This window comes from Sporosarcina sp. 179-K 3D1 HS, assembly GCF_047228905.1.
Taxonomy (GTDB): domain Bacteria; phylum Bacillota; class Bacilli; order Bacillales_A; family Planococcaceae; genus Sporosarcina.
Genome location: NZ_JBFEGI010000018.1, coordinates 1 through 51,604, shown reverse-complemented (window position 1 = coordinate 51,604; position 51,604 = coordinate 1). Strand labels below are relative to the sequence as shown.

General features: G+C 47.1%; 51 protein-coding genes, 1 tRNA gene and 1 rRNA gene. 51 read left to right on the top strand and 2 right to left on the bottom strand.

Features of this window, described 5'->3' with window-relative positions; genetic code table 11:
• Positions 1–123: 123 nt before the first annotated feature.
• The 11 genes from rrf to rsmI all read left to right on the top strand — a co-directional run bounded on the left by rrf (position 124) and on the right by rsmI (position 8,021).
• Positions 124–239: ribosomal RNA gene (gene rrf, locus AB1K83_RS17275) — 5S ribosomal RNA — on the top strand.
• 625 nt (positions 240–864) lie between these two features.
• A complete protein-coding gene (locus AB1K83_RS17270; RefSeq protein ID WP_413059450.1) occupies positions 865–2,301 on the top strand; it encodes an aminotransferase class I/II-fold pyridoxal phosphate-dependent enzyme in 1,437 nt (478 codons plus the stop codon).
• Complete coding sequence (tmk, locus tag AB1K83_RS17265) at positions 2,301–2,933, top strand: dTMP kinase (protein WP_413059449.1); 633 nt, start codon at positions 2,301–2,303, stop codon at positions 2,931–2,933. Before AB1K83_RS17270 ends, tmk begins: the two co-directional genes overlap by 1 nt.
• A gap of 51 nt (positions 2,934–2,984) precedes the next feature.
• Positions 2,985–3,314, top strand: a complete 330-nt coding sequence (locus tag AB1K83_RS17260; RefSeq protein ID WP_413059448.1) for a cyclic-di-AMP receptor — start codon at positions 2,985–2,987, stop codon at positions 3,312–3,314.
• Between the two features lie 19 nt (positions 3,315–3,333).
• A complete protein-coding gene (locus tag AB1K83_RS17255; protein ID WP_413059447.1) occupies positions 3,334–3,774 on the top strand; it encodes a YaaR family protein in 441 nt (146 codons plus the stop codon).
• Positions 3,775–3,827: 53 nt separating this feature from the next.
• Complete coding sequence (gene holB / locus AB1K83_RS17250) at positions 3,828–4,832, top strand: DNA polymerase III subunit delta' (protein ID WP_413059446.1); 1,005 nt, start codon at positions 3,828–3,830, stop codon at positions 4,830–4,832.
• On the top strand, positions 4,825–5,652 hold the full coding sequence (locus AB1K83_RS17245) for a stage 0 sporulation family protein (RefSeq protein ID WP_413059445.1): 828 nt from the start codon (positions 4,825–4,827) through the stop codon (positions 5,650–5,652). The genes holB and AB1K83_RS17245 overlap by 8 nt, the downstream gene beginning before the upstream one ends.
• A 13-nt stretch (positions 5,653–5,665) precedes the next feature.
• The gene (gene yabA, locus AB1K83_RS17240) at positions 5,666–6,025 is read left to right on the top strand and encodes a DNA replication initiation control protein YabA (protein WP_413059444.1); all 360 of its coding nucleotides are present in this window, start codon (positions 5,666–5,668) and stop codon (positions 6,023–6,025) included.
• 107 nt (positions 6,026–6,132) lie between these two features.
• Positions 6,133–6,882, top strand: coding sequence for a tRNA1(Val) (adenine(37)-N6)-methyltransferase (locus AB1K83_RS17235; protein ID WP_413059443.1), 750 nt, complete (start codon positions 6,133–6,135; stop codon positions 6,880–6,882).
• Positions 6,866–7,153, top strand: coding sequence for a GIY-YIG nuclease family protein (locus AB1K83_RS17230; protein WP_413059442.1), 288 nt, complete (start codon positions 6,866–6,868; stop codon positions 7,151–7,153). The genes AB1K83_RS17235 and AB1K83_RS17230 overlap by 17 nt, the downstream gene beginning before the upstream one ends.
• Positions 7,131–8,021, top strand: coding sequence for a 16S rRNA (cytidine(1402)-2'-O)-methyltransferase (gene rsmI, locus AB1K83_RS17225; RefSeq protein ID WP_413059441.1), 891 nt, complete (start codon positions 7,131–7,133; stop codon positions 8,019–8,021). The genes AB1K83_RS17230 and rsmI overlap by 23 nt, the downstream gene beginning before the upstream one ends.
• Positions 8,022–8,073: 52 nt before the next feature.
• On the opposite strand, the gene AB1K83_RS17220 is transcribed toward rsmI, so the two are convergent.
• Positions 8,074–8,352: an AbrB/MazE/SpoVT family DNA-binding domain-containing protein gene (locus AB1K83_RS17220; RefSeq protein ID WP_413059440.1), complete on the bottom strand. Its 279-nt coding sequence runs from the start codon at positions 8,350–8,352 to the stop codon at positions 8,074–8,076.
• Between the two features lie 383 nt (positions 8,353–8,735).
• Between AB1K83_RS17220 and metG the strand changes: the two genes are divergently transcribed.
• The 25 genes from metG (at position 8,736) to AB1K83_RS17095 (ending at position 33,344) form a co-directional block, all read left to right on the top strand.
• Entirely contained in the window at positions 8,736–10,691 is a 1,956-nt protein-coding gene (gene metG, locus AB1K83_RS17215; protein WP_413059439.1) for a methionine--tRNA ligase, read from the top strand.
• Between the two features lie 147 nt (positions 10,692–10,838).
• Positions 10,839–11,606: a TatD family hydrolase gene (locus AB1K83_RS17210; protein WP_413059438.1), complete on the top strand. Its 768-nt coding sequence runs from the start codon at positions 10,839–10,841 to the stop codon at positions 11,604–11,606.
• A gap of 135 nt (positions 11,607–11,741) precedes the next feature.
• Complete coding sequence (locus AB1K83_RS17205) at positions 11,742–12,980, top strand: ubiquitin-like domain-containing protein (RefSeq protein WP_413059437.1); 1,239 nt, start codon at positions 11,742–11,744, stop codon at positions 12,978–12,980.
• A 142-nt stretch (positions 12,981–13,122) separates the two neighbouring features.
• A complete protein-coding gene (rnmV, locus tag AB1K83_RS17200) occupies positions 13,123–13,680 on the top strand; it encodes a ribonuclease M5 (RefSeq protein WP_413059436.1) in 558 nt (185 codons plus the stop codon).
• A complete protein-coding gene (gene rsmA, locus AB1K83_RS17195) occupies positions 13,677–14,573 on the top strand; it encodes a 16S rRNA (adenine(1518)-N(6)/adenine(1519)-N(6))-dimethyltransferase RsmA (RefSeq protein WP_413059435.1) in 897 nt (298 codons plus the stop codon). Before rnmV ends, rsmA begins: the two co-directional genes overlap by 4 nt.
• Before the next feature lie 140 nt (positions 14,574–14,713).
• Positions 14,714–14,980, top strand: a complete 267-nt coding sequence (gene veg / locus AB1K83_RS17190) for a biofilm formation stimulator Veg (RefSeq protein WP_413059434.1) — start codon at positions 14,714–14,716, stop codon at positions 14,978–14,980.
• 246 nt (positions 14,981–15,226) lie between these two features.
• Positions 15,227–15,412, top strand: a complete 186-nt coding sequence (locus AB1K83_RS17185; protein ID WP_413059433.1) for a small, acid-soluble spore protein, alpha/beta type — start codon at positions 15,227–15,229, stop codon at positions 15,410–15,412.
• Positions 15,413–16,020: 608 nt separating this feature from the next.
• Complete coding sequence (gene ispE / locus AB1K83_RS17180; protein WP_413059432.1) at positions 16,021–16,887, top strand: 4-(cytidine 5'-diphospho)-2-C-methyl-D-erythritol kinase; 867 nt, start codon at positions 16,021–16,023, stop codon at positions 16,885–16,887.
• Between the two features lie 57 nt (positions 16,888–16,944).
• Positions 16,945–17,772: a pur operon repressor gene (purR, locus tag AB1K83_RS17175; RefSeq protein WP_413059431.1), complete on the top strand. Its 828-nt coding sequence runs from the start codon at positions 16,945–16,947 to the stop codon at positions 17,770–17,772.
• The gene (locus AB1K83_RS17170; RefSeq protein WP_413059430.1) at positions 17,773–18,150 is read left to right on the top strand and encodes a RidA family protein; all 378 of its coding nucleotides are present in this window, start codon (positions 17,773–17,775) and stop codon (positions 18,148–18,150) included. It begins immediately after the preceding gene.
• Between the two features lie 204 nt (positions 18,151–18,354).
• Positions 18,355–18,639, top strand: coding sequence for a septation regulator SpoVG (spoVG, locus tag AB1K83_RS17165; protein ID WP_340745568.1), 285 nt, complete (start codon positions 18,355–18,357; stop codon positions 18,637–18,639).
• Positions 18,640–18,966: 327 nt separating this feature from the next.
• Positions 18,967–20,361 (top strand): bifunctional UDP-N-acetylglucosamine diphosphorylase/glucosamine-1-phosphate N-acetyltransferase GlmU, encoded by a 1,395-nt coding sequence (glmU, locus tag AB1K83_RS17160; RefSeq protein ID WP_413059429.1) that lies wholly within the window; start codon positions 18,967–18,969, stop codon positions 20,359–20,361.
• The gene (locus tag AB1K83_RS17155) at positions 20,354–21,313 is read left to right on the top strand and encodes a ribose-phosphate diphosphokinase (protein WP_413059428.1); all 960 of its coding nucleotides are present in this window, start codon (positions 20,354–20,356) and stop codon (positions 21,311–21,313) included. The genes glmU and AB1K83_RS17155 overlap by 8 nt, the downstream gene beginning before the upstream one ends.
• A gap of 98 nt (positions 21,314–21,411) precedes the next feature.
• Positions 21,412–22,044 carry a 50S ribosomal protein L25/general stress protein Ctc gene (locus AB1K83_RS17150; RefSeq protein ID WP_413059427.1) on the top strand — a complete coding sequence of 211 codons (633 nt, stop codon included), beginning with the start codon at positions 21,412–21,414 and terminating at the stop codon, positions 22,042–22,044.
• A 154-nt stretch (positions 22,045–22,198) separates the two neighbouring features.
• Positions 22,199–22,762: an aminoacyl-tRNA hydrolase gene (gene pth, locus AB1K83_RS17145; RefSeq protein ID WP_413059426.1), complete on the top strand. Its 564-nt coding sequence runs from the start codon at positions 22,199–22,201 to the stop codon at positions 22,760–22,762.
• Positions 22,763–22,818: 56 nt separating this feature from the next.
• Positions 22,819–23,049 carry an anti-sigma-F factor Fin gene (locus AB1K83_RS17140; RefSeq protein ID WP_413059425.1) on the top strand — a complete coding sequence of 77 codons (231 nt, stop codon included), beginning with the start codon at positions 22,819–22,821 and terminating at the stop codon, positions 23,047–23,049.
• 337 nt (positions 23,050–23,386) lie between these two features.
• Positions 23,387–26,908, top strand: coding sequence for a transcription-repair coupling factor (gene mfd / locus AB1K83_RS17135; RefSeq protein WP_413059424.1), 3,522 nt, complete (start codon positions 23,387–23,389; stop codon positions 26,906–26,908).
• A 140-nt stretch (positions 26,909–27,048) separates the two neighbouring features.
• A complete protein-coding gene (gene spoVT / locus AB1K83_RS17130; protein ID WP_413059423.1) occupies positions 27,049–27,585 on the top strand; it encodes a stage V sporulation protein T in 537 nt (178 codons plus the stop codon).
• A gap of 283 nt (positions 27,586–27,868) precedes the next feature.
• The gene (locus tag AB1K83_RS17125) at positions 27,869–29,458 is read left to right on the top strand and encodes a putative polysaccharide biosynthesis protein (RefSeq protein ID WP_413059422.1); all 1,590 of its coding nucleotides are present in this window, start codon (positions 27,869–27,871) and stop codon (positions 29,456–29,458) included.
• Positions 29,459–29,463: 5 nt separating this feature from the next.
• Positions 29,464–30,921, top strand: coding sequence for a nucleoside triphosphate pyrophosphohydrolase (gene mazG, locus AB1K83_RS17120; protein ID WP_413059421.1), 1,458 nt, complete (start codon positions 29,464–29,466; stop codon positions 30,919–30,921).
• Entirely contained in the window at positions 30,918–31,208 is a 291-nt protein-coding gene (locus AB1K83_RS17115) for an RNA-binding S4 domain-containing protein (protein WP_413059420.1), read from the top strand. The genes mazG and AB1K83_RS17115 overlap by 4 nt, the downstream gene beginning before the upstream one ends.
• 359 nt (positions 31,209–31,567) lie before the next feature.
• Positions 31,568–31,864 carry a sporulation protein YabP gene (gene yabP, locus AB1K83_RS17110; RefSeq protein WP_413059419.1) on the top strand — a complete coding sequence of 99 codons (297 nt, stop codon included), beginning with the start codon at positions 31,568–31,570 and terminating at the stop codon, positions 31,862–31,864.
• On the top strand, positions 31,861–32,328 hold the full coding sequence (gene yabQ / locus AB1K83_RS17105) for a spore cortex biosynthesis protein YabQ (RefSeq protein WP_413059418.1): 468 nt from the start codon (positions 31,861–31,863) through the stop codon (positions 32,326–32,328). The genes yabP and yabQ overlap by 4 nt, the downstream gene beginning before the upstream one ends.
• Positions 32,329–32,381: 53 nt before the next feature.
• Positions 32,382–32,792: an FtsB family cell division protein gene (locus AB1K83_RS17100; protein WP_413059417.1), complete on the top strand. Its 411-nt coding sequence runs from the start codon at positions 32,382–32,384 to the stop codon at positions 32,790–32,792.
• A 129-nt stretch (positions 32,793–32,921) separates the two neighbouring features.
• The gene (locus tag AB1K83_RS17095) at positions 32,922–33,344 is read left to right on the top strand and encodes a S1 domain-containing RNA-binding protein (protein ID WP_041072506.1); all 423 of its coding nucleotides are present in this window, start codon (positions 32,922–32,924) and stop codon (positions 33,342–33,344) included.
• Between the two features lie 276 nt (positions 33,345–33,620).
• Here the strand turns inward: AB1K83_RS17095 and AB1K83_RS17090 are convergent.
• A tRNA-Met gene (locus AB1K83_RS17090) sits at positions 33,621–33,694 on the bottom strand.
• Positions 33,695–33,873: 179 nt separating this feature from the next.
• Between AB1K83_RS17090 and AB1K83_RS17085 the strand changes: the two genes are divergently transcribed.
• From AB1K83_RS17085 to lysS, 15 genes are all read left to right on the top strand, one after another.
• Positions 33,874–36,282 (top strand): SpoIIE family protein phosphatase, encoded by a 2,409-nt coding sequence (locus AB1K83_RS17085; RefSeq protein ID WP_413059416.1) that lies wholly within the window; start codon positions 33,874–33,876, stop codon positions 36,280–36,282.
• A 35-nt stretch (positions 36,283–36,317) separates the two neighbouring features.
• Positions 36,318–37,742: a tRNA lysidine(34) synthetase TilS gene (gene tilS / locus AB1K83_RS17080; protein WP_413059415.1), complete on the top strand. Its 1,425-nt coding sequence runs from the start codon at positions 36,318–36,320 to the stop codon at positions 37,740–37,742.
• Between the two features lie 27 nt (positions 37,743–37,769).
• A complete protein-coding gene (hpt, locus tag AB1K83_RS17075) occupies positions 37,770–38,312 on the top strand; it encodes a hypoxanthine phosphoribosyltransferase (protein WP_413059414.1) in 543 nt (180 codons plus the stop codon).
• Positions 38,313–38,442: 130 nt separating this feature from the next.
• Positions 38,443–40,455, top strand: a complete 2,013-nt coding sequence (gene ftsH, locus AB1K83_RS17070) for an ATP-dependent zinc metalloprotease FtsH (RefSeq protein ID WP_413059413.1) — start codon at positions 38,443–38,445, stop codon at positions 40,453–40,455.
• A 154-nt stretch (positions 40,456–40,609) separates the two neighbouring features.
• Positions 40,610–41,374 (top strand): type III pantothenate kinase, encoded by a 765-nt coding sequence (locus tag AB1K83_RS17065; protein WP_413059412.1) that lies wholly within the window; start codon positions 40,610–40,612, stop codon positions 41,372–41,374.
• Positions 41,375–41,398: 24 nt separating this feature from the next.
• Positions 41,399–42,286, top strand: a complete 888-nt coding sequence (hslO, locus tag AB1K83_RS17060; RefSeq protein WP_413059411.1) for an Hsp33 family molecular chaperone HslO — start codon at positions 41,399–41,401, stop codon at positions 42,284–42,286.
• Positions 42,264–43,178, top strand: a complete 915-nt coding sequence (locus AB1K83_RS17055) for a peptidyl-prolyl cis-trans isomerase (protein ID WP_413059410.1) — start codon at positions 42,264–42,266, stop codon at positions 43,176–43,178. Before hslO ends, AB1K83_RS17055 begins: the two co-directional genes overlap by 23 nt.
• 151 nt (positions 43,179–43,329) lie before the next feature.
• Positions 43,330–44,253 (top strand): cysteine synthase A, encoded by a 924-nt coding sequence (cysK, locus tag AB1K83_RS17050; protein ID WP_413059409.1) that lies wholly within the window; start codon positions 43,330–43,332, stop codon positions 44,251–44,253.
• Positions 44,254–44,549: 296 nt separating this feature from the next.
• On the top strand, positions 44,550–45,977 hold the full coding sequence (locus AB1K83_RS17045; protein WP_413059408.1) for an anthranilate synthase component I family protein: 1,428 nt from the start codon (positions 44,550–44,552) through the stop codon (positions 45,975–45,977).
• Between the two features lie 7 nt (positions 45,978–45,984).
• Positions 45,985–46,848: an aminodeoxychorismate lyase gene (gene pabC, locus AB1K83_RS17040; protein WP_413059407.1), complete on the top strand. Its 864-nt coding sequence runs from the start codon at positions 45,985–45,987 to the stop codon at positions 46,846–46,848.
• A complete protein-coding gene (gene folP, locus AB1K83_RS17035) occupies positions 46,839–47,690 on the top strand; it encodes a dihydropteroate synthase (protein ID WP_413059406.1) in 852 nt (283 codons plus the stop codon). The genes pabC and folP overlap by 10 nt, the downstream gene beginning before the upstream one ends.
• A gap of 8 nt (positions 47,691–47,698) precedes the next feature.
• Positions 47,699–48,067 (top strand): dihydroneopterin aldolase, encoded by a 369-nt coding sequence (folB, locus tag AB1K83_RS17030; RefSeq protein WP_413059405.1) that lies wholly within the window; start codon positions 47,699–47,701, stop codon positions 48,065–48,067.
• A complete protein-coding gene (folK, locus tag AB1K83_RS17025) occupies positions 48,064–48,564 on the top strand; it encodes a 2-amino-4-hydroxy-6-hydroxymethyldihydropteridine diphosphokinase (RefSeq protein WP_413059404.1) in 501 nt (166 codons plus the stop codon). Before folB ends, folK begins: the two co-directional genes overlap by 4 nt.
• 48 nt (positions 48,565–48,612) lie before the next feature.
• A complete protein-coding gene (gene dusB / locus AB1K83_RS17020) occupies positions 48,613–49,641 on the top strand; it encodes a tRNA dihydrouridine synthase DusB (protein ID WP_413059403.1) in 1,029 nt (342 codons plus the stop codon).
• Between the two features lie 138 nt (positions 49,642–49,779).
• Positions 49,780–51,270, top strand: coding sequence for a lysine--tRNA ligase (gene lysS, locus AB1K83_RS17015; RefSeq protein ID WP_413059402.1), 1,491 nt, complete (start codon positions 49,780–49,782; stop codon positions 51,268–51,270).
• Positions 51,271–51,604 lie beyond the last annotated feature (334 nt).

The following is a 51,604-nucleotide window of genomic DNA, read 5'->3' as shown; positions in this document are numbered from 1 at the left end:
GCGACGCATGGAGCTGACGGATACTAATCGATCGAGGACTTAACCTCAAACAAAAAGGTTGCATGGCTTGTGGTAAGTAGACAATGTTGGTTTTATCCGGTTTTGAGCGAACAAGCTCAATAGTCTGGTGACGATGGCGAAGAGGTCACACCCGTTCCCATACCGAACACGGAAGTTAAGCTCTTCAGCGCCGATGGTAGTCGGGGGCTTCCCCCTGTGAGAGTAGGACGTCGCCAGGCGGACAGGTCATTCCCAATGGGGGATGGCTTTTTTTGTTGTTTTACAGGAGTTAATTAAATGGTTTCTCCTGATTGGTGTTTGGCATTGTATGAAAATGAAAAAAACATTCTTAAAATGATCCCGTTTCACGATGTGAGGGATAAAACTTCGGATGTGTGAGCGCATTCCAAAGTTATGGGCGATTTCTTGATATTATGAGCGCTTCCTAGGAATTATGAGCGGGACGAGAAATTATGGTCGGCTTGTTCAAAATTAGGACCAAACCGTGGGGGCTTCGATATCCGTGCTATGTACCACGCCTGCTATCGAAGACTTCTCTTTGAGAGAGCAAGCCGGAGCCGTGAGCCAAGTAGAGGTCTTTGCTGCTCGGCTGATGGACGGAGGGAGGCTTGCCCCGAGCGCCGAATCGTCGTGAGCAGGCCTTCCCACAAGTATAATTTTTTTGTGTCCAAATATTATTCCCGGCTCCTATTCCCGCAGCCCTTTATTTCATTCCCACAAATACCTCTTAAAGTGTTGGAGCGGCCAAGCAGTATTGTCTGAGTGCAGGATATACATAACACAACTTCTTACGTTTTTTGCCCTCCATCCAGTATACTTAATTCTAAAGGAAGTGAATCGATTATGACCTATACGGATCGACCACTGGTTCGAGCACTGACTCAATTTCATAAAAGAGCACCGATGTCTCTCCATGTACCTGGACATAAAAATGGAGCACTTTCGAGCCTCCCGGATGGTTTGCGTGCGGCTCTTCCATATGATGTCACGGAGCTGGAAGGATTGGATGATTTGCATGAGCCTCATGGTGCTATTGAGGAGGCGCAGCAAAAGCTTGCTGCTTTGTATGGATCTCACCGCAGTTTCTTTTTAGTCAATGGATCGACAGTCGGGAATCTGGCGATGATTTATGCAACATGCCGACGGGGAGAAACGGTGATTGTCCAGCGAAATGCGCATAAATCGGTCTTCCATGCCATCGAATTGGCAGGTGTGCATCCCGTGTTTGTGTCCCCGGATTGGCAGGAGACTGTCCAAACGCCTGGATTGGTATCCGTTGAACAAATAGAGGAAGCTCTTCATTTATTCCCCCAAGCGAAAGCGGTTGTTCTGACGTATCCTACTTATTATGGAACAGCCGAGGGCGGACTTGAAGAAGTGATTCAACTATGCCACGCTAAGGGAATTCCCGTATTGGTGGATGAAGCGCATGGGGCTCATTTTGTCTTGGGTGATCCGTTTCCTCGCTCTGCTTTACAGATGGGAGCGGATGTCGTGGTTCACTCTGCACATAAGTCTTTGCCGGCCATGACGATGGGCTCTTTCCTGCATATTCGTTCGGATTTGGTTGATTCGGAACGGATTGCGCATGCTCTACATATGCTGCAATCTAGCAGCCCCTCTTATTTATTAATGGCATCCCTTGATGATGCCCGCGCTTATGCGGAAACATATAATACGGAAGATACGGTACATTTTTTGGCGAAGCGCCAAGCATTTATTACCCAATTGGAGGACATACCCGGCCTACAACCAGTCGAAATGGATGATCCTTTGAAACTGACGTTGCGCGTTCCCGGATATTCAGGCTTTGAAATTCAGCAATGTTTGGATGCTGAAGGGCTTTATGTCGAGCTTGCCGATCTTTATCAAGTATTGGTCATCCTGCCATTGGTAAAGAGAGTTTCAAACTACTCATTTGATCTGGTTTGTGCAAAGATCAAAAGGGCATTGTCCCAACTGGCCCCATCGGTGAAAGAGAACATGGGGGGATCCCAACCGATTGTCCGGAATGAAATGATTTCCCAACTCGCGTATTTACCAGCTCAGCTTGCCGATATGAAAAGCGAATGGATTTCCTATAAAGACGCTGAAGGTCGGGTAGCGGCGGCTTCCGTCATTCCTTATCCTCCTGGCATTCCGCTATTGCTGGGCGGAGAGACGGTCAAGGAAGGGCATATCCGATCAATTGAAGAATTAATTGCAGGACACGCAAAATTTCAGGGAGCCATTCAGGTTGAGGATGAGCAGATTTTAGTTGTCAAGGACGGTGTTAAATAATGGCGAACAACGGCATATTCGTCTCCTTTGAGGGGCCGGAAGGGGCTGGGAAGACGACGGCCATTTTGAATATAAGCGAAAGACTACAAAAAGAAGGACAGCGGGTTATCGTGACACGGGAGCCGGGTGGCATCCGAATTTCTGAAAAAATACGTAACATCATTTTGGACAATGAACATGAGGAAATGGACGGAAGGACAGAGGCATTGCTCTATGCGGCCGCACGGAGACAGCATCTTGTTGAAAAGATTGAACCGGCCCTGCAGCAAGGGATGATTGTCCTGTGTGACCGTTTCATCGATAGCTCGCTTTCCTACCAAGGATTTGCGAGAGGTTTAGGAATACAGGAAGTTTTGGCAATCAATGAATTTGCTATCGGAAAAACGATGCCGGATCTAACTGTTTTTTTCGATATCACACCGGAAGATGGGCTTTCTCGGATCGTAAACAACGATAGCCGGGAACAAAATCGCCTCGATAATGAAAGTTTACAATTCCATCATGCGGTATATGAAGGATACCAACGGTTGCTACAAATTTATCCGGAGCGGATCCGCTCCATCGATGCCTCGCTTCCAGCAAACGAAGTAGCGGAAAATGTTTGGAAATTAATATACTCCCAACTCATTTAAATCCCGGATTCATGATATAATGAGTAGAAAGCGGAAAAAGGAGAGAGTACCGTGAAATTGGTTGTGGCAGTGGTACAGGATCAGGATAGTAATCGGTTGTCAAATGCGTTGACTAAAAATGACTTTCGTGCGACGAAACTGGCGAGTACGGGAGGTTTCTTACGGTCGGGCAATACGACTTTCCTCATCGGTACGGAAGATAGCCTAGTGCCGAAAGCGTTGGAGCTTATTCGTGATAACTGTCGTTCCAGGGATCAGATGGTCGCTCCCGTGTCTCCCATGGGTGGAAACGCCGACTCCTATATCCCCTATCCAGTTGAAGTGGAAGTTGGCGGGGCAACGGTTTTCGTTCTTCCAATTGAACAATTCCATCATTTTTGATGGGCCGAGGTGAATCGGAATGAAGGTCAATAGTGACTATAGATCAGGACTCGATAAACTGAGGAATAATCCGTTGCAAACGCCCCAGGGCGGTCCCCGTTTTGGGGAAATGGTTTCAAAGCAAGAGCAACGGTTGCAAGGCGAGCAAATTACAAGGCTTCTCGGTGATATTTCTTCAGTAGGTGATCGAATTGCCCGTTCACGCAACTTGAGGGATATGGCAAAATTTAAAATGCTCGTCAAAAGATTCTTGAAAGAGGCCGTTGACTCCGGATTGGGCTTGAAACAGTCTCATACATGGAATCATTTCGGTGAAGGGCGCAGGTTGAAAATTGTACAGACAATAGATGAAAAGCTGATTGAATTGGCAGAGGATTTACTTGATGAGGAAAAGACATCCGTGGATCTTTTGGCGAAAATAGGCGAGATTAAAGGGCTTCTCATTAATTTATATATGTAGATTCGTGTTTCTTTCGATAGAAACACGTTTTTTGGAACAGGGGAGTGGTTTCCATGAATGAAAAAACGGAACGGCTCTTTGAGGAACAAAGAAATGTCATGGAACGCTTACAATCTTCTTATAAGAATAACCGCATTGGTCATGCGTATATATTTGATGGTGAAATGGGTACCGGAAAAGAAGAGGCGGCCAATTTTTTCGCGAAACTCCTCCTTTGTAAACAAGTTGAGGAAAATGTTCCATGTGAAACATGCCTTACCTGTCGACGTTTATCTTCCGGAACTCATCCCAACTTGACCACGGTTCGTCCTGATGGGCAAGACATAAAAAAAGAGCAAATGTCAGAATTGATAGCTAAAATGACCAAAAAAGGATATGAACCTGGTCGGAAAATATATATTGTTTCCCGCGCTGATCGTATGAATAGCGCTGCAGCCAATACATTGTTGAAGTTTCTAGAAGAGCCGGAAGGGGAAGTGACGGCCATTCTGTTAACGGATTCCTATCAGTCAATTTTACCGACCATTCAATCCAGATGCCAGCGGATCCCATTCTTGCCTCCATCCCGTGAAACAATAATCGGGAAGCTGGAGGAAAGAGGAATTACTTCTTCGATGGCTGCAACAGTTTCCATGGTAACTGCAGATTTTGAGGAAGCACTCCGCCTTGCAGGGGACGATCAATTTGCACAGATGAGAAAAACAGTGTTAAAATTGGTGGAAGCATCGGATAGACATGTCCAAGAAGCATTATTATATATCCAGACGAAATGGATACCGTTGTTTAAGGAAAAGGACGATACCGAACGTGGCCTGGACCTGTTATTATATGCTTATCGGGATATGATGGCATACAAGGCGGGATTAAAGTCCACGCCGGCTTATCCGGACCAGCAGCAATTCTTCACGAATCTTTCGATGAATATTACATTTAGTCAGCTTTCTTCGGTCATGGATGCCATTTTACAAGCAAAGAAGAAACTGTACAGTAATATGAATCGGACGCTTTTAATGGAGCAATTGGTGCTTAGCATGCAGGAGGGGTTACTTGTTGTATAAAGTAATAGGAGTCCGCTTTAAAAATGCGGGTAAAATATATTTTTTTGATCCCTTGGATTATGAGTTGAGTGTTGGGGATTATGTCATTGTAGAGACCGCCCGTGGTGTAGAGTATGGGAAAGTAGCAAGTCGAATGAAAGAAGTAGAAGAAAACGACGTCGTCCTTCCTTTGAAGAAGATTATCAGACCTGCCCAAGCGGACGATATTGAACAGGTGCTGGAAAATCGGGAAGAGGCGGAACGTGCTTTTTATACAGGTCAAGGTAAAATCGAAGAGCATAACCTGGATATGAAGCTAGTCGATGTAGAATACACATTTGATCGGAATAAAATCGTTTTTTATTTCACGGCAGAGGGAAGGGTGGATTTCCGTAACCTCGTCAAAGATCTGGCTTCCATCTTTCGGACGCGCATCGAGCTGCGCCAAATTGGTGTCCGGGATGAAGCGAAAATGTTGGGTGGCATCGGACCATGCGGTAGGATGCTTTGTTGTTCGACATTTCTCGGGGATTTTGAACCGGTTTCTATTAAAATGGCAAAAGATCAGAACCTATCCTTAAATCCATCTAAAATTTCCGGTTTATGTGGCCGTCTTATGTGTTGCCTAAAGTATGAAAATGACGAATACGAAGAGGCAAAGGCCATGATGCCTGACATCGGGGCGCCTGTTCAAACGCCGGACGGTCCCGGAAAGGTGGTTGGACTCAATTTATTGGAGCATATTCTTCAAGTGAGTTTGAACGAGCGGAACCAAGTAGTGGAATATACAATGACAGAAGTAGCGGAGTCCGCCAAAAATGTAGTGCAATTGATGAAATGATGAGGTGGGGCAGTTGAAAGAAGGGAATTTTCTCGACAGAATCATGGAATTTGAGCAACAGCTTGAATCCATGCAAAAGCAATTCCGCGATTTGATGGGATTTGTCGCGCAGATGACGGAAGAAAACCATTCCCTTCAACTCGAAAACCATCATCTGCGGGAGCGGCTTGAAGAAATGGACGGGCAGGCACGCACTTCCCATAGCCCTAAGAGAAAAAAGAAACCGCAAGCGGCCGATGTAGGCGAAGGTGTCGATAACTTGGCACGTTTGTATAATGAAGGCTTTCATGTTTGCAACGTCCATTATGGAAGCAGCCGCAAAGGCGAAGATTGCCTTTTCTGTCTCTCGTTTTTGAATAAGCAACATGTATGAGCGAAAGCCGATCCTAGTCAGTCAAAGGATCGGCTTTTCTGATTGCTTTACAATTTTGTGGTGTTTACACTTAGGTTTCATTTGGTTGATGATAGGAGGAACGGATTGTGGAAGATGTTTTGCAAGGTGATGAAAGGCTTGATTATTTATTGGCGGAAAACTTAAGGATCATTCAAAGTCCCTCGGTGTTTTCCTTTTCGTTAGATGCGGTATTGTTGGCAAAGTTTGCCTACGTTCCGATTCGTTCCGGAAAAATTGTAGATCTTTGCGCAGGAAATGGAGCCATCCCCTTGTTTCTAAGTGCCCGGACGAAAGCGGATATCCTCGCTGTCGAATTACAGGAGCGGCTGGCAAATATGGCGGAGAGGAGCATCCGCTATAACGGTCTGGAGAATCAAATTCAAGTCTTGAATGGAGACGTGATTGGCATCGCTTCACAGATCGGTTATGAAAAGTATGACACCGTAACTTGCAACCCTCCTTATTTCCCAGCAATTGAGGCGAGCGATAAAAATTTACGAGAACATGTCGCCATTGCTCGGCATGAGATCAAATTGACATTGGAACAAGCGGTTCAGTCGGCAAGCGAACTATTGAAGCAAGGGGGAAAGGCCGCTTTTGTCCATCGACCGGGACGTCTTCTCGATATCGTGACTGCGATGCGTGCTAATCGTTTGGAACCGAAACGGATCCGCTTCGTCTATCCGAAGGAAGGAAAAGAGGCCAATACCCTGCTCATCGAAGGGATCAAAGACGGAAAGCCGGATTTGAAAGTGTTGCCGCCTCTGTTCGTATATGATGTGCAAGGCGAGTATACCGAGGAAGTGAGGGAACTTCTCTATGGTTCCGGCGAATGAGCATATCTTTTACGTGTTGGAATGTAAAGACGGCTCCTATTATGCCGGTTATACGAATGATCTAGAAAGGCGGATCCGTGTCCACAATGAAGGCAAAGGGGCAAAATACACGAGGGCTAGAAAACCGGTCCGCTGCATATACAGCGAGACATTTAAGTCGAAGCGGGAAGCGATGCAGGCTGAGTATCGTTTCAAACAATTAAGGCGGGAAGCAAAAGAGCGGTATATCGGAAAGGATGGAGAACTGGATGAAATCGCAAAAGAGCGCTGAATCGGGCGGTGGGAAACTGTATTTGGTGGGAACGCCGATTGGCAACTTGGAGGATATGACGTTTCGGGCAATCCGTGTCCTGCAAGAAGTCGATCGCATTGCCGCGGAAGATACTCGGAACACGATTCGCCTATGTAATCATTTTGATATTAAAACCTCGCTTATGAGCTACCATGAGCATAATACGGAAAGTGGGGGAGAAAAGATTTTGGCTTTATTGAAAGAAGGCAAGTCAGTCGCGATCGTCAGCGATGCTGGAATGCCTTGTATTTCAGATCCGGGGGCAGATATTGTAAGCAAAGCATTGGAAGCCGGTTTTGCTGTCGTCCCGATTCCAGGAGCCAATGCGGCAATTAGTGCGCTCGTTGCTTCCGGTCTAATACCGCAGCCATTTTTGTTTTATGGCTTTTTACCGCGCCATAAAAAGGACCGGAAACTGCAGTTGGATCAACTGAAAAGACGCGAGGAAACGATTATTTTGTATGAAGCTCCACATCGTTTAAAAGAGACATTACAGGCTATGAGGGATGAATTGGGGGCAGAGCGAAAAGTCGTACTCGCCAGAGAATTGACGAAGCGATTTGAGGAATTCCTTAGAGGGACGCTGGAAGAAGCAATCCAATGGGCAATGGCACATGAAATCAGAGGGGAATTCTGCATTGTTTTGGAAGGGAACGAAAATGGCATTGAGGAAGAAGAGCAGGAGGCATGGTGGACAGGCTTAACTATAAAAGGTCATGTCGATGAATTGATCGAAAAGGAAGGAATTCGTTCGAAGGAGGCTATCCGACAGGTGGCGAATGAACGGGGAATGAACCGTCGGGAGGTATATAAGGTGTTTCATATAGATGAAGAGAATCCAGGTTGATTTACAAAAAATCCAGATCGAAAAATCGGTCTGGATAATTATTATTCTAATATTACTGTTTTAAGTTTTCTTCAATTTCTTTTACTAGCTGTTCTGCGCCTTTTGGACTTAGAATCAGTTTACCGTCGATGAGACGCATGTTATCGTCGGATACATCGCCGGTAATGGAACAAGTCATATTAGGCATGTATTTCTTCAATATGATTTTATCATCATCCACATAGATTTCGAGAGCATCTTTTTGCGCGATACCGAGTGTACGACGCAATTCAATAGGGATTACTACTCGTCCTAGCTCATCGACCTTTCTTACAATACCAGTAGACTTCATGACAAGATCTCCTTCCAATACAATATATTTTCGTCAAAATTCGACATAATTTTCTTGTCTGTCTCTTATCATACCAATGCTACCATTTACCGTCAAATATATTTCCTTGATTTTAAGATATAAATCTAAGGAATATTTTATACTATTATTTTGATAGTATTATAGGTAAATAGAAGGTATGGAGAAAGTCGTTTAGAAAGGGAAATTGATTGTATCGACTTCCCGCTTTCGTTAGAATGGGTATAATGGGAATTAAACAGAAAATCAGAGAAAACAAAGCATTCCCGCTGGTCGGGGGCTTGTTTTCTGTGGGCGGTTTATGTAAACAATTTAATGTGATGGAGTTCAGGTTTCACCCTATTTAACATAATGGAGGAATTTTCGTGACTGAAGAAAAGACATTTTATATTACGACCCCAATTTATTATCCGAGCGGAAAATTCCATATCGGAACTGCTTATACAACCGTTGCATCCGATGCGATGGCTAGATATAAAAGACTACGCGGCTATGATGTCCGTTTTTTGACTGGAATGGACGAGCACGGCCAAAAAATTCAGGAGAAGGCGGAAGAGGAAGGATTGCCGCCACAGGAATACGTGGATGGTATTGCGCATACTGCGAAAAAAGTATGGGAACTCATGGATATCTCCTATGACGATTTCATCCGTACAACGGAAGATCGCCACAAACAAGCCGTGGATAAAATTTTTCAAACCTTCTTGGACAATGGGGATATTTACAAAGGCGAATATGAAGGCTGGTATTGCACGCCATGTGAGTCCTACTTTACGGAAGGGCAGCTGGAAGATGGCAATTGTCCAGATTGCAGACGGTCGGTTCAAAAGGTAAAGGAAGAATCATACTTTTTTAACATGAAAAAGTATGCGGATCGCTTATTGGCGTTCTACGAAGAAAATCCGACATTTATCGAGCCGGAATCGCGCAAAAATGAAATGATTAATAATTTCATCAAACCTGGACTGGAGGATCTATCCGTTTCCCGTATGTCATTTGACTGGGGAATCCGAGTGCCGGGTGACCCGAAGCACGTCATTTATGTGTGGGTAGATGCACTGACGAATTATATTACAGCACTTGGCTATCGTTCGGACGATGATTCCCTCTTCCGAAAGTATTGGCCGGCGGATGTCCATGTAGTTGGAAAAGATATCGTACGCTTCCACACGATCTATTGGCCGATATTCCTTATGGCCCTTGATCTGCCATTGCCGAAAAAGGTGTTTGCACATGGGTTCATCATGATGAAAGATGGAAAAATGTCCAAATCGAAAGGGAATGTCGTTTATCCGGAAATGCTAGTGGAGCGATATGGTTTGGATGCGACGCGCTATTTCCTACTGCGTGAACTGCCATTCGGGCAAGATGGTGTGTTCTCGCCGGAATCATTCATTGAGCGGACAAACTATGATTTGGCGAATGATCTCGGGAACTTATTGAACCGAACAGTCTCCATGATCAATAAATACTTCGATGGGGTCATTCCGACGGAGGGCTTGGAGCCGACAGAGTTTGATGAAAGCTTAACGGATTTTATTCAAAAAACTATCCGGAATTATGAAGCTTCCATGGAGAAGATGCAGTTCAGTGTCGTCCTATCTGAACTTTGGGCGCTCGTTTCCCGAACGAATAAATATATTGATGAAACAGCACCGTGGGTATTGGCGAAAGAAGAGTCTGATCGTGGAAAATTGGCATCAGTTATGGCAAATCTTGCTTCCTCGCTTCGTCATATTGCGGTCCTATTACAGCCATTCATGACACATGCGCCGAAAAAGGTTATCGAACAACTTGGCTTGGACGATTCCTTGCTCGCTTGGTCAACGCTTGGCGATGCGAATGCGATTCCGAAACAGTCGAAAGTGATCGAAAAAGGCGTACCGATTTTCCCTCGTCTCGATCCGGACGTCGAAATTGTTTATATTCGGGATCAAATGGCTATTACGGCGCCTGTGGAAAATACCGAGACGGAGTCGCAGGAAGTTCCGGAAGTGGACGAAATCACGATTGACGATTTCATGAAAGTTGACCTTCGGGTTGCTACCGTGACGGAATGCGTCAAAATGCCGAAAGCCGATAAACTGCTCAAATTGCAATTGGATTTGGGCTATGAACAACGGCAAGTAGTGTCAGGAATCGCGGAACATTATGAACCGGAATCCCTGATCGGCGAAAAAGTGATTGTCGTTGCGAATTTGAAGCCAGTCAAGTTGCGGGGTGAATTATCCCAAGGAATGATCTTGGCCGGTAAATTGGATGGAGTTCTGAAGCTTGCAACAGTGCCAAGTGGCCTGGAAAATGGAGCACAAGTCAAATAAAGGTCTCACACGAAAACGGCGTTCTTCGAGCAACGCCGTTTTTCGTTTTGTTTGCAATTCAGAGGGTTATGTAATCTAATTGTAAGCAAAATGTGATGAATGTCATTCATCTAAAGACTAAGATAGAGTTATTGTGAGGCGAAAACAATGTTGATTGATACACATGTCCATTTAAATGCAGACCAATATGAGGAAGACGTCGAAGAAGTGATCGGACGGGCACTGGACGCGGGCGTCAAGAAGATGGTCGTCGTCGGTTTTGACACGAAGACGATTAACAAAGCGATAGAATTAGCAGAAGCATACCCGTACATCTATGCCGTTGTCGGTTGGCATCCCGTCGATGCAATTGATTGCACAGAGGATGATCTGAAATGGATTGAGTCACTGGCCAAGCATCCGAAGGTGGTCGGTATCGGGGAAACCGGCTTGGATTACTATTGGGACAAATCGCCGAAGGATGTCCAGCAGGAGTTATTCCGGAAGCAAATTCGTCTTGCGCAAAAAGTGGATTTACCTATCATTATCCATAATCGTGATGCCACCGGTGACGTCGTACGGATTTTAAAAGAAGAAGAAGCCGAAAAAACAGGCGGAATTATGCACTGTTATGGAGGCAGTGTCGAAACCGCCAAAGAATGCATTAATATGAACTTTATGATTTCGCTTGGGGGACCTGTAACGTTTAAAAATGCGAGGATGCCAAAAGAAGTAGCTACGGAGATATCACTCGATCATTTATTGATAGAAACAGACGCACCTTATTTAGCGCCACATCCACATCGGGGAAAACGGAACGAACCGGCCTTAGTCACCTTGGTTGCAGAAGAAATCGCACGGCTCAAAGGTTTGCCAGTAGAAGAGGTAGCTCAGAGGACAACCGCAAATGCTATGAAACTATTTGGGTTGGAGTGAATAAAGTCCTGAAAACCTTCCATACTTTGCCTATACAGGTTCCTATTCTATGATCCTTAGTAAAAAATTCAATGGGTTGACACGTGGAAAAGGAACCTTTATAATTTGCCGAGTGATGAAGGAGGAGTTTTTTACATGTCAAATGACACAGTGGAAAGCCTGTTCTTTAAATCATTGAGGAGTAAACAAATAGCGGTGGGTGTCGTTTCCCTTGCGTTATTTGTTACTATTATGTCACTTGTCCTATTTGAAGGGACAAAAAAATCGGTCACGTTAGACGTGGACGGTAAGGAATTGGAAATTAAAACACATGCACATACAGTGGGTAAACTTCTTTCCGAGCAGGATTTCGAAGTGTCCCAAAATGATTTAGTAACACCCTCAGTGAATACACCGATCGAGCAAGGCTTGTCGATCCGGTGGGAACAGTCAAAGCAAGTTGCGATACAGGTGGATCAGGATATTGAGACGATTTGGACCCGGGAAGATAAGGTAGGAGATGTCCTCGAGGAAGCGGGCATCGAAATTTCCGCACATGATGTCGTTACGCCTGATCTCCATGAGCAGTTTGGGGATGACAACCAGATTACCGTCGAAAAAGCGTTTCAAGTGGCGCTCAATGACGGGGGAGAGAAACGGGACGTATGGTCAACTTCGACTACGGTCGCTGACTTTTTAAAGAGAGAGAACATTCAATTGAATGAAGACGACCGATTGAATAGAAAGGCGGACGGAATGCTGAAGCCCGGTTCTATTGTAGAAGTCGTACGAGTGGAAAAGGTCACCGATGTAGTGGAAGAACCGGCGAGCTTCGCGGTTGAAACACGCAATGACCCCAAATTGTTGAAAGGCCGGGAAAAAGTCATTCAACAAGGGAAAAAAGGCAAGGTTTCGCGTAAGTTCGAAATTGTGAAAGAAAACGGCAAAGTCGTCTCTCGTAAGTTATTGGAAGAAACAACAATTCAGGAACCAAAAAAGAAAATTGTGGCAGTCGGTTCGAAGGTGGCGGTCGCAAGTGCAGCGGTTCCTTCCAAAAGTTCAAGCCGTAAAGCAATATCCCGAAATAACTCGGAACCGGCAGGAGGAAAAGAGTTTTACGTTACGGCGACTGCCTATACTGCTCATTGCAACGGCTGCTCCGGCATTACGCGTACGGGTATCAACTTGCGCGCCAATCCCAATTTGAAACTGATTGCAGTGGATCCATCTGTCATTCCGCTCGGCTCAAAAGTTTGGGTGGAAGGCTATGGCTATGCCGTCGCTGGTGATACCGGCGGTGCTATTAAAGGGAGAAAAATCGACCTTCATGTCCCTTCGAAATCGGAAGCATATAAGTTTGGTAGACGCCAAGTGAAAGTCAAAATCATCGATTGATATCATTTCCATAATCCGCAGGGCAGGAAAGAGGCCCTGCGGTTATTCATGTTGTCTCTAACGGCAAGAAAGAGTCCGGTTTCTGTACAACGTGAGGGGAGCGGAGTAAAATGAGAAGAAATGAATGGAAAAGAGGAACATTGTGAACGTTAAAGAAATCGTTATAGTAGAAGGGAAGTCGGACACGATCGCCGTTCAACGCGCTACCGGGGCTGATACGATTGAGACGAATGGCTCGGCGATTGATGAAAACACCCTTCGGCGAATTCGCCATGCCCAGGAAAAACGGGGAGTCATCGTTTTTACAGATCCCGATTATCCCGGCAGACGAATCCGTGCCATTATTGAAGAACATATTCCCGGCGTCAAGCACGCCTTTTTAAATAAACAACAAACCATCGCAAAAAATGGCAAAGGATTAGGCATCGAGCATGCAGACGACGAGGCAATACGGGAAGCATTGCGGGCCGTTTATACAGTGGATACCCTTCCGGCTGTAATAATCAAGCCTGCAGATCTGATTGCTGCCCGGTTGATCGGCCATCCTGACGCAAAGCGGCGTCGGGACCGTTTAAGCGAAATTCTACAAATTGGGCAAGTGAACGGCAAAGGCCTGAAAAAGAGACTTGAAATGTTCAGAATCGGATATGATAAGTTGGAAGAAGTAATCCGGGTTCTCGACGAGGAGGAACTTATATGAAGAAAGATATCGCCACTCCGGTCAGGACAAAGGAGATTCTGGAGAAACACGGATTTTCATTTAAAAAAAGTTTGGGACAGAATTTCCTCATCGATCCGAATGTGTTGCGTAATATTGTCTCACATGCGAATCTTACAGAAACAACGGGTGTCATTGAAATTGGTCCGGGTATCGGTGCATTGACTGAGCACCTGGCTAGAAGCGCAGGGAAGGTCGTCGCGTTTGAGATTGATGGTCGGCTGCTACCTGTATTGCAAGATACACTCTCGCCTTACGACAATGTCACCATCCTGCATCAGGACATCTTGGATGCGGATCTCGGACAGGTGATGGAAGATCAGTTTTCCGAATATGAGGATGTCGTGGTCGTTGCCAATTTACCCTATTATATAACCACGCCGATTATTATGAAGTTCCTGCTCGAGCGAGTGCCCATATCAGCCATGGTCATCATGATGCAAAAAGAAGTGGCCGATCGGATTACCGCATTGCCCGGAACGAAATCGTACGGCTCGCTTTCCATTGCCATCCAATACTATATGGATGCTGAAGTGGCGATGATTGTACCGAAAACTGTATTTATGCCACAGCCGAATGTGGAATCGGCCGTCCTGAAATTGACTCGAAAAGAGAAGGTCCCTGCTGAAGTGTTGAATGAAGGGTTCTTGTTTGAAGTCTCGAGAGGTTCATTTGCACAGAGACGGAAAACGATCTTTAATAATTTACAGTCGGCTTTGCCGGATGGAAAAGCAAAAAAGGAATTGATCCTGCAAGCGTTCGAACGAATTGGAATAGACCCGGGCCGCCGAGGAGAAACATTGACAATTGAAGAGTTTGCCGCTTTGTCCAATGCACTGTATGAAGACTTTTATATTTCGAAGTCACGGTCTTAAAGAATCGGATAATCTGAAAAATTTTCCTTGAAATACAAGAAAATGATTGACAAGAGTATTGCCCGATTGATAAAATGTTTGTTTTAATTGACAGAAATATTTAAATGTGGTATGCTTATACTCAGTGAGGTGTAAGCGACATGCCAAAAACATTAGCGGATATCAAGAAGTCATTGGATTCCCATCTTGGGAAACGTTTGCATTTGAAAGCAAACGGGGGCCGAAAGAAGACGATTGAACGGGCGGGGATACTGCGTGAAACGTATCGTGCTGTCTTCGTAGTCGAACTGGACCAGGACGAAAACGCGTTTGAACGGGTATCTTACAGCTACGCGGACATTTTGACCGAAGCGGTGGAAATCACGATTCTCGATGGCTCGGATTCCACAGCATTTAGCGTCAAATAATTACAGCATTCATGATGTAAATCATTTTTAATCAATTACGCGCCTCCGCGTAATTGCGTCCGGGTTTTGAATTGCGTTTGCGCAATTAGTTCCTTTCAAAATCCGTGACATCCGCCGGAGGCTTTCACTGAATTTAGTGAAAAAGAACACCTATGTAATTTCCGCGTTGTGCGGAATAATTTACATAGGTGTTTTTTTAATTTTATCTCCATACTACCATTGTCAGCCGAAAAGGAGGAAAACCGAATGGCGAGAAGAAGATCTGTAATGTCTGAGCAACTGAAGGAAGAAATTGCGAAGGAACTTGGATTTTACGATGTTGTTCAGCGAGAAGGTTGGGGTGGCATCAAGGCGCGCGATGCCGGTAACATGGTAAAACGTGCAATTGAAATGGCGGAAAGAGGCGTGGCACAAGGCAACCGACCGCAGTAAGCTCCCTGGATCCAAATAGAGGCTGACAGATAAAGCGCTGCACTTCGGGCAATCCGCCCGGGTGCAGCCTTTTTCGTTGGGGGAGGATTGGGCCGTCACGAGGTGCATTCCGTGTGGCGCTGATATCTCCGGTGGACCGCTTATAAAACTCGTGTGGCGCTGATATCTCCGGTGGACCGCTTATAAAACTCGTGTGGCGCTGATATATCCGTAGGACCGCTTATAAAACTCGTGCCGCGCTGATATCTCCGGTGGACCGCCCATAAAACCCGCGCCGCGCCCATATTTCCGGAGGGCCGCTCATAACTCTCGCGCCGCGCTCATATTTCCGTAGAACCGCCGATAACTCTCGCGCCGCGCTCATATTTCCATAGGACCGCTCATAAGTCCAGCTCCCCGCTTGTCTCGAACCACGGTCCGCCAGCCAATACGAACGCTACCTCGAAGACCTCTCCAAACCACATACTTGTACATAGTCTACTGTCAGCTACCGGGTTCATGCTTTTTCCTAAAAAACTATCTTTCGTAATGATACGTATTTTGCAACGCATTAATTAGCCCTATGGTAAAATAGGATTAATCAAATTGCTGAAGTGGAGGAGAGCGGGATGATATATGAAAAGGCGCCTGCGAAGATTAATTTGACGCTCGATGTCCTCTATAAAAGGCCGGACGGTTTTCATGAGGTGGAGATGGTAATGACCACCGTCGATCTCGCTGATCGGGTCTGGCTCCGTCCGTCAGATGATGGGAGGATCGTGATCAAATCATCCGAGCGGTTTGTGCCGAGTGATCGGAAAAATTTGGCTTACCAAGCGGCCGATCTATTGCGGCGCGAATACGGGATCCAGGACGGGGTTGAAATTACTCTTGAAAAGAGCATCCCTGTGGCTGCGGGATTAGCGGGAGGCAGTTCGGATGCTGCTGCCACGTTGCGGGGCTTGAACCGACTTTGGAAATTAGGCGCCACCTCGGAAGAGCTTGCCCGGCTAGGATCAAAAATCGGTTCGGATGTTTCCTTTTGCGTCTACGGGGGAACCGCTTTGGCGACAGGTCGAGGCGAAGTGATCGAAAATTTGCCAGTTCCCCCAAGGTGCTGGGTTATCTTGGCGAAGCCTGCCATTTCCGTGTCAACTGGAGATATTTATGGGAATCTTGATACATCTTCCATTATCCATCCGGATACCAAAGGGATGATAACGGCGTTAGCAAACAATGATTATGAAAAAATGTGCCAATCCGTCGGCAATGTGCTTGAACCGGTCACCATGAATCTATATCCGCAAGTGGCCGGATTGAAAGAGCATATGATAAAGTTTGGCGCGGACGCGGTGTTGATGAGTGGCAGCGGGCCTACCGTATTTGGATTGGTCAAGCAAGAATCCAGGGTATCCCGCATTTATAACGGACTCAAGGGGTTCTGTTCGGAAGTCTATGCGGTCCGGATGGTCGGCTCCCGTCATATTCTTGATTAAACCCGTACATTTGTGATAATGTACGATTAAAATATTCGGAATCTAGGAGATGGTTTGATGAAGTGGAAAAGGAGCGAACGGCTCGTGGATATGACGCGTCATCTGCTGGAACATCCACATGAACTCATTCCACTCACTTTTTTCTCGGAGCGTTATCAAGCAGCCAAATCATCAATTAGTGAGGATTTGACCATTGTGAAAGAAACGTTCGAGGAAAAAGGGGTTGGCAAGCTGGTGACGGTTTCCGGAGCGGCAGGGGGCGTGAAGTTCATTCCCCAAACTTCGGAAGATGGCGTTCGCGATTTAATTAACGACTTGATCGAAAAATTGGGACAGTCCGATCGACTGTTGCCGGGCGGCTATTTATTCATGACCGATCTTCTAGGAAATCCGCGAATTATCGACCGGATCGGTAAGGTGTTCGCTTCCGCTTTTGCGGACACGGAAATCGATGCGATTATGACGGTCGCCACGAAAGGCATTCCGATTGCCCATGCGATTGCCAGGCATTTGAACGTTCCGGTCGTCGTTGTTCGTCGTGACAGCAAAGTTACGGAGGGCTCGACGGTCAGCATTAACTACGTGTCCGGTTCGACCCGCCGTATCCAGACGATGGTCTTGTCGAAAAGAAGTATGCAGAGTGGACAAAAGGTCTTGATTACGGATGACTTCATGAAAGCGGGCGGCACTATGATCGGCATGAAAAACTTGCTGGAAGAGTTTGGATGCGAATTGGCAGGAATCGCGGTCCTGGTCGAGGCGGACTATCCCGAGGAGATCTTAATAGATGATTACTTATCCCTCATCAAGCTGCAAGCGGTAAATGAAAGGGAGAGAACCATCGAATTGGCAGAAGGAAATTATTTCACGAGAGGTGGAAATTGAATGAACTACGTAGCGACAGAACATGCACCGAAAGCAATTGGACCGTATGCACAAGCGGTCCAAGTAAATGGCTTTATCTATACATCAGGACAAATTCCATTAAAGCCGGACGGAGATCTGGTGGAAGGTACAATCGAGGAGCAGACAAACCAAGTATTCGCTAACTTAAAAGCCGTGTTGGAAGAGGCAGGCTCATCTCTGGAACAAGTGGTGAAAGCGACTGTTTTCATTAAAGACATGGACGAGTTCGCGGCTTTGAATGAAGTGTATGCCAAACATTTCGGTACCCACACACCGGCGCGTTCGACGGTCGAAGTGGCACGTTTGCCGAAAGATGTAAAAGTGGAAATTGAAGTCATTGCAGTAGTAGAGAAATAATGGGGAAGCAGGGAGAGGGAGTGAAAATCCCTCTCCTTTTCAAATAAAGGGATTTTCCATTTCATTACATAAATATGAACTACATCACCCGGTTCCTCCGCCCTATCCAACTATTGGAATTATTTTATTTTTAAAAAAGGAAAACGGTTACTTTTGTGGAATATAGAGGTCAAGCGCTGTTTAGACAAAAGGAGTGGTGATGGAATGGAAGTGACTGATGTAAGATTGCGGAAGGTGGAGACTGACGGAAGGATGCGGGCTATCGCGTCGATCACATTAGATGACGAGTTCGTCGTACATGATATCCGAGTGATTGATGGGAATGAAGGCTTATTTGTCGCAATGCCAAGCAAAAGGACGCCGGATGGTGAATTCCGCGACGTCGCGCATCCGATTAATTCGGAAGCCCGTACGAAGGTGCAGGATGCCGTATTGGCCGCCTACCATTTATCTGCAGAAGAGGAAGTGCTCGAAGGAGCCGGCGTTTGAAAAAGACTGAATAGTTAGCTGACTGCCTTTGAAAAAGGGCAGTTTTTTAGGATGTGGATCAAAAGCCCTGGATGCCATGATGGCCTTTCCGGGCTTTCCCTTTTTAGACATATGGCAGGAATCAATTGCCGGAGCGGAATATTGAATTGATTTCCCCCTCACTCACTTAACCAACTTCTAGTCTAAGAGAAAAGATATAATATAGTAAAAGATTAGAAAGGGCTTGTCAAGGGGGACTGGTTGAAAAAAAGGCTTTTTTCCGCTATAGTCAATAATGAAAACATTCAGGGGGATGAATCTACATCTCTTATTGTTGGAGGCTAGTACATGAATAATACATATGCCATTGTCCTCGCTGCGGGGCAAGGTACACGGATGAAGTCCGCTTTATATAAAGTACTCCATCCCGTCTGCGGAAAGCCGATGGTCGAACATGTGATTGATCATATTCGGGGATTCGGTGCCGAGCGGATCGTGACGATCGTTGGTCATGGAGCAGAAGCGGTGGAAGAACGACTTGGGAATAAAAGCGAATATGCGCTTCAAGCAGAACAGTTGGGGACTGCTCATGCTGTCCAGCAGGCGGAGAGCCTACTTGGCAACTTGGTAGGAACCACACTTGTCGTTTGTGGGGATACACCACTGATTCGCTCTGAGACGATGGAAGCGCTGATTGCCCATCATAATGAGTCCGGCGCCAAAGCGACCATACTGACAGCCCATGCAGATGACCCGACCGGCTATGGCCGGATAATCCGTGGGGAGAACGGCCAAGTATTGGGAAATGTAGAGCAGAAGGATGCGACGCCAGAGCAGCAGCGCATTACAGAGATCAATACTGGCACGTATTGCTTCGATAATAAAGCATTGTTTGAAACGTTGAAAAAAGTGAAGAATGACAATGCACAAGGTGAATATTATTTGCCGGATGTCGTCGGCATTCTGCAATCGGAAGGTGCTTTGGTGTCCGCCTACGTCACAGACGATTTCAGCGAGACACTTGGCGTAAATGACCGAGTCGTCTTGGCAGAGGCGGAAAAGGTCATGCGCCGTCGAATTGCGGAGACCCATATGCGGCAAGGTGTGACCATTATCGATCCGGAGAATGTCTATATTAGTGCGGACGCCGAGATCGGACGGGACACAGTGCTCCAGCCTGGAACGATGATTGAAGGAAAGACGGTTATTGGAGAAGACTGCATCATCGGACCGAATAGCCAAATTGTGGATAGTCAAATTGGGAACGGGACAACCATTAACTCTTCCGTCGTGAGAGAAAGTAAAGTCGGTTCCTCTACGTCTGTCGGCCCGTTTGCCCATATCCGTCCAGATTCCAATCTTGGCGATCAAGTGAAAATCGGAAACTTTGTGGAAGTGAAGAAAGCAGCTTTCGGAAATGGCAGCAAAGCTTCCCATTTGAGCTATATCGGCGATGCCGAGGTCGGTACGAATGTCAATATCGGCTGCGGTACCATCACGGTAAATTATGACGGCAAGAACAAGCATGTCACTACCATTGAAAATGATGCATTTGTTGGTTGCAACTCCAATTTGATTGCTCCGGTGACGGTTGGTAAAGGCTCTTATGTCGCAGCAGGTTCCACGATTACTGAAAATGTGCCAGAAAGTTCACTTGCAATTGGACGTGCACGCCAGGAAAATAAAGAGGGATATGCAACAAAATTAAATCAAACTCAAACAGGGGGCCCCCATAATGCCTAATCATTATCCGAACGATAAATTGAAGATATTCTCTTTGAATGCGAATGAACCGTTGGCAAGAGAGGTTGCTGAGGAAATTGGACGCCCACTTGGCAAAAGCTCAGTCAAACGGTTTAGTGACGGCGAAGTCCAAATTAACATCGAAGAAAGTATCCGAGGCTGCGACGTGTTCGTCATCCAGCCGACGTCGAACCCTGTCAATGAAAACTTGATGGAACTCCTGATCATGGTAGATGCGTTGAAACGTGCGTCTGCCCGCACGATCAATGTCGTCATGCCTTACTATGGGTATGCACGCCAAGACCGAAAAGCACGTCCACGTGAACCGATTACAGCGAAATTGGTTGCCGATCTACTTGAAACAGCAGGTGCCGACCGTGCGATTGCCATTGATTTGCATGCACCGCAAATTCAAGGTTTCTTCGACATGCCAATCGACCACCTTGTCGCAGAACCGATCCTGACGGAATATTTCCGGGAAAAAGGATTGAAAGGGGACGAGCTCGTCATCGTTTCACCGGATCATGGCGGGGTAACGCGTGCGCGAAAAATGGCGGATCGTCTAAAGTCACCAATCGCCATCATCGACAAGCGACGTCCACGGCCAAACGTTGCCGAAGTCATGAGCATCGTCGGGAATGTCGAAGGGAAAACAGCTATTTTGATTGATGATATAATCGATACAGCTGGTACAATTACGATCGCGGCGAGCGCTTTAATCGAAAATGGGGCAAAAGAAGTGTATGCTTGTTGTACGCACCCTGTTTTGTCAGGCCCTGCCATCGAGCGCATCAATAATTCACAAATCAAAGAATTGGTTATTACTAATTCCATTGAACTTCCGGAATCGAAAGAATCTCCGAAGATCGTCAAACTATCCATCGCCAAGCTTCTGGGCGACGCGATTGTACGTGTGTTTGAAGAGAAATCCGTCAGCACGTTATTCGAGTAATCGTAAGGGTATTTGATTGATAGCAGTTTAGTTTCATGTCGTCTGTCATTGGGTATTTATGAGTTAAGGTAAACTTTTTCAGGAAAGGTGACTAAACAATGAGTACAACAATTCAGTCCGAAATGAGAGAATCAGCGAAACAATCAACACTTACACAATTAAGAAATGATGGCTATGTGCCATCGGTTGTTTATGGTTATAAAATTGAGTCCACACCAATTGCGGTGAAAGAACGCGACCTTTTAACTACGCTGCGTGATGCGGGACGAAACGGCGTCTTTAAGTTAAATGTGAATGGACAGGACCTCAATGTCATCCTGAACGACTATCAAGCAGATGCCTTAAAAGGCGATATTCGCCATGCCGACTTCTTGGCCATCAATATGACCGAGGAACTCGAAGTCGAAGTGACCGTCAACTTGACAGGTGAGTCGAAAGGGGAAAAGGAGGGAGGCGTTCTACAACAGCCTAACCGTGAAATCACCATCCGGGTGAAGCCTTCCGATATCCCAGAGACTTTCGATATCGACATTACTGATTTAGAGATCGGTGACACGATCACAGTCGCGGATCTTCGCGATAAGTCCAAATTTGAAATCTTAAATGAGGACAATCACGCACTCGTGCTCATATCAGCTCCACGGACAGAAGAAGAACTGGAAGCACTTGATGGTGAAGCGGCAGCAACGGATGCCGAGCCGGAAGTGATTGGAGAAGAAAACGAAGCGTAATGGATGCGTCGGCGCACGGATTTCCGTGCGCTTGTTTTCTGTTTGGATTGCCTTGGTCCGGCAATTGGAAATGAACCGAAAGTGCAACGGCTGGTAGAGAAGTATGCAATTGCGCCGAGGCGTAATTGATTGAATGGAAAAGGAAGAGGAAACCATGAAAATGATAATCGGCCTCGGCAATCCGGGTAAGCAATATGAAAAGACCCGCCATAATATTGGCTTCCATGTCATTGATGAATTGGCAAATCGGTGGGGCTCTCCTATAATGCAAACGAAATTTAATGGCATGTATGCCATCATCCATCGGCCCGAAGGAAAAGTGATGCTTGTTAAACCATTGACCTATATGAATTTGTCCGGAGAGTGCGTCCGCCCATTAATGGATTATTATGACGTCACACCAGAGGAGATCGTGGTTATTTATGATGATCTCGATTTGCCTGCGGGAACGATCCGGCTTCGGCAAAAAGGAAGCGCGGGTGGGCATAACGGGATGAAGTCCTTGATTGCCCATTTGGGGACTGATACGTTCAACCGGATACGGGTGGGAATTGATCGGCCGGCGTCCGGCATGAAGGTTGCAGATTATGTGCTATCGTCGTTTGGCAAGGAAGAACAGCCCATCATGGCGGAAGTGGCGAAAAAGAGTGCATCCGCCTGCGAGGCATGGCTAGGTAAACCGTTTCTGGAAGTGATGAATCAGTTTAACGGTGCGTAAGGAATAATATCTGTTGATTTCGCCTATACTTTTGGAAAAAGGGGCGATATCATATAATGGGAATCCGTTATACTTGCCGTCACTGTGAAAGTGAAATTGGCACCATCCCGTTTGATTCTGTCAAAGAGACTGTTCGTTATCTCCAAAAGTGGGATGAGAGTGAAGAAGAGCGGTTTCTTGTTTATGAAAAGAATGGAGATTTGACGGTTCGCTGCATTTGTGAGCATTGTGAGCAATCGCTCCGTAACTTTCCGGATTACTATTCACTTCAGAAATGGCTTCAATAAGAAGTGTGCTTTGGCGCTTCACGGCGTGCAAAGCTTTTTCTGTTTTTTTCTGATTTGATTGCTGTTGGAATTGTTAATCTATAATGGTGGTTATACATGCGAACTACTACATTACACATCTTACGTATTCCAGAAATGTCTTCCGGACTGGATTTCCACTTCGATGGACGTTTTCCGAGGACTACCGGGAAGCTTTTTCTTGGCTCTGCCGGTGCGATACAGAGCTGACATATTTGGAGGCGAAAGCCGTTTTTCGTACCTATGCTTTCGCTTCAATCCGGCATGGATCAAATCCAGTTTTAGTTCATTTTATATAGTAAAGAAAGGACCGGTCGTAATGGAAGCGCTCATAGATTTATTATTGCAAGAGAAAGAGATTCATAACCTGGTGGAAGAGTTGGAGATGAAAAAGGATCGCCAATTGATTGCTGGGCTATCCGGTGGTGCCAAAGCGGTGTTCTATAAAGTGCTCCAACAATCGTTCCCACGTCCTCTTCTCATTGTGTCTCCAAATTTATTGCAGGCGCAGCGCACGTATGAGGACTTGGTGAAAATGGTTGGTGATTCCTTTGTGCATTTGTATCCGGCAGAGGAATTGATCGCCGCGGATTTTTCCATCTCGAGCTATGAATTGCGCTCTCAACGGATTGACACGCTAGACCATATGGCTCGCGTGGGTAAAGGCATTTATATTACTCCGATTGCAGGGATGAAGAAACTTGTACCGACGAAAGAACGCTGGCTGCGGAATTCCTTACAGACAAAGGTAGGGGATTCAATTGAGATGGATGAATGGCTTCCTCGACTCGTTTCCATGGGGTATGTAAGACAGCCCATGGTGACGACGCCGGGTGAATTTGCGTTGCGTGGCGGCATCTTGGACCTCTATCCGCTAAACCGGGAAGAACCGGTCCGCATTGAGCTGTTTGACACGGACGTCGACTCCATCCGTACATTTTCGGCGGAAGATCAACGATCCACCGGGAAACTTGATGCGATTACCATTTTGCCGGCGATCGAATTTGTTTGGTCCAATTCCGACAGGTTTCTTATTGCAGAAAATGTAGAAGCGGCTCTCGCCGCCAGTTTGAAAAAAATGAAAAACGAAGAGGCGAAAGAGCGACTCACCCGCAATATGATGAACGATATCAGCTTATTGAGGGAAGGTTCTTTTCCGGAGAATATGTTGAAATACGCATCGTTTGCAAATGATGCGCTTTCTTTCCTCGGGAGTTATTTTCCGTCAGACGGTCTCGTCCTGTTTGATGAAATTGGACGGATCGCCGAGGTGGCAAGCTCGTTGGAGGCAGAAGAAAAAGAATGGGTCACGGCTCTCTTGGAAGATGGGAAAATCGTCCATGACACGAAAATCTCGTATACATTCGAGGAAATGAATGGAATGCTGGCGCAGCAGCGTATGTATCTATCTCTATTCGTCCGATCGATTCCGGGAATCACAGTGAAAAAGACTGTGAACTTCTCATGTAAGCCGATGCAGCAGTTTCACGGTCAGATGAATTTATTGGCTGCTGAAATGGAACGTTGGCAGCAAGGCAAGTTCCATATATTCGTTGTGGCGGATGGCAAGGAACGGATGAAGAAAGTGCAAGGGATTTTGCAAGATTATGAGATGGAGTCGATTGTCTCGGATGCGACTTCCGAAGCCGGAACCGTTACTATCATGAACGGTGATTTATCGGCAGGATTCGAGCTCCCTTTCCAACGTATTGCCGTGCTGACGGATTCCGAATTATTCAAAGGTAAACCGAAGCGGAAAGCCCGGCCACAAAAAATGACGAATGCAGAACGCATTAAAAGTTATTCTGAAATTCAACCGGGTGACTATATCGTTCACGTCCACCACGGAATCGGAAAGTATATCGGCATTGAAAAACTGAGCTCGGGCGGCGTGGATAAAGATTTCCTTCTTATTCATTTCCGAGGCGATGACAAAGTCTATGTGCCGACAGATAAAATTGATTTGATCCAGAAATATATTGCGTCGGGCGAAAAAGAGCCGAAGCTGCATAAACTAGGCGGAAGTGAATGGAAAAAGACCAAATCGAAAGTTTCCGCAGCCGTCCAGGATATCGCAGACGATTTGATCAAGCTTTATGCAAAACGGGAAGCTGAAAAAGGGCATGCTTTCTCGCCCGATGATGATTTACAGAGATCTTTTGAGAATTCATTCCCTTATGACGAGACGGATGACCAAATCCGTTCTATCTTGGAAATCAAACAGGATATGGAAAAGGAACGCCCGATGGACCGTCTGCTTTGCGGGGATGTCGGATATGGGAAGACGGAAGTTGCTATCCGGGCGGCATTCAAGGCGGTTTCGGATGGAAAGCAAGTCGCTTTCCTAGTTCCGACGACCATTTTGGCGCAACAGCACTATGAAACGATGAAAGAGCGATTTACCGGCTTCCCGGTGGAAGTTGCTTTATTGAACCGTTTCCGGACGAAGAAAGAGCAGACGGAAACAATAAAAGGCTTGAAAGCGGGAACTGTCGATATCGTCGTCGGCACGCATCGTTTGTTATCCAAAGATATTGTTTATCATGACCTTGGGCTTCTGATCGTCGATGAGGAGCAACGATTCGGCGTAACCCATAAAGAGAAGCTGAAACAATTGAAGACAAATGTCGATGTCTTGACGTTGACGGCGACCCCGATTCCCCGAACGCTTCATATGTCGATGCTTGGCGTGCGGGATTTATCTGTTATTGAAACGCCGCCGTCCAATCGTTTTCCTGTACAGACGTATGTCATGGAACATAATTTTGCGTTGGTCCGGGAAGCAATCGAACGGGAAATGGCCCGTGGAGGCCAGGTGTTCTATTTATATAACCGTGTGGAAGATATGACTCGCAAAGTGGATGAAATTCGCCAACTCGTGCCGGAAGCGAGAGTAGCGTTCGCGCATGGCCAGATGGGTGAATCCGCATTAGAATCAATCATATTAAGCTTCTTGGAAGGTGAATATGATGTTTTGGTGACGACGACCATTATCGAGACAGGCATTGACATTCCAAATGTCAATACGCTGATCGTCCATGATGCGGATAAGATGGGGCTCTCCCAGTTGTATCAGCTGCGTGGTCGGGTAGGGCGTTCAAATCGGGTCGCCTATGCCTATTTCCTCTATCAGCGGGACAAAGTGTTAACGGAAGTTGCCGAAAGCCGATTGCAAGCAATCAAGGAATTCACAGAGCTGGGGTCGGGCTTTAAGATTGCGATGCGTGACCTCTCCATCCGTGGTGCGGGAAACCTGCTCGGATCTCAGCAACATGGGTTCATTGATTCGGTCGGATTCGATCTATATTCTCAAATGTTGCAAGAAGCCATCGAGGAGAAACAGACAGGCATTTCCAAAGAAGATGTGCCTGATGTGGAAATTTCACTCCCGGTCAATGCGTATATTCCGGAATCATATATCCGGGATGGTTTCCAGAAGATCCAAATGTATAAGCGAGTGAAAGCGATCGAAAGTGAAGAAGACTATGGGGAACTCGTTGACGAGATGACGGACCGTTTTGGCGATTTGCCATTCGAAGCAGATCTGTTGCTTCGGATCGCCCGAATCAAAGTATGGGCTCGATCAGCCGGTGTGGAATCCATTAAACAACAGCGTACTGTCATCGAAGTCCGCCTATCTCCGGAAGGGACCGCAAAAACAGACGGAGGCAAGTTGGTATCTGAATCCGTTACATTTGGCCGGGCTATCGGCTTCACAATGGAGAACAATCAATTGATCGTAACGATCGATGAGCGCCATGCCGGGAAGAAGCCTGTATTCGATATTTTGGAAGAACTTATGCAGCTTCTTCAAACATCTGTGAATTATGAATCAGTGTGATTCCAAAGAGTCATTATAGAGGGAATCGTTTCATTGGGCTTCCGTGTTCAGGGCCTCTTGCATATTTTGTCCATACTTGACGCATACTAGAACCAGCAATGAAAGCAACGTCTAATTTTGTGGAAAGTGAGGCATCATGCATGAAGGCAACAGGAATCGTCCGCAGAATCGATGACCTGGGAAGGGTTGTCATCCCGAAGGAAATACGGAGAACTCTCCGAATCCGGGAAGGGGATCCGCTTGAAATTTTTACTGACCGAGATGGAGAAGTCATTCTTAAAAAATATTCGCCGATTTCCGAACTCGGGCAGTTTGCAAAAGAATACGCAGAGACTTTATACGAAACGTTGGGGACTCCAACACTCATTAGCGATCGGGACGAAATGATCGCCGTTGCAGGGCTGTCCAAGAAAGATTATTTGAATCGACAGCTCTCGCCGGATGTTGAAGAACTGATAGCCAGCCGTAAAGCCGTGACGGAAAAGCTCGAGAAAACAATCGAGTGGGTCCCTGGCCAAGTGGAGCAAGTGAAATCGTATTGTATCGCTCCGATCGTCGCTGGAGGCGATACGATCGGCGCAGTTTATGTTCTGTCAAAAGTGCATTTCGTCGGTGAAGTCGAACAAAAAGCGGTGGAAACTGCTGCCCATTTTCTGTCCAAGCAAATGGAGCAATAGGAAACAGCCCCTCGTACCAAATAATATGGTCCGCTGGGGCTGTTTTTATTTCGAAGCCTATCTCCGTCATTATGAACTTTTCAACTCTTCCAAGAGGCAACGACCGCGTCCGTAAGGAATACAATAAGGCGTGCCGAATAAAGTATCAGTCGTTACTTGACACTCCATATCAAATACAGCATGAACTAGTTCACAAGTGATGATCGCTTCAGGCCTGCCTTGTGCACATGACACCCCGCCAAGTGTTATAATGACAACATTACGTCAAGAAAGAGGCGCGGTCATGTCATCAGATTGGAATATGAAAACGTTCATGAAAGGCGCTTCGATTTTGGCATTATCGGCTATTATTATCAGGGTGCTAGGTGCGGTGTATCGTGTGCCGTTCCAGAACCTTGTGGGAGATAAAGGCTTTTATATCTATCAGCAGGTGTATCCATTCATCGGCATTTTCATTGTTTGGACGTCGTACGGGTTTGCAGTTGCCGTCTCCAAACTTCTTGCAGGAAGTAAAAGTCCGGCCGAAGAAAAAGCAAGGATGCGGATCGCTTTTTTTTATTTAGCCATATTGTCTTTGTCCTTTTTCATATTGCTAACCGTTTTTGCTCCGTTTTTTGCACAAATGATGGGGGATGCAGATTTGGCTCCCCTTTTACAGGCAGGTGCATATATCGTCCTCATTATGCCGGCACTGGCCGTATTGAAAGGCTCCTTTCAGGCGGAAGGACGGATGGTGCCTGTTGCTGTTTCAGGTGTTGGGGAGCAAGCTCTTCGGGTAGCTATTATTTTAATAGGGACTTGGATAGCATTACGCACGGGGGCGTCCCTTTATGCGACGGGTGAAATCGCAATGTGGGGGGCGGTTGTCGGGCAAGCCGCCGGTGTAGTTATTCTTGCTCTTTATTTTCGGAGGGCGCTCCAAGGTCCGGCAGCGAGAGTCGAAATTTGGCCGATCATTAAAGAATTGACGATTGTCAGTTTTAGTGTCAGTGCCAGCTCTCTCCTTCTCTTGCTATTCCAATTGGTCGATTCCTTCACCGTTTATAATGGCCTGATGGCAAGCGGGATGGCGGAGGAGAGTGCCATGGCATTAAAAGGAGTCTATGATCGAGGTCATCCTCTCGTGCAGATGGGAATCCTGATTGCCATCACCTTGGCCTTGGCGATTGTCCCGCTCATCGCCCATCATGCTTCCAAAAGAGGGGGGAGAGGAGCCGCACCATTCATCCGCTTGACGTTCCGGACCGCATTATTGTTCGGTTGGGCGGCAGCAGCCGGCCTAGCTCTCGTGATGCCCTATGTGAATGAAATGCTTTTTGAGACAAGGAATGGCTCCTTGACATTAACCATCTTTTCTTTTCAAATTTTTTGGCTATCCTTAGTACTTCCGCTGACTGCCGTCCTGCAAGGGGATGGAAAAGTGAAGATTCCGACGTTGCTTCTCGGTGGAGGACTCATCGTCAAAATCATCGCCAATCAATTGCTCGTGCCAGTATTAGATGTGACAGGGGCCGCCTTGGCGGGAAATATCGGATTGGCGGTTATCGCTCTAGGCCTCCTTTTCTATTTCAAAAAAGTGTGGCCGATCGGTCTGGCTCCCGCCCGTTTTTATGGCTGGACGATAACTGCAACCGTTCTGATGGCTGGGGTTGTTTTTCCATGGATGATCATGGCGGATGGGGTTTTATTTGACCAATTGCCGTCCCGCATCGGTTCCGCATTGATTGCCCTGTCCTCCGTAGTGATAGGGGCTGTCGTTTTTTTAGTGGTTGTTATGAAATCACGTATAATGGCGGAGAAGGATTGGTATTTGCTGCCGTTTGGCAAGAGGTTGGCCGGCGTACAATTACGATTGAATAAAAGCAGAAGGTGAAAAAAATGAACCGTATTATTATCATCGGTCTCGGTGCAGGTGAGTTGGAACAATTATCTGTCGGGACCTACCGGAAAATAAAAGAGGCGGAGACTCTCATCGCCAGGACTGATCAGCATCCCGCCGTCGCGGAACTAAGGGCGGAAGGAGTGGAGCTTGCAAGTTTCGACGAGATTTATGAACGAAATGATACGTTTGAGAACGTCTATGAGGAAATTGTTGCGGAGTTGCTCCGGATGTCTGCAGAAAGTCCGGTGACCTATGTCGTTCCGGGTCACCCGCTTGTGGCGGAACGGACTGTCCAATTGCTGATAGAGAAAGAGATGAGTGGTGAAGCCCACTTGGAAATCGTCGGTGGCAACAGCTTTTTGGATCCTATTTTTGCAGCACTCTGCATTGATCCGATTGAAGGGTTTCAACTGCTAGACGGGACGGATCTGAAGCGGGACGACGTCATTATGAAACAGCATATCCTCATTGGACAAGTGTATGATGAATTTATTGCTTCGGAAGTGAAGCTGGTCTTGATGGAAAAGTATGCGTACGATCATCCCGTAACGATTGTGACGGCTGCGGGTTCGTCCGATGAGCAACTTCGCACTGTACCTCTCTACGAGTTGGACCGGGAAACGTCCATTAATAATTTGACGACAGTGTATGTCCCGCCTGTCTTGGACCGGGAAGAGCGACTGAAGGAGTGGTCGACATTCCGTGAAATCATCGCTGCCTTACGTGCACCGGATGGCTGTCCGTGGGATCGGGAACAGACACATGAAACGCTGAAACGCTATTTGGTCGAAGAAGCCCATGAGTTATTGGAAGCGATCGATCAGGAGGATGATCATGGCATCATCGAGGAATTGGGCGATGTCTTGCTACAAGTATTTCTCCATGCACAAATCGGGGAAGACGATGGATTCTTCGCCATGGAAGACATTCTGGAATCGATCGGGTCCAAGATGATCCGACGCCATCCTCATGTGTTCGGTGAAGTGGATGTGGAGAATTCCGATGAAGTCCTTCAAAACTGGCAGGATATCAAAAAGAGTGAGAAACCGGTGTCGGATTCATTATTGAATGGGCAGGAGCGCTCGGGATCGTCCCTGCTGACCGCATACAATTATCAAAAAGAAGCGGCAAAAGTCGGATTCGATTGGCCGGATATCCAAGGGGCGTTTGATAAGTTTGAAGAGGAATGGGCGGAGTTTCGTCAGGAAGTGGAAGAAGGGACATCGAAGACACAGATCGATGAGTTGGGAGATGTTCTCTTCACGCTAGTCAATCTTGCACGATTTTTAAAAATCTCACCAGAAGAGGCGATGATTCATGCCAATCAAAAATTTCGTTCACGCTTTTCATTTGTCGAACAACAAGTGAAAGAGGGGAGCGGGAAGTTTAGCGACTATTCCTTAGAGGAACTAGAGTCATTTTGGCAACAAGCGAAAGGAAGGGGAACCAAATGAGACTAGATAAATTTTTAAAAGTGTCCCGCCTTATCAAACGGCGGACATTGGCAAAGCAAGTGGCCGATCAGGGCCGGATCACCATAAACGGAAAAGTGGCAAAAGCCTCATCCGTCGTCAAGGCAGGCGATGAAGTGGCGATTCGATTTGGCCAAAAGATCGTTACCGCACAGGTCGAAGTCTTAAAAGACTCCACGAAAAAAGAGGACGCCGCCTCTATGTACACCATTTTGAAAGAAGAAAAGTTGGAAAAGGTGGAACCTGAATTTATTGATGATGAGGATTGATGGATTTCTTGCTCTCTAGTTTAGGAAGCCGGGGTGAAGATGCGGGCGCGTCACGAAATATGAGCGTTACTCCCGCAGTTATGGGCGTTTCCTTGGAATTATGATCGCTTGCGCAGAAATATGATCGGTTCTTCGAAATTGTGGGCGTTTCTCCGGAGTTATAATCGCTTGCGTAGAAATATGAGCGGATGAGCATGCCATGATTCACCGCCGTATCCTCTTTCCCGAGAAATTCCCAGACCCGAGTCCCGGAGCGATTTAGAAGGATAGCCCTCTGTTTGCAATGTACATATTCCTGTCATCTTTTCGAATCAGACGGCATAAGATGGCTGTGAACGTACAAGCAAAGGAGGAAGCATATGCAAATCCAGACGGACAGCCCTACGTATACAATCCCTTCAGGTGACCACGTAGTAACAATGCGAAACAGAAAAAGGATGGACCTGACGTCGGTCAAGGCGATCGACCGGTTCGATCAAGAAGAATTCCTCATTCGGACATCGCAAGGCATGCTGCAAATACGCGGGGAGGAACTGCGCATCGTCCATCTCGATGTCGATAAGGGGCTTCTCACATTGGAAGGGACAGTAGCGACCATCCAATACGATGAAGAAGAATCAGGATCACGGAATTTCCTCCATAAATTATTTGGATGAGTCTCTCCGTCCAGTTTCTTAGCCTTCTGGCGATGATCGGGACAGGTGTAGTTGGCGGAGCGTTGATCGATTTAATTCAAACAGGGACGGCGAATGCTGGAAAACGGTCCATTATCCGAAGAAAGGCGATCTGGTTTGAAACGATCGGTTGGATAGCGGTCGGTTGCGGATCGTTCTATGTTTTGTATCTGGTAAGGGATGGGGCCTGGCGGATGTACGATCCGGTTGCCCAGATTTGTGGATTGCTCTTATATGCGAGTGTATTCCATAAGCCGTTCAGGTTAGTTGGTCGGATTGTGCTATTGGTTGTCATAAAGCCCATTTGGTTTGTTTTGCGTCTTGCTGTCTCCATTATTCGGCAGATCATCCGGTTTGTTCTGAGACTTTCCATCCTTCTCTTCACACCGTTCATACGAGTCTACCAAGCCCTTCATAGAAAACTCTTTAAACCGAAGGGAAACTAATGTATACTTTATGGAATAATAATCGGGTGATGTGAAGAGAGGATGTGCAAGACATGGAAGAACGATCGTCGCGCGCAACAGTGGCATCGATTCAAACCGAATACGTCCGTAATCTCCAGAAAAAGCAGCATCGGAAAGCGGCGTTGAAAGTCCGTTTGTTTCGTAGGCTGGCGGTATTTGGCATCATTTCGGCAATTCTCTTTGGTGGATTGATCCATACCAATCTCCAACAGAAACAGGTCTTGGCTGACAAAGAACAGAAAAAGGCCGAGTTGACCGCTCAATTAAAACAGGTTCAGGCAGAGCAGGATGTATTGAAAAAGCAACTTGTGAAATTGGACGATGATGAGTATATTGCAAAACTGGCAAGAAAAGAATATTTTTTATCCGATCGCAATGAAATCATATTTTCCATCCCGGAAAAAAACCAAAAAAAGGATGAAAATGTGGAAGGAAAAGAGTAGTCTTATTGACACTCTTTTTTTGTTGGCTATAATAAGAGTAGGTATCTTGCACTTTGCAGGTCCCGTCAATACGGTTGCATGGCTTCCAGTGCGAGGCCCGCTTAAAATTTAAGGAGGAGCATTTTTTTTATGTCAATTGAAGTAGGCAGCAAGTTAGAGGGTAAAGTAACAGGAATCACAAACTTCGGAGCATTTGTTGAGCTACCGAACGGTTCGACAGGCTTGGTCCACATTAGTGAAGTAGCGGACAATTATGTCAAGGACATCAATGATCATTTAAAAGTAGGCGACATGGTTGAAGTGAAAGTGATGAATGTCGGAACAGATGGCAAAATCGGGCTGTCTATTCGTAAAGCGCAGCCTGAATCTGAACGCCCACAACGTCCTCAGCGCCCGCATCGTCCTCGTCAAGGCGGTCGGCCAATGAATGATCGTCCAGAAAATTTTGAACAGAAAATGGCAAAGTTCATGAAAGATAGTGAAGAACGCCTCTCGACTCTGAAAAGAGCGACGGAGTCCAAACGTGGTGGACGCGGAGCAAGAAGAGGATAACTTGCTGGCTGTTTCAATTTGGAAAAAAGAGATTGCAATCCCCGCCTCTAATGAGAGGCGCGGGATATTTTTTTGTCATCAACTTATTGTTAGTGGCGACATTTCGCCAGACATGTCACAGAATAGGAGTCGTTTCCGCTTTTATGGCGATTGGTGGCTAATCCTCCGAGCCCGTAATCCAGAGATGGGAGAAAATCGACAAAATCAACTCATGAAAAAAGCAGCTTTTCAGAATAGAAAGCTGCTTTTTTCATCTATCCAATTGGTCTTTCTTTATGGCGGCGGAGGGAGTCGAACCCCCGACCTTACGGGTATGAACCGGACGCTCTAGCCAGCTGAGCTACGCCGCCTTACTTGCAACAATATACATAATACATGGGAACACGGCACGTGTCAACCCGCTTAGGAAAAAAGAAAAACAGCGCCGGAACACGTCGAAACATTTTTTTGGTCACCTGTCACGAACAGACAATTTCTTGACGCCTCTCTATGTATACTTAATAAAAAGTGATCATAGGGGGAATGGGATATGAAAATGATGAGCAATGTGGAACATTCAGCTGGACAGTCCATCCGTATGTATTTTGAAATGATCGGAAAACGAAAAATGTATATCATTCTTTCACTCTTATTTTTACTCGGTTCCTTCTTTTTATCGCAGGCGGTCTTGTTTGATGCGGCCGTTCCGTTTTTCCTTCCGGTTTGGGCATTGGCGAAGGCGCGCTTCCGCCGTCACTTGATCTGGGTATTCATCGGTGGAATGGCAGGGAGCGCCTTCCTCGGTTTTGGACAAGCTGTCCTCCATCTATTGCAACTTATCCTATTCAATGCGGTCATCAAATATTCATTCACACGGAAATCCGTACCTATTACGGTGGCAGGTTGTTTGATTGTCGTCCAAGTCTTGTGGCAATTCATCATGTATGCGGGCCACCCACCGGTCATGGTTCAGCTCGCCATCGGGTATGAAGCGGTGTTGGCCTTATTCATGACATTCTTTCTGTTTATCGCTTTTCCGCCTATCGACCGCCTCTACTTCGAAAGGTGGACGCCTGAGCGTCTGAGTGCCGCCTGCATTATCGGCGCGATGGCGGCCACTGGGATGAGTGGGGTGATGCTGGGACATGTGTCGATTGCGGGTACCCTGATCCATTTGACCATTCTGCTAGCGGCTTTGGCAGGGGGGATTCCATTTTCAACGACGGTTGCGATGATTATTGCTGCAATTATCGGTATAGCAGAATTGTCCTTTACTGGCATGATGGCGGTGTATGGGATGACCGGTTTTCTCGCAGGTGCCCTGAGGCGATTCGGCAAAATGGGGATTGCATCGGCCGGTATTTTCGTATCGGTATTCTTTCTTATGTATGATTTGACACTGCCTTTGGATAGTTCTTATTTTGTATCCATCGGGGTCGCTTCGTTCTTATTTTTATTGATTCCCACTAAAAAAGTAGAGCCGATTCGTAACGCCATGTTTCCTGAACGGCAGGAAGTATCGGAAAAAAGACAGAAATGGCTAGCCGAGCGTCTGGATGAACAGTTGGCCGATTTCCAGCAATTTGCGGAGTTCATGTCTACGTTGGTCAAGGATCGGTTCTCCCAGACCAATGCTTCCGCAGTACAAGCGGTCCCCTCGATATGCCAATCCTGTTTCCGCTATTCGAAGTGTTGGGGCGGGCAGGATGAGGAGATGGCCCATCTGTTTCAGGCATGGGAGTCGACGTATTCTGTGACAAAGAAGGCGGCACGCCATAAAGTGGAAGAGAAAATCAAATATAAATGTATCCGCTTCACTGGACTCATCACGGAGTTGGAGGAGCAGTCTGCCAGCCGCCTATTAAGCGGTCAGCTACAGCATGGCCGAAAAATGTTAGCGCTTCAATTAAGGGATATGAGTGCCCACTTGGAGAAGATGATGAATGAAATCAAAGAAGATATTTCCGTCTATCGGCCGGATGAAGAAGAAATTGCCGGGCTGTTGAAAGAGAGAAATATTGAATATTTCCAGATCGATATATTATCCGGTGAGAGGGGGGCCCGCCGAATTGTCGTCTGCATCCCGGAACGACGATCCGACTTTGAGACGGACACGACCGTGGCGGAGCGGCTAGTATTGCCGGTGTTAGAGGAGTTGTATAATGAACCGTTCCAAGTCGTCAAATCGTCTGTACAGCAACATCCCTTCCCGCACTTGCAGTTGACATTCGGTTCCGCCGTCCGCTTTTCGTTGGAATATGGGATTGTAGCGGCATCCGGAAGTGGTTCATTCCACGCGGGGGATGCCTATGAAGTGTTTCCGATCCATGATGGTTTGACAGCCGTTCTGCTGTCGGACGGAATGGGACAGGATTTAAATGCGTACCGGGAAAGCAGGAAGGTGATCCGTTTAATGCGTGAATGTCTGAATCGGAAGATGAATCCCGAAACGGCCATGCACACGCTACACTATATGATGGCGTTGAATGGGCTGGACGATATGTATGCCACGCTCGACCTTGCTTTGGTTGACTTGCAGGAAGGGCGGCTATGGTCTTGGAAAGCCGGATCGATGAGTACGTATATTAAAAGAGGGGAAGACTTTTTAAGATTAGACAGCAAATCGGTTCCTGTCGGCTTTTTACATTCCTTTTCAGTAGAAGCCAAAAATGAAGAATTGAAATCAGGTGATTTGATTGTCATGATGACGGATGGTTTATTAAATGGAGAGATTGCATTGGAAACACAAGAAAAGGCATTATACAGCGTACTAGAGAAGTACGGGCATTATGATTGCGATAAAATTGCTGATCGGATCATGAATGAAATGGAGCGCAGATTCAGGGCAGTTGGCGATGATCGTACGGTGCTTGTCATGAGAGTGGACCACTCCCTTCCAAAATGGGCCGGATTCAAACCGAATTCCCCGATTATTTCCCGGGAAAAGATGATAGGATAGAGAGAAGAGAAGGAATTGGGGGTGATGGTGCACCAATGGATAGATTGGAACGGACCGTTTTTCGATTTATAAGGGAAAATGAGCTTTTGAAACCTGGGGATCGCGTTCTGGTTGCGTGCTCGGGGGGCATCGATTCCGTCGCGGTACTTCACTTCATCGCGAGCCATCGAAAGAAATGGCAAATTGAAGTCGCGGCGGTCCATGTTGATCATATGTTACGAGGGAAGGATTCGGCAGAGGACGGCGTGCTAGTGAGCCGGTTATGTGAGCAATACGATATCCCGTTTTACGGTGGAAGTGTACCCGTCCCCGCCATCCTTGCAGAAAAAGGGGGCAATGTCCAAACAGTTTGCCGCAATGGAAGATATGCTTTGTTCGAAGAGATTATGCAGACGGATGATTATCATTGTTTGGTGACCGCCCACCATGCCGATGATCAGCTTGAAACGATGCTTATGCAAATGATCAAAGGCAATCCCCCGTTCGGTATGCCAGCTGAGCGGTCCATCGGCAACGGACGGCTGATCCGCCCCTTTTTTCCTATAACGAAAGCGGACATCCAGGCGTACGCAGTTGAAAACAATCTGCCGTTCCGAGAGGATCCGAGCAATACAAGTGATGCCTATTTGCGGAACCGGATCCGCCATCATCTATTGCCGTTCATTTTGGAAGAGAACGAGGCGGCGGCAAGAAATGCGGTCCGGATTTCTGACAGATTACAAACGGATCAGAAGCTGCTTGAGCAGCAAGCCGAGGAGCAGGTTAACCAATTCGTACAATTTGATGAAAAAGGACTGCCCTTTATTGAAGACAATGCCTTTTTTGCCATGCCCGTTGCTTTACAAAGAAGAGCGATTCCTCTACTATTGAATTATCTTTATGAAGGTCGGCGCATAGCGGTAGAATACCGGGACGCGCTTACTGAACAACTGCTCCATCATATTTCTTCACCACAAGGAAATGTCACGGTTGATCTGCCGGATGGATTTCGTTTTGTAAAAGAATATGGCAAATTATTTTTTGTTCAAAATCAATTTGCCGATGAAATTACAACTAAAAAGAAATTGGAGAAAGGCGTTTGGACTCCATGGGGAAATGGACTGGCGCTTTATTGGAATGAAGCAGACGGGGCAGACAAGGACTTGGATGAGGAAAAAGCCGAAGTCATGTACTTTGCTCTCCCTGATAAAGCTTTGCCGCTCTTCGTAAGGAACCGGGAGGACGGGGATCGGATACTGTTGCGGGGGATGTCGAATCCGAAGCGATTATCGAGGCTGTTCATCGATGAAAAAATCGCACGGACGGAGCGTGATCATCTACCCGTACTTGTTACTGCCCAAGGGGATGTATGTGCTGTACCAAGCGTGCGGTACGGCTTGGCTTTCTCGAAGAGGAGGGCCGGCCAGCCATACATATTTGCAATGAAAAGGTATCCCGCACTTGTGGGAAATAACTCCTAGAGAATTAGTGGAAGAGGGTGAATTTCGATGTTAGCAAAAGATATCGAAGAAGTGCTGATTACGGAAGAAGAAATTGAAGGGAAAATTCATGAGCTCGGTGCCATATTGACTGAGGAATACCAAGATAAATTCCCGCTTGCCATCGGTGTGCTGAAAGGTGCATTGCCTTTCATGAGTGATTTGATGAAGCGGATTGATGCTTACATCGAGTTGGATTTCATGGACGTGTCAAGTTACGGCAACGCGACCGTCTCTTCGGGTGAAGTGAAAATAATCAAAGACTTGAACACGAGTGTAGAGGGACGAGATGTCCTTATTATCGAAGACATCATCGACAGCGGAAAAACATTAAGCTACCTCGTCGACTTGTTAAAGTATCGGAAGGCAAACTCCATCAAAATCGTAACGTTGCTGGATAAGCCGACCGGGCGTAAAGTGGATCTGAAAGCGGACTATGTCGGCTTCATTGTTCCAGATGCCTTTGTCGTAGGATATGGTTTGGATTACGCGGAAAAGTACAGAAACTTGCCTTATATCGGTGTGTTGAAAAAGGAAATCTATTCTTTCTGAGAGCTTTCCGAAAGTTCCTTTTTATAGGACAGAAGGGAAGCTCTTTCGCTAAGGCATTTTCGTTGTAGGTTGAAACCAAACTATGTTAAGATTTACAATAGTTTTCTTTTACTGAGTGAGGAGGCTTGGGATGAATCGGATATTTCGTTACTTTCTATTATACGGATTGATATTCCTGGCGATTATGGGAATTTTCAGTTCTTTAAACAGTACAAATCCGAAGTTGAAAGAGATTACAACCAGTGAATTCATCTTGGCTTTACAAGATGGGGAAGTAACCTCCTTGACACTCCAACCAAATCAGCTTGTATATGAAGTAAGAGGGGAAATGAAGGGTTACGAGAAGGGCGAGGAATTCGTATCGAACATTGCGCAGAATGATGAAAAATTGCTCAATGATATACATGAACTTGCCCGTAAAATGGAAATTGACGTGAAAAAAGCACCTGAAACAAGTGCGTGGGTTTCTTTCTTTACAGGTCTTGTACCGTTTATCATCATTTTTATCCTTTTCTTCTTCCTGTTAAATCAGGCGCAAGGCGGTGGCGGTGGCCGTGTCATGAACTTCGGAAAAAGTAAGGCGAAGCTTCATACGGATGATCGGAAAAAAGTCCGTTTTACAGATGTTGCAGGAGCGGATGAAGAAAAGGCGGAACTGGTGGAAGTCGTTGATTTCCTAAAAGATTCGCGTAAATTTGCGGAAGTCGGTGCACGGATTCCGAAAGGGATTTTGCTCGTCGGACCTCCGGGGACAGGTAAGACATTGTTGGCCCGTGCAGTTGCGGGAGAAGCGGGCGTGCCATTCTTCTCGATTTCGGGTTCCGATTTCGTGGAAATGTTCGTAGGGGTCGGGGCTTCCCGTGTACGTGACCTCTTTGAAAATGCGAAAAAGAATGCACCATGTATCATATTCATTGATGAAATCGACGCAGTCGGTCGCCAACGGGGTGCAGGTCTCGGTGGCGGGCATGATGAGCGGGAGCAGACATTGAACCAGTTGCTTGTTGAAATGGACGGCTTCGGGGAAAATGAAGGCATCATCATCGTCGCGGCAACGAACCGACCTGATATTTTGGATCCGGCCCTATTGCGTCCTGGCCGTTTTGACCGGCAGATCACTGTCGGAAGACCGGACGTCAAAGGACGGGAAGCTGTGCTGCGAGTGCATGCGCGCAATAAACCCCTGGATGATTCAGTCAATTTGAAGGCACTTGCCCAACGGACGCCAGGTTTCTCGGGTGCAGACCTTGAGAACTTACTCAATGAGGCGGCGCTCGTCGCAGCGCGTCGTGGCAAGGGCAAAATCGATATGGCGGACATTGACGAGGCGACAGACCGGGTCATCGCAGGACCGGCTAAAACAAGTCGTGTCATTTCGGAAAAAGAACGTAATATTGTAGCGTTCCACGAAGCGGGCCACGTCGTTGTCGGATTAATGCTCGACGATGCAGAGATTGTCCATAAGGTGACGATCGTTCCGCGCGGCCAAGCGGGCGGCTATGCCGTCATGCTACCGAAAGAGGATCGTTACTTCATGACAAAACCGGAACTTCTGGATAAAATCGCGGGGCTACTAGGTGGTCGCGTAGCGGAAGAGATCGTCCTAGGAGAAGTATCGACCGGGGCACATAATGACTTCCAGCGCGCCACTGGCATTGCCCGTTCCATGGTGACGGAATACGGGATGAGCGAAAAGCTCGGTCCGATGCAGTTCGGCCAATCCCAAGGCCAAGTTTTCTTGGGCAGGGATTTTAATTCCGAGCAAAATTATTCCGAATCCATTGCATATGAGATTGATCAAGAGATGCAGCGTATCATAAAAGAGCAGTATGAGCGGACGAGACAGATCCTAACGGAAAAACGGGATTTGCTGGATTTGATCGCTACTACGTTACTTGATGTGGAAACACTTGATGCCGAGCAGATCAATCACTTGAAAGACCACGGCACATTGCCGGATCGACCATATGAACGGAACGGCAATGATACGAATGGTTCTACCGACTCCGACAAGGAGCAAGAGGGAGATTCCGTAATCCCGGATGTCACGGGCGCACCTACGGATCCTTCGATTGGCGATTTGCCGAGAGAGACCAGAGGAGACCAACCTCTGAAGCCGATCGACGAAGAGCGTAGAGACTGAATGATCACGATAGCTGACTGTTTCTTTTGAAGCGGTCGGCTATTTTTCTATTAGTCTTGCTTCGTTGAAATTTCCTGCCTCCGCCAGGCAGAATCTGTCACGGATTTGTGGTATGATGTGGTGGAAAAAAGTCGAAATAAGCGAGGAAACTATTATGATCTTAGTATTAGATACCGGCAATACGAACATCGTCCTTGGGGTATATGAACAAGGGGAGCTGAAGTATCATTGGCGCATGGAAACGTATCGGCATAAGACGGAAGATGAATACGCGATGCAAGTGAAATCGCTTTTCACCCACGTTGGATTGAACTTTGAAGATATTAATGGAATTATCATTTCATCTGTCGTTCCGCCTGTCATGTTTCCACTCGAGCAAATGTGCCGAAAATATTTCAATCAAAAGCCGCTCGTTGTAGGACCTGGCGTGAAGACAGGATTGAACATTAAATACGAAAATCCGCGCGAGGTGGGAGCGGACCGGATTGTGAATGCGGTAGCGGCGATTCACGATTATGGCGACCCGTTGGTCATTGTTGATTTTGGCACGGCTACAACTTATTGCTATGTAAATGAACGTGGAGAGTATATGGGAGGCGCTATTGCCCCAGGAATCGGCATCTCGATGGAAGCTTTATTTGACCGGGCCTCCAAGCTGCCAAGAATTGAGCTGACCCGTCCAGAACAGGTTATCGGAAAAAATACGGTAGCTGCCATGCAGGCCGGTATTGTCTATGGATATGTAGGCCAAGTGGAAGGTATTGTTGCCCGGATGAAAGCACAGAGTAAAGTGGAGCCTACCGTTATCGCAACCGGAGGGCTTGCTGATTTGATTGCTAGTGAAACGGATGTCATTGATGTGGTTGACAATTTCTTGACGTTAAAAGGACTTCATTTGATTTATGAACGAAATATGTGAATTTCCTGAAGGAGAGACAGACAAATGAGTGATTATTTAGTGAAAGCCGTTGCATATGAAGGGACGATCCGAGCGTATGCAGTCCGCTCGACGGACACGGTTGCTGAAGTACAGCGCCGACACGATTTGTGGCCCACTGCAACAGCAGCGCTCGGCCGGACGATGACGGCGGCTGCCATGATGGGAGCCATGGCAAAAGGGAATGACAAACTGACACTTAAAGTGGAAGGGAACGGGCCCATCGGTGCGATGGTAGTCGACGCCAATGCGAATGGTGAAGTACGGGGGTATGCCACTAACCCCCATGTCCACTTTGAGTTGAATGAACATGGAAAGCTGGATGTCCGACGGGCTGTCGGAACTGAGGGCATGTTGACCGTAGTCAAAGACCTTGGTTTACGGGATTTCTTCACTGGCCAAGTGCCACTCATTTCCGGGGAAATTGCCGAGGACTTCACACAGTACTTTGTCGTGTCGGAGCAAGTCCCTTCAGCTGTTGGACTTGGAGTGCTGGTCAACCCGGATAATACTGTGAAAGCGGCAGGCGGCTTTATTATCCAAGTGATGCCAGGCGCCACCGACGAAACTATCAGTGTGTTGGAAGAGAAAATTTCGACGGTAGATCCGATTTCAAAACTGATTGACCGCGGCTTAACGCCGGAAGAAATCTTAGGTGAGGTCTTAGGCACAGAACAAGTGACAGTCTTGGATCGTTTAGACGTCGAATTTTCATGTAATTGTTCAAAAGAGCGGTTTGGAAACGCCATTATCGGATTGGGAGAAAAGGAAATCCGGGAAATGATTGAAGAAGACGGAAAAGCAGAGGCACATTGCCATTTCTGTTTGGAAACGTATACGTATTCAAAAGATGAGCTGGAAGGTTTTATCGATGAAATACGGTCACAGTCCTAAGGAAGCGACTCCGAGACGAAGATTAAAAACCAAGCCGCTTCTCATGCTGATCGGCATCCTGCTTACTTTTAATGTCCTCTGGTTTATCGGCTGGTTAATTCCCGATAAGTCCAAGAAATCGGATGAAGTCGTAGCGACGGTTGCGGGGGAACCAATCATGCGGGAGGAGTGGCTGACGGCCATGGAAGAGGAAGTGGGCCGAGAAACCTTGTTGGAACTCGTCAATGGACATGTCATGGAAGCGGCTGCTAAAAGGTATGGTATTAAGGTGTCTGATCAAGAGGTCGATTTGGAACTCGCTTTGATCGCTTCCGTCGGAGGACAATCCTATTCCGGTTTGGACGCCGATAAAATACGTCAAAAAATTCGTTCCAAATTAATCTTGGAAAAAGTGTTAACCAATGACGTGGTCATTCAAGATAAGGAGATAGAGGATTTCTATGATACCAATACGAGCCTTTATCATATTCAAACCTCTTACCGCACTTCCGTGATCATTTTGCCAAGTAAGGAAGAGGCGGAGCAGGCTTCTAGTGAGTTGGCGGATGGATCGAATTTTGCGGTCCTCGCGAAAGAACGATCGGTTGACCCTGCCTCGGCCAGTCTCGGCGGGGATATTGGCTATATTAATGACTCGGCAAACGCCATTGATCCTGCAATAGTAGAGACTGCTGTTGGGGCTAAAGTCGGGAAGCCAAGTGAGGTCATACAATTGAAAGACGGTACATATGTAATCGTCCTAGTTAATGAAGTGGTGGAAGGGCGCTCCTTCAAATTGGACGAAGTCAAAGATCAGATCAAGCGTGAATTGGCCTTGGAACAATTGTCCCAATCCGTCAGTCCGGAAACGTTCTGGAAAGAATTTGATGCCGAGTGGTTCTACGGGAAATAAAGCAGAAAGCTGTCGGCTGACAGCTTTTTTCTTATCCGGCTATATTAATAGAAAATTAGGTAAAAAAACAGAGATGTCTTCATTGACAAAAGTCGCATTTCAGTAGTACAATAAAACATATTAAAATAGTAGGGATTGGGAGAGGGTATGAATGAGTAGAGTCGGAAATTCAGTTGCAGACTTAGTCGGAAAGACACCGCTCGTAAAGTTGAACCGGTTAGTAGGTCCAAACGACGCGGAAGTGTATTTGAAATTGGAATACTTCAACCCAGGTTCTAGTGTCAAGGACCGGATCGCGCTTGCCATGATCGAAGCGGCAGAGAAATCCGGCGAGTTGAAAGAGGGGGGCACGCTGATTGAGCCGACGAGCGGAAATACCGGGATCGGCCTTGCGATGATTGCAGCCGCAAAAGGGTATAAGGCAGTTCTTGTCATGCCGGATACAATGAGCTTGGAGCGCCGCAACTTGCTGCGTGCCTATGGGGCAGATCTCGTTCTGACTCCTGGCGCGGAAGGAATGAAAGGCGCTATCGCGAAAGCGGAAGAATTGGCGAAAGAAAATGGCTGGTTTGTCCCACAACAATTCAACAACGAAGCGAATCCGGAAGTCCACCGCTTGACGACAGGACCGGAAATTGCCGACGCATTGGATCGTGTCGATGCTTTCATTTCCGGCATTGGTACAGGTGGAACGATTACAGGAGCCGGCAGCGTATTAAAAGAGCGTTTCCCGGAAGTGAAAATTGTGGCGGTCGAGCCGTCCGATTCCCCTGTCCTATCAGGCGGCAAGCCAGGGCCGCATAAAATCCAAGGGATCGGCGCAGGATTTGTTCCAAAAGTCTTAAATATCGACATCTACGATGAAATCATCCAAGTGTCCAACGATGAATCCTACGAAACAGCAAGACGCGCAGCACGTGAAGAAGGAATCCTCGGTGGCGTTTCGTCCGGCGCAGCCATTTTCGCAGCATTGCAAGTTGCAAAAGAACTGGGCAAAGGAAAGAAAGTCGTAGCCATCCTCCCTTCGAATGGGGAGCGCTACTTGAGCACACCGCTTTATCAATTTGATGAATAAGAATTTGCGGAAGAAGGAGTATAATCGCTCCTTCTTTTTTTAATTGTAGTGGAACCTTTCTGGCTTCACCCAAAGCTGTCATGTCAATCCGGTCAACTGTAAGGGCAAATCAGAGAACTGTCATGGCTCGGGTGGAAACTGTCCTGTCTCGCAAAAAACCTCTCATACTCCGGGGTCATTATTGCTTCCAGTCTGTCCCGAGCAGAAAATCCAAGTGGCTTCCGGTTTTGGAGTGGCGTAATTGGCTCCTGCCGCGGTAAGATAGAAGGACTACTGGTTACCGGGAGGAACGGAACATGCAAGGACAGACACCAAGTTATACAACTAAGAAAATGACAAAGAATCAATTTTTCCAAGCCTATCAGAAATTGGCACGGGGCAATGAAAAGCATATTCTCCTGGAAAGCGGGAGGGGCGGCGAGATGTGTATCGCGGGAATCGATCCGCTCGTTACGTTGCAGGCGTTGGAAGGGGACCGCCTCCTGCTAAATTGGCGTGATGGTCGGACAGAAATTCAGGAAGGTGATCCCCTCCATCTGTTAACTGAATTTGTACAAAGTTATGAGATGGATCGTCTGCCGGAACTTCCAGCTTTCCAAGGCGGCGTGCTTGGTTTCATCAGCTATGATTATGTGCGTCGCTATGAGACGTTGCCGGACTTGGCGCAAGATGATTTGGAAACACCAGATCTGTATTTCTATTTATTCGATCGGTGGGCAGTTCTCGACATTGCAACGGAGACGGCCTATTTCATGACGCTCCCAGATAGCGAAGAATCATCTTCCGAAGTGGCGGCCCAATGGATGGATGCCGCTGCTTCCGCGAATCAAAAGCGAACATGGGAAGACGTATCGGCGGACTATAAAATGGCGGAACCAGTCGATGTCTCCGTGTCCGGCCCCGAATTTGAGCAAATGGTGCGGGATGTTCAGCGATATATTGCACAAGGTGATGTCATTCAAGTAAATCTGACCGTCCGCCAATCGAAAGCGCTAGCTGCTGATCCACTCGATATGTATGGAGCGCTTCGTGCCTTGAACCCGTCGCCTTACATGGCGTCTCTCGGTGCCCCGGAATTTGCGGTTGTCTCCGGCTCCCCCGAACTCCTATTGAAAAAGCGCGGAAATGATTTGAGCACGCGGCCAATCGGCGGAACGAGACGGAGAGGGAATGACGAGGAGGAAGACGCCGCATTGCAGGCGGAGCTCTTGTCGAATGAAAAAGAGAGAAGCGAACATAAAATGCTTGTTGACCTGGAGATTAATGATTTCAAAGGGGTTTGTACGCCAGGCACTGTCGAGACAGATGAATTCATGGTCATCGAGAAATATTCGCACGTCATGCACCTCGTCTCGAATGTCCGGGGAACGGTAGCGGAAGGACTGACGAATGCCGCTATCATCCAAGGGATCTTTCCTGGTGGTTCCATTACAGGTGATCCGAAACTGCGGACGATGGAAATTATCGAGGAATTGGAGCCGACGCGAAGAGGGCTCTATACCGGGTCGATCGGCTGGTTTGATTTCAACGGGGATGTCGAGCTGAATATCGTTATCCGGACCGCTTATATCAAAGATGGTATCGCCCATATTCAGGCGGGGGCGGGTCTCGTAGCGGAGTCGGTACCGGAAGCGGAATACATCGAATCGTTGAATAAAGCAAAAGCCCTCTGGCAGGCGAAGGAAATGGCGGAATCGGTAAACCGGAAAATAGGAGAGGTGTAAGACATTCATGTTATGTTGGATGAATGGTGAATATAAAGAAGCTGCGGAGTTGACCATTTCCCCGTTCGATCACGGCTTTTTGTACGGTGTCGGGTTTTTCGAGACGTTCCGTACATATAAAGGACAAGTTTTTTTATTCAAAGAGCATATGGATCGATTACGTACAGCGCTCGATGAATTCCATATCTCGATGCCTTACGAGGACCAGGTCATCTTGGACGTTGTACAACGATTGGACGAGGAGTCCGGCGATAGAGATGGCTATTTCCGGTTGAATGTCTCCGCGGGCGTACATGAGATCGGTCTTGCGCCATCTTCTTACGAGTCTCCGAATGTTATCCTGTTCCGCAAAGAACTCGCCCCGGCAGCTCGCGGGACGGAAAAACAAGGCATCTGGCTGGAAACGCCTCGCAATCAACCGGAAAGCGGCATTCGGCATAAATCCCATAATTTCCTGAACAACGTACGGGGCAGATTGGAGCTGCATTCCTTGAAGGACTTGGAAGGTCTCTTCCTGACGGCGTATGGGTATGTGGCGGAAGGCGTCACGTCCAATGTGTTTTGGATGAAGGACGGGCAATTGTACACGCCGGCGATCGAAACGGGGATACTGCCGGGTACGACGCGGGCTTTCCTGCTTCGGTTGGCGGAAGCGGCTGGCCTCCCGGTTAATGAGGGGTTATATACGAAAGAAGCGGTGGAAGTCGCAGACGAAGTGTTTGTATCCAATGCGGTACAGGAACTTGTGCCATTGTCATCCATTGGGGAGTTTCCGCTTCCGGGAGCCTCGGGGGTTTATTATCAACGGCTGCACACAGACTATGTGCAAGCGATAGATGAAATGAAAGAGAGTGGACTGGAATGGAGTTAACCAATGCAAAGGACGTGTATCGATTCGGAAAGGTCGAGATAGATTTCCGAAAAGAGACCGTGGTGATGGGGATTTTGAATGTCACACCGGACTCGTTTTCGGATGGCGGCCGCTTTAATACAATCGATGCGGCGTTGCGACGGGCAGAGGAAATGATACGGGAAGGCGCAAAAGTTATTGACGTCGGAGGAGAATCCACGCGTCCTGGCCATATCCCGATATCGTCGAGCGAGGAGATCGACAGGATTACTCCGATCATTGAAGCGTTAACTCGCGAGTTGGATTGCGCCGTGTCGATCGATACATATAAATCGGATGTGGCGGAAGCGGCTGTCCAAGCGGGCGCCCATATTATCAATGATATTTGGGGAGCCAAGCACGATCCGGCGATTGCCCAAATCGCTGCGAAACACAAAGTGCCCATCATCCTCATGCACAACCGCAAGGAAGCCGTATATGAAAGTCCGGTGATGGAGGAAGTCCTTACTGATTTGGAGGAAAGTGTGTCGATTGCATTGGAAGCAGGTGTGGCCAAGGGCGATATTTGGTTGGATCCCGGTATCGGCTTTGCCAAGGACACTACGCAGAACATACTCGTCATGCAGGGATTGCAGCGTATTTCCAATATGGGCTACCCTCTCCTGCTCGCCACTTCCCGAAAACGGATGATCGGCAATGTGCTCGGACTGCCGGTGAATGAACGGATGGAAGGCACGGGAGCGACGGTTTGTTATGGTATGGAGCACGGTTGCCATATGGTACGTGTCCATGACGTGAAGGAGATATCACGGATGGTGAAGATGATGGATGTACTCATTGGGAAAACGGCGTTTAAGGAGTGACGACTTACTTGGATTATATTCATTTAAATGAAATGCAGTTTTTCGGATACCATGGCGTCTTGCCGGAAGAGACTCGGCTCGGGCAACGGTTTCGCGCAACTGTGACGCTTGCGCTCGATTTGTCGGAAGCCGGGAAGACGGATGATTTGGAAAAGACGGTGAATTATGCGGAAGTGTATAGTATCTGCAAGTCGGTTGTAGAGGGCAAACCATTTAAGCTGATCGAGTCCGTCGCCGAACAGATTGCGGATGAAATACTCTATAATTTCGGGGATCAAGTGCTGGGTGTCCGGGTTATGCTGGTCAAGCCTGATCCACCGATTCATGGCCATTATGCTTCCGTGGCGGTTGAGATTACGAGGGGGCGGTTCGAGTGAATGTTTCTTTTCTTTCCATCGGCTCGAATATGGGCGATCGGCTGCGCCATTTACAGCAAAGTGTATATACCCTTCATTCCCAAGAAGGGATCGAAGTGGTAGCGGTGTCGTCCATTTACGAAACAGCGCCGATCGGCTTTATCGGACAGGCAGATTTTTTGAATATGGCGGTAAAAATCCAGACGAGTCTGGACCCTCATACGCTTTTGAATGTATGTCAGCAGATTGAGTCCGACCTGGGGCGGAAGCGGCTGATTCGTTGGGGTCCCCGGACAATAGACCTTGACATTTTGCTCTATAATAACGAAAATATTGAATCGGAGAACTTAATTATCCCTCATCCGCGTATGCTGGAGCGAGCGTTTGTTCTTGTGCCGTTATTTGAAATTGCGCCTGAGCTTGCCAGTTCGGAAGAAGTTGTTCAAGCCGGCGGTGTCGAACTTTGGAAGAAAATTGATGGAGCTCCCGAATCCTTTTGGGGAGGATCCTTGAAATAGTGACCGCCGGAATAGGCGGCATGATTAAGTTAGAAAGGAGGAACCCGAATGAACGATATAAAAGAAAGACCGTTTCAAATCGGTGATATTACGATGGATAACCGGGTCGTGTTGGCTCCGATGGCGGGAATATGCAACTCGGCTTTCCGATTGACCGTGAAAGAATTTGGTGCGGGCCTTGTCTACGCGGAAATGATCAGCGACAAGGGGATTGTCCATAAAAACGACAAAACCTTGAGTTTGCTGCACATCGATGAGCGGGAAAACCCGCTATCTTTGCAAATTTTTGGTGGAGAAAAGGAGACGCTCGTGGAAGCGGCGCGATATGTCGATAAATATACGACCGCGGACATCATTGATATTAATATGGGCTGCCCGGTGAATAAAATCATCCGATGCGAGGCCGGGGCAAAACTGCTTTTGGATCCGGATAAAATTTACAATATGGTATCGGCTGTTGTTGATAATGTAGGCAAGCCGGTCAGTGTCAAAATGCGCATCGGTTGGGATGATGAACATGTTTTCGCGGTGGAGAATGCCAAAGCTGTTGAACGCGCGGGCGGTGCGGCTGTTGCAGTCCACGGACGTACGCGTCTTCAAATGTATGAAGGCAAGGCGAACTGGGATATCATTCGCCAAGTGAAAGAGGCGGTTTCGATCCCTGTCATGGGGAATGGGGATGTCGAAACACCGCAAGACGCCAAACGCATGTTGGATGAAACCGGTGTGGATGGAGTGATGATCGGTCGGGCGGCTCTCGGAAATCCGTGGATGATCTACCGCACGGTCCGCTACTTGGAAACCGGCGAATTGATGGAGGAACCGGATGTACGGGAAAAAATCGATGTGTGCCTTCTTCATTTCCAACGTCTCGTCGAGTTGAAAGGCGAGTTTGTCGCCGTGCGCGAAATGCGTAAGCACGCTTCATGGTACATGAAGGGGATCCGTGGCAACGCCCATATCCGGAAATCGATCAATGCGACTGAATCAGCTGATGAAATGATTAGCCTGTTGACCGCTTTCGCCGTTGAAATGACAGAACGTGAACAGCAAGTGACCGGTGCCAGTGCAGTTTGATAAACGAATTCGAGCTGTCACATCTCTGTGACAGCTCTTTTTTCCTTATTAACCAAGAAAACGTGTCGGGGCGGCCCAAATTGTGTACAATAGGTGCATGCAGTCCGAAGCAACGGATAAGAAGAAGGAGTGAAAGAAATGTCCCATCTGGACGAATTAAATGATCAGCTTTTGGTGAGACGCCAGAAGATGGAGGATATACGGGAAAGCGGGCTCGATCCGTTCGGTGCCCGATTTGAGAGGACACATCTTTCAAACGAAATCCGGGAGCAATATGACCATTTGTCGAAAGAGGAATTGGATGAAACGACGCATGAAGTCGTCATTGCAGGACGGATCATGACGAAACGTGGAAAAGGAAAAGCTGGATTTGCGCACATCCAAGACTTGGGCGGCCAAATCCAAATTTATGTGAGACAAGATGCAATCGGCGAAGAGGCCTATAAATTATTTACGAGCGCGGATCTCGGGGATATTGTCGGCATTAAAGGAACGGTATTCAAAACAAATGTCGGGGAACTTTCAGTCAAAGCGCTTGAATTTACTTTTTTGACAAAAGCACTGCGTCCACTACCTGAGAAGTTTCACGGTTTGCAAGACATTGAACAGCGATACCGCCAGCGTTACCTGGATCTGATTTCGACTGAAGGAAGCAAAGAGACCTTCATTTTGCGAAGCCGCATTATCCAGTCGATGCGTCGTTACTTGGATGAAATCGGTTTTCTGGAAGTGGAAACACCAATGCTGCATGCTATTGCGGGCGGAGCTTCGGCAAGGCCGTTCATTACGCATCATAATGCCTTGGATATGACCCTCTATATGAGGATCGCCATCGAGCTTCATTTGAAGCGTCTTATTGTCGGCGGACTGGAGAAAGTCTATGAAATCGGCCGCGTTTTCCGGAATGAAGGAATTTCGACACGCCATAATCCCGAGTTCACGATGCTTGAGCTCTATGAGGCGTATGCAGATTACCAAGATATTATGGAGCTGACTGAAAATCTCATTGCACATGTGGCGCAAGACGTACTTGGCACGACAACAGTGAAATACGGAGAAGATGAAATCGATCTATCCCCAGGATGGACGCGTCTTCATATGGCAGACGCTGTTAAGCAATACACAGGCGTTGATTTCTGGAATGAAATGACGAAGGAAGAAGCGCATGCACTGGCTAAAGAACATGGCGTAGAAGTTACAAACATGATGGAAGTCGGACATGTGTTGAACGAGTTTTTTGAACAAAAGGTCGAGGAGCAGCTCGTCCAGCCGACGTTTATCTATGGGCATCCGGTTGAAATCTCTCCGTTAGCGAAGAAGAATCCAAAGGACAGCCGCTTTACGGATCGTTTTGAATTATTCATTGTTCGCCGTGAGCATGCGAATGCTTTCACAGAGCTAAACGATCCAATCGATCAGCGTGAACGCTTTGAAGCGCAGCTATTGGAGAAGGAACAAGGGAACGACGAAGCGCATGAGATGGATGATGATTTTATTGAAGCGTTGGAGTATGGACTACCTCCTACCGGCGGACTGGGGATTGGAATCGATCGCCTCGTCATGTTATTGACGAATGCGCAATCCATCCGGGATATCCTCCTATTCCCGCAAATGCGTTCAAAAGAGTAAGGTATGACCGCCGTGCAGAATCGCAAATCTGCATGGCGGTTTGTATTTATGGGGATTTGGGATTGCCTGAATAGCTGTAGGAGGAGTGGAGTTGTTTCATATAATACAATTCTTATCAAGAATGGGTTGAAAACTTTTTTTGAAATTAGTCTTGCATTTTAAAAGATAAGCGAGTATAGTAAAGAACGTTGCGCTTCACAAATAATGAAAACAACGAAAAAAAGAAATTAGAAAAAGTTGTTGACATTAAGAACGCAGCTTGGTATGATATAAGAGTTGCTGCGAAACACAACGGCAACAAAATGAACCTTGAAAACTGAACAGCAAAACGTCA

What these genes read in the sequence shown, in the direction of transcription:
- AB1K83_RS17230 (WP_413059442.1), top strand. Translation starts at nt 6,866, where the DNA reads ATGGTTCCGGCGAATGAGCATATCTTTTACGTGTTGGAATGTAAAGAC.
- veg (WP_413059434.1), top strand. Translation starts at nt 14,714, where the DNA reads ATGCCAAAAACATTAGCGGATATCAAGAAGTCATTGGATTCCCATCTT.
- yabP (WP_413059419.1), top strand. Translation starts at nt 31,568, where the DNA reads ATGCAAATCCAGACGGACAGCCCTACGTATACAATCCCTTCAGGTGAC.
- AB1K83_RS17185 (WP_413059433.1), top strand. Translation starts at nt 15,227, where the DNA reads ATGGCGAGAAGAAGATCTGTAATGTCTGAGCAACTGAAGGAAGAAATT.
- AB1K83_RS17210 (WP_413059438.1), top strand. Translation starts at nt 10,839, where the DNA reads ATGTTGATTGATACACATGTCCATTTAAATGCAGACCAATATGAGGAA.
- AB1K83_RS17095 (WP_041072506.1), top strand. Translation starts at nt 32,922, where the DNA reads ATGTCAATTGAAGTAGGCAGCAAGTTAGAGGGTAAAGTAACAGGAATC.
- AB1K83_RS17150 (WP_413059427.1), top strand. Translation starts at nt 21,412, where the DNA reads ATGAGTACAACAATTCAGTCCGAAATGAGAGAATCAGCGAAACAATCA.
- spoVT (WP_413059423.1), top strand. Translation starts at nt 27,049, where the DNA reads ATGAAGGCAACAGGAATCGTCCGCAGAATCGATGACCTGGGAAGGGTT.
- rsmI (WP_413059441.1), top strand. Translation starts at nt 7,131, where the DNA reads ATGAAATCGCAAAAGAGCGCTGAATCGGGCGGTGGGAAACTGTATTTG.
- purR (WP_413059431.1), top strand. Translation starts at nt 16,945, where the DNA reads ATGAAGTGGAAAAGGAGCGAACGGCTCGTGGATATGACGCGTCATCTG.
- folP (WP_413059406.1), top strand. Translation starts at nt 46,839, where the DNA reads ATGGAGTTAACCAATGCAAAGGACGTGTATCGATTCGGAAAGGTCGAG.
- glmU (WP_413059429.1), top strand. Translation starts at nt 18,967, where the DNA reads ATGAATAATACATATGCCATTGTCCTCGCTGCGGGGCAAGGTACACGG.
- AB1K83_RS17125 (WP_413059422.1), top strand. Translation starts at nt 27,869, where the DNA reads ATGTCATCAGATTGGAATATGAAAACGTTCATGAAAGGCGCTTCGATT.
- AB1K83_RS17085 (WP_413059416.1), top strand. Translation starts at nt 33,874, where the DNA reads ATGAAAATGATGAGCAATGTGGAACATTCAGCTGGACAGTCCATCCGT.
- hpt (WP_413059414.1), top strand. Translation starts at nt 37,770, where the DNA reads ATGTTAGCAAAAGATATCGAAGAAGTGCTGATTACGGAAGAAGAAATT.
- lysS (WP_413059402.1), top strand. Translation starts at nt 49,780, where the DNA reads ATGTCCCATCTGGACGAATTAAATGATCAGCTTTTGGTGAGACGCCAG.
- AB1K83_RS17100 (WP_413059417.1), top strand. Translation starts at nt 32,382, where the DNA reads ATGGAAGAACGATCGTCGCGCGCAACAGTGGCATCGATTCAAACCGAA.
- AB1K83_RS17155 (WP_413059428.1), top strand. Translation starts at nt 20,354, where the DNA reads ATGCCTAATCATTATCCGAACGATAAATTGAAGATATTCTCTTTGAAT.
- ispE (WP_413059432.1), top strand. Translation starts at nt 16,021, where the DNA reads ATGATATATGAAAAGGCGCCTGCGAAGATTAATTTGACGCTCGATGTC.
- spoVG (WP_340745568.1), top strand. Translation starts at nt 18,355, where the DNA reads ATGGAAGTGACTGATGTAAGATTGCGGAAGGTGGAGACTGACGGAAGG.
- rsmA (WP_413059435.1), top strand. Translation starts at nt 13,677, where the DNA reads ATGAAGAAAGATATCGCCACTCCGGTCAGGACAAAGGAGATTCTGGAG.
- AB1K83_RS17140 (WP_413059425.1), top strand. Translation starts at nt 22,819, where the DNA reads ATGGGAATCCGTTATACTTGCCGTCACTGTGAAAGTGAAATTGGCACC.
- AB1K83_RS17270 (WP_413059450.1), top strand. Translation starts at nt 865, where the DNA reads ATGACCTATACGGATCGACCACTGGTTCGAGCACTGACTCAATTTCAT.
- pabC (WP_413059407.1), top strand. Translation starts at nt 45,985, where the DNA reads ATGTTATGTTGGATGAATGGTGAATATAAAGAAGCTGCGGAGTTGACC.
- dusB (WP_413059403.1), top strand. Translation starts at nt 48,613, where the DNA reads ATGAACGATATAAAAGAAAGACCGTTTCAAATCGGTGATATTACGATG.
- ftsH (WP_413059413.1), top strand. Translation starts at nt 38,443, where the DNA reads ATGAATCGGATATTTCGTTACTTTCTATTATACGGATTGATATTCCTG.
- AB1K83_RS17255 (WP_413059447.1), top strand. Translation starts at nt 3,334, where the DNA reads ATGAAGGTCAATAGTGACTATAGATCAGGACTCGATAAACTGAGGAAT.
- mfd (WP_413059424.1), top strand. Translation starts at nt 23,387, where the DNA reads ATGGAAGCGCTCATAGATTTATTATTGCAAGAGAAAGAGATTCATAAC.
- mazG (WP_413059421.1), top strand. Translation starts at nt 29,464, where the DNA reads ATGAACCGTATTATTATCATCGGTCTCGGTGCAGGTGAGTTGGAACAA.
- yabQ (WP_413059418.1), top strand. Translation starts at nt 31,861, where the DNA reads ATGAGTCTCTCCGTCCAGTTTCTTAGCCTTCTGGCGATGATCGGGACA.
- AB1K83_RS17045 (WP_413059408.1), top strand. Translation starts at nt 44,550, where the DNA reads ATGCAAGGACAGACACCAAGTTATACAACTAAGAAAATGACAAAGAAT.
- AB1K83_RS17065 (WP_413059412.1), top strand. Translation starts at nt 40,610, where the DNA reads ATGATCTTAGTATTAGATACCGGCAATACGAACATCGTCCTTGGGGTA.
- holB (WP_413059446.1), top strand. Translation starts at nt 3,828, where the DNA reads ATGAATGAAAAAACGGAACGGCTCTTTGAGGAACAAAGAAATGTCATG.
- AB1K83_RS17055 (WP_413059410.1), top strand. Translation starts at nt 42,264, where the DNA reads ATGAAATACGGTCACAGTCCTAAGGAAGCGACTCCGAGACGAAGATTA.
- AB1K83_RS17115 (WP_413059420.1), top strand. Translation starts at nt 30,918, where the DNA reads ATGAGACTAGATAAATTTTTAAAAGTGTCCCGCCTTATCAAACGGCGG.
- cysK (WP_413059409.1), top strand. Translation starts at nt 43,330, where the DNA reads ATGAGTAGAGTCGGAAATTCAGTTGCAGACTTAGTCGGAAAGACACCG.
- AB1K83_RS17205 (WP_413059437.1), top strand. Translation starts at nt 11,742, where the DNA reads ATGTCAAATGACACAGTGGAAAGCCTGTTCTTTAAATCATTGAGGAGT.
- pth (WP_413059426.1), top strand. Translation starts at nt 22,199, where the DNA reads ATGAAAATGATAATCGGCCTCGGCAATCCGGGTAAGCAATATGAAAAG.
- AB1K83_RS17170 (WP_413059430.1), top strand. Translation starts at nt 17,773, where the DNA reads ATGAACTACGTAGCGACAGAACATGCACCGAAAGCAATTGGACCGTAT.
- tilS (WP_413059415.1), top strand. Translation starts at nt 36,318, where the DNA reads ATGGATAGATTGGAACGGACCGTTTTTCGATTTATAAGGGAAAATGAG.
- AB1K83_RS17220 (WP_413059440.1), bottom strand. Translation starts at nt 8,352, where the DNA reads ATGAAGTCTACTGGTATTGTAAGAAAGGTCGATGAGCTAGGACGAGTA.
- hslO (WP_413059411.1), top strand. Translation starts at nt 41,399, where the DNA reads ATGAGTGATTATTTAGTGAAAGCCGTTGCATATGAAGGGACGATCCGA.
- tmk (WP_413059449.1), top strand. Translation starts at nt 2,301, where the DNA reads ATGGCGAACAACGGCATATTCGTCTCCTTTGAGGGGCCGGAAGGGGCT.